The following is a 55,838-nucleotide window of genomic DNA, read 5'->3' on the forward strand; positions in this document are numbered from 1 at the left end:
CCCCGTCCTGGCTGGGCCGAGGAGCGCAGAGACAAGCGGATCAGGGATCGCGTTGTTTGAGCGAAGCGAGTTTAGCGAGACCCCGYYTGGCTCGAGCACCGCAGGTTGCCCGAAGCGAAGCGTAGGGACCCAGACTGCGGGTCGCCTTTTCTTTGGTGACTTTCTTTTGGCGAAGCAAAAGAAAGTTACTTGCCGCCGGGCAACCCCCGGCCAGCAAAACTCAGCAAAGACAACACCCCAAGAACAAGCAAAAAACTACGAAAAGAATAGCCCGTCCAGCAAGGACAAAAAAAGCCTAAACCCATCCCTCCAGCACCACTTTCCCACGCGACTTCCCGGACTCGATCAAGGCATGCGCTCGCCGCAAATTCGCCGCACTGATCGAACCGAAGCTCTCCGTCAAGGTCGTGCGGATCAAACCCGAATCGACGAGTTGGGCGACCTCGTTGAGCAGGCGGTGTTGCGCCACCATGTCGGGCGTGCCGAAGAGGGGGCGGGTGAACATCAGTTCCCAGTGGATGGATGCGCTCTTGCGTTTGAACAGCGTGATGTCGAAATTCACCGGGTCGTCGATCAGGCCGAACTTTCCTTGTGGTGCGATGGCTTCGGCGATTTGCGCGAGGTGGCTGTCGGTTTGTGTGAGGCTCACGATGTAGTCCACCGCGGGAATGCCGATGCGCTTGAGTTCTTCGGCAATCGGCCGGCTGTGATCGATGACGTGATGGGCGCCGAGCTCTTTCACCCAGGCCTGGGTTTCAGGCCGTGAGGCCGTGCCGATGACGGTCAGCGAGGTCAGGCGCGTGGCCAGCTGCGTCATGATCGAGCCGACACCGCCCGAGGCGCCGATGATCAACAGTGTTTTGTTGTTCGGTGTTTTGCCCGGAGCTATACCCAGGCGGTCGAACAGCATTTCCCAGGCGGTAATGCTGGTCAGGGGCAGGGCGGCGGCTTCGGCAAAGCCCAGCGTTTTCGGCATGCGGCCGACGATGCGTTCATCGACCAGGTGTAGCTCGCTGTTGGTGCCGGGCCGGGCGATGGAGCCCGCGTACCAGACCTTGTCACCGGCCTTGAACAGCGTGACCTCGGGACCGACGGCGCGCACGACTCCGCTGGCGTCATAGCCCAGCACCTTGTAATCCGGGCCGGCGTTGCGGGCCGCGCTGGCGCGCACCTTGGTGTCCACTGGATTCACCGACACCGCCTTGACCTCAACCAGTACATCGTGGCCGCTGGGCGTCGGATCGGGCAGGGTGATGTCGGTAAGGCCGGCCTCGCCTGCAGCGTTGAGGGCGTGGGCCTGGATGTAGCCAATGGCTTTCATGGTGTTTCCTTTGTGGTTCAAGTTGGACGAAAAGCGATGTTTTAACTGTATGATTTTTGAAAGTCGGGATAAACAACCTAGCAGTTGAAGGTATTTACAAATAAAATTTGTAAATGAAGGCCCTGCAAGACCTGGAAATCTTTGTCCGCACCGTGGATTCGGGCAGCCTGTCGGCCACCGCACGCGGCCTCGACCTGACACCGGCCGCCGCCAGCGCCGCGCTCAAGCGGCTTGAGGCGGAGCTGCAGGCGCCGCTGTTTGTGCGTTCCACGCGCAGCCTGCGCCTCACGCGCGAGGGCGAGGTCTTCCTCGCGCATTGCCGGCCCGCGCTGGCCGCCTTGCGTGATGCGCAACTGGAACTGGCCAGCGGCCGGCAGCAGGTGAGCGGCATGCTGCAGCTGGCCGCGCCTTCCGACTTCGGCCGCAACCTGCTGCTGCCCTGGCTGGAGGAATTCCAGCAACAACACCCCGGTATCCGCTACCGCCTGCATCTGTCGGACCGCGTCACCAATGTCTACAGCGATCTCGTCGATGCTGCCTTTCGCCAGGGTGAGCCGCCCGACTCCAGCATGCTGGCGCTGCCGGTACACCTGACCAACCGCCGCGTGCTGTGCGCCTCGCCCGCCTACCTGCAGGCGCATGGGACGCCCGCGACGCCGCAAGCCCTGGCGCAGCACAGCTGCCTGTGCTTCATGCTCGGTGAAGAGGTGTATGACCGCTGGAGGTTCTGGCGTGATGGCGAAGAGCTCACCGTGCGCGCCGGCGGCGGCAACATCGCCAATGACGGCGACGTGGTGCGCCTGTGGGCGCTGGCCGGGCGCGGCATCATCTACAAATCGCGGCTGGACGTGGTGGCCGACCTGGCCGCGGGACGGCTGGTGGCGCTGTGCACCGACTGGCAGACCGAGGCTTCGCCGATGTACATGGTGTTACCGGGGCGGCGGCAACTGACGCCCGGCCTGCGTTTGCTGCGGGAGTTTATCGAGCAGCACTGCGCGGAATTGACCAAGGCCTAGTTTGCAGCCACCCGCCCGCATTGGCAAGCACAAGCGCCAAACCCGCCCTGACTTGAGGGTTGCGTTCAGGACTACAGACCTGGGAGCCCATCGCGCGCACAATGAATTTTCCAGCCGCCATCTTGGCGGATCGGATCATCAGGCAGCCCGGCCCGCAGGCCCGCGCGCTGCAACTCCTGAAAGGAAAAACGCGCATGCAAATCCAGGTCAATTCCAACCACAGCCTGCACACCGGCGAATCTTTCGAGCGCTGGGCCAGCGGGGAACTCCATCAATCGCTGGGCCGCTTCAAAGGCGACATCACACGCATCGAAGTGCACATGAGCGATGAGAACAGCGACAAAACCAGCCCCGACCAGAAGCGCTGCGTGATGGAGGCGCGGCTCGCGCGCCACGAGCCGCTGGCCGTCAACCACAACGCGCCCAACCAGGACCTGGCTTTCCGCGGCGCAAGCGACAAACTCAAGCGCATGCTGGACCACACGCTGGGCAAGCTGCGCGACCATCACCGGGACCGCGAAACCATACGGCACGAGCCCGCACCCGAACCCGGGACGCCTTAGCCCGCGCTAGGATTTTTCCAGGGCCTTGACCATGACAAAGCGGCGCAGCTGGGCGCCGCGCCGCTCGACGAGCTGCTCTGCCTTGACCGTGAAGCCCTGGCGCGCGAAAAACGGCTGGCCCACCAGGCTGGCCTCGGTGTAAAGCTGCGCCACGCCGATGGCGCGCAACGCGGCCTCGGCGCGGCCCAGCAGCTGCGAGGCCACACCGCGGCGCGCCGCCAGCGGTGAGCTGAACATCAAGTCGATGTGGCCGTCGTCTTCGTAGGCGACGAAACCCAGCAGCGCGTCGCTGTTTTCGGCCTCTTGCGCCAGCAGTACCCTCAAAGGTTTTAGCCGCGCCTCCCAGATGCCCAGGTCGGGCGGCTGCGGCGCCCAGGCCTTGCGTTGAGCTTCGTCGTAGTGGCTGCCCGCGAGGCCGTGCACCGCATCGGTGTATAGCTGGGCAACGGCGGCCAAGTCTGCGTTTATGTAAGGCCGGATGTGCATTTCAGCGAGAAGCCTCGGGCGGTGCCTGCTCTTCCGGGTCTTCGCGCGGCGCTTCAGCCACCGGAACCACGAGGTGGGCAAATGCACCTGCCTTGACAATCAGCACCACCGCCAGCAGCAACTCAAACAGGGCGATGGAGATGTCCAGCTTGGCGTCCGGTGTGATCGATGAGAAGGCGGCACTGGATTCCATGAACAGAAAGCTGCGGAAGATAAGCCACACCAGGGTTGGCGCGGCCTTGGTGATCAGCCACAGGCCCAGCAACGCGGAGCCGACCTTGGCAAGCTCGTGGGGCTCGGCGGACAAGCGGTTCTGGTATTGCGTGCGGGGCAGCAGCTTATGGGCGATCGCCATGGGGAAAAGCCAGAACAGCAACGCCGCGGCAACGTAAGCCACCCCGATGGCGTAGGAAACGATGCTTGGGGTTTTGCCTAAATTGTTTGCGGCAAGCGCGGCGGGGATGCTCACCCAGTAGGCCACGCTGGCGATGGCAAGCCAGACGGCGAACAAACGAACACCCAGGCCAACAAGTTGTTGAGGAGTCATGGAATTCCTGTTGTAAGGCGGGATGTCATTCCGCCGGTCCGGCCACCGCGGCCGGGAGCGCCGGTTTTACCATGCCCTATCCGGAATTCAAAAGCTCCCCAGGTAATCCATCTTGCCCAGCGGCACGCCCTGGTGGCGCAGGATGTCGTACGCGGTGGTGAGGTGGAAGAACAAATTGGGCAGCACGAAGTTCAGCAGGTAGGGCTCGCACTCGAAATTCAATTCCTTGCCGCGTACCTTGAGCGTCACAGTGCCGCCAGCGCGCGCATTGATTTGCGCCTCGTCCACGGTCTTGAGGAAGTCCAGCGTCTTGGTGATGCGGGCCTGCAGTTCCTCAAACGTGGTTTCGGTGTCGGCAAAGCTGGGCGGTGTGACGGCGGCCAGGCGCGCCGCGCCGAACTTGGCGGCGTCGCTCGCGCCCTGGACCTGGCCCGACAGCGGGTACATGTCGGGCGCCAGGCGGGCGTTGACGTAAGTGGAAAGGTCCACCTTGTTGGCTTCGGCGTGGGCCTTGGCCTTTTCAAGCACGGCCGACAGGTTGGCGAAGCCGCGGATAAAGACGGGAATGGAAGCCTGGTAAAGCGTCAGTGCCATGGGGATTCTCGAGGGTAGGTTTCGGCGGGATGGCCGTGGCGGAAATGCCGGCCCTGATTTTGTTCCCGTTGCGGAAATTTTGCTGGCATGGTGCAAACTTGCCGGAAAGCCGTGTTTCACGCTGAATTAAAAACTGCCGCTTGATCCCATGAAAATCGCCCTGCTGTCGGATGTACACGCCAACCTGCGCGCGCTGGAAGCCTGCCTGGCCCATGCCACCGCGCTGGGCGCCGGCCGGCTGGCCGTGCTGGGCGACCTGGTGGGCTATGGTGCGCAACCGGCCGAGGTTGTGCGGCGCATTCGCGGCCTGGCGGGCGAGGGCGCCATCGTGCTCAAGGGCAACCATGACGAGTGCGCCGTGGCGCCGCCCGCGCAGGCCCGTTCACTCGACCAGAGCGGCGCCGCCTGGACCCACGAGCGGCTGGACCAGGATGCACTGGACTTCCTGGCGGCGCTGCCTTTGACGGCCACTGTCGATGCGGCGCTGCTGGTGCATGCCAGCGCCGACGCGCCCGGGCGCTGGCACTATGTCGACAATGAACGCCGCGCCGAAGCCAGCCTTGATGCGGCGTGCCTCAACCCGGCGGTACGTTATGTGTTCTGCGGCCACGTGCACGAACAGACGCTTTATTTCCGCGGCACGGGGCAAGGGCTGATGCGTTTCCAGCCCACGCCGGGTGTGCCCATACCGGTGCCGCCGCATCGGCGCTGGATCGCCACCGTGGGCTCGGTGGGCCAGCCGCGCGACGGCAACACCCGGGCCATGTATGCGCTGTTCGACGCCGACCGGGCCGAGCTGACCTTTCACCGCGTGGCTTACGACCATCTGGCCGCCGCGGCCGATATACGCGCGGCGGGTTTGCCCGCCTGGTTCGCCGAGCGGCTGGAGGCTGGCCTGTGAAGCTGATGGCGCCCGGCACCGTGGTCGACGGGTTTGTCGTCGGTGAGTGCCTGCATGCCGGCGGCATGGCCCACATCTACCAGGTGGGGTATGCCGATCCGTCGCGGGCCGCGCCTTTTCCGATGGCGATGAAGGTGCCGCGCATGACGGCCGGCGATGGCGCCGAAAACATCGTGGGCTTCGAGGTCGAGCTGCAGCTGCTGTCGGCATTGACGGGGCCGCACGTGCCGCGGCTGGTGGCGGCGGGTGACCTGGAAAAGCTGCCCTACCTGGTGATGGAATACGTGCCCGGCCGCACCCTGCAACAACTGCTGGACGACACCACGGGGCCGCTGCCCGCGCAGGAAGTCGCCCAGTTGGGTGTAGCCGTGGCCCAGGCGGTGCACAGCCTGCATCTGCAGGATGCCTGCCACCTGGACCTGAAGCCGGCCAACGTGCTGATGCGCCCCGACGGCAGCGCGGTGCTGCTGGATTTCGGCTTGTCCTGCCACGCGCATTACCCGGACCTGCTGGCCGAAGAACTGCGTCCCGCCGTCGGTTCGTCCGTCTGGATGGCGCCTGAACAGGTGGTGGGCGTGCGGGGCGACCCGCGCAGCGACATTTTTGCCATCGGTGTCATGCTGTACGAACTGGCCACGCGCGAGCTGCCCTTCGGCAACCCGCAAACCCGGGGCGGCCTGCGGCAACGCCTGTGGATGGACCCGGTGCCGCCGCGCGCCCTGCGGCCGGATTTGCCGGAGTGGCTGCAGGAGGCGATCCTGCATTGCCTGCAGAGCGATGCCGGCCGGCGTTATGCATCGGCCGCGCACCTGGCGCTGGACCTGTCGGACCCGGCGCAGATCGCCGTGACGGAACTGGGGCGGCGCCTGAAGGCCACGGGCTTCTGGGCCCACTTCAAGCGCTGGCTGCGCGCGGTGGGCAAGGATTACCGGCCCAGCGCGCTGCCTTCGCGGCAGATTGACGCCGCGCCCATCATCATGGCGGCCGTGCCGCATCGGGACGTGAGCGACGCCACGCTGTATTCGCTGCGGCGCGCCGTGATGCGGGTGCTGGGCACGGCGCCCGGCGCGCGGCTGGCCTGCGTGACCGTGATAGACCCCGCGGAAGCGGACGGCCACGACACCCGGACCAGCGAAACCACGGTGCACCGGCGCTACCTGGGCATGCTCAGGCAGTGGGCCCAGCCCTTGGGCCTGGACAGCCGGACGTTGTCCTTCCACGTCATCGAGTCGGGCGACGTCGCGCAGGCGCTTCTGCACTATGCCCGGGGCAACCAGGCCGGCATCATCGTCATGGGGGCGGCGACGCACGGCCTGCAGATGCAGCGCCTGCTGGCGACCGTGCCGATCAAGGTCGCCATGGCGGCGCCCTGCACGGTGATCCTGGTCAAGCAGGTGCTGCCGTTTGACCGGCTGGCGGGGGAAGAGGGCTAGGCTTTCAGGAGCCGGCCATGAGCTTGTGTACGAGGTCGGCCGTGGTGGAAGCTTTGTACTTGCGCATCAGGCGGGCGCGGTAGATTTCGACGGTGCGGTGGCTGATGACCAGCGCGCGGCCAATCTCCTTGGAGGTCATGCCGTCCATCAGGTGGGCGGCCACTTCGCGCTCGCGCGCGGTGAGTTCGGCGGTGACGGGGCGGCGCGAGCTGAGGTCTTCGAAAGTCCAGATGCCGGCCTCGTGCGGCGCGCTGCGGTTGAGGGCGCGGCCGGTGACGTGGCACCAGAAGGTCTCGCCCTTGTTGCGGCCGTCGACGCGTTTCATGATGCGGTCGTCGGCGTACAGGCCCTTGGCGTTCAGGATAGGAAGCATGCGCGCGCCTATGCGCTCATACTCGTCTGCGCTGGGGTAGAGGATCTGGAAGGACTGGCCCGCAAGCTGTTCGCGCGTGGCGCCGAACATCTCGCATAAATGCTGGTTGCAGTCCACAATCGAGCGGTTGCGGGACAGCACCAGTCCCACTGGCGCCAGATCGAATGCGAGCTGGTAATCCACTTCCACAGTACTTACCTTTACGGAAAACTACGTAACTTAATAAGTAGTATCGTAATGGATTGCCTGGACATCGAACGACTCAAGGAGACGATTTGTGAAGAAACTTTTTCCCTCAGCCGCCGAGGCCCTCAAGGGCGTCGTCAAAGACGGCCAGTTGCTGGCCGTGGGCGGCTTCGGCCTGTGCGGCATTCCCGAGGCGCTGATCGACGCGCTGCGTGACAGCCAGGCCAAGAACCTGACGGTGATCTCCAACAACGCGGGCGTCGACGGCTTCGGCCTGGGCAAGCTGCTGGAGACCCGGCAGATCAAAAAAATGATCTCCAGCTACGTGGGCGAGAACAAGGAGTTCGAGCGCCAGTACCTGGCCGGTGAACTCGAACTCGAATTTACGCCCCAGGGCACGCTCGCTGAAAAGCTGCGCGCCGGCGGCGCCGGCATCCCGGCGTTTTTCACCAAGACCGGTGTGGGCACGCAAGTCGCCGAGGGCAAGGAGTTACGCGAATTCGACGGCGAGACCTATGTGATGGAGCGTTCGCTGGTGCCCGACGTGGCCCTGGTCAAGGCGCATGTGGCCGACAAGTCGGGCAACCTTCGCTTCAACCTCACGGCCCGCAACTTCAACCCGGCCGCAGCGATGGCCGGCAAGGTCTGCATCGTCGAGGTGGAGAAGATCGTCGAAGTCGGCGAGCTGGCGCCCGACGACATCCACCTGCCGGGCATTTATGTGCACCGCATCGTGCTCAATGCGAACCCCGAAAAACGCATCGAGAAGCGCACCATCACCGAGAAAGCAGGAGCCTGACATGCCTTGGACCCAAGACCAGATGGCGGCACGTGCCGCCCAGGAACTCGAAGACGGTTTTTATGTGAACCTCGGCATCGGCATCCCGACGCTGGTGGCCAATTTCACCGGCGACAAGGAAGTGTGGCTGCAGTCGGAAAACGGCATGCTGGGCATAGGCCCGTTCCCGACCGCGGACCAGGTCGACGCCGACCTGATCAACGCCGGCAAGCAGACCGTCACCACCATCAAGGGCTCGTCCATCTTCGGCAGCCATGACAGCTTCGCGATGATCCGCGGCGGCAAGGTCAACCTGTCCATCCTGGGCGCGATGCAGGTCAGCGAAAAAGGCGACCTGGCCAACTGGATGATCCCGGGCAAGATGGTCAAGGGCATGGGCGGCGCGATGGACCTGGTGGCGGGCGTCAAGCGCGTCATCATCCTGATGGAACACGTCGCCAAAAAGAAGGACGGCAGCGAGGACATGAAAATCCTGCCCCAGTGCACCCTGCCGCTCACGGGTGTGGGCGTGGTGGACCGCATCATCACCGACCTGGCCGTGATGGACGTGACACCCGAAGGCCTCAAGGTGGTGGAACTGGCGCCCGGCGTGACGCGCGAAGCACTGCAGGCCAAGACCGGCGTGACCTTGATCTAAGGCTGAAAGCAAAAAAGCCGCCGGCCTTTTCAGGCGGCGGCTTTGGCGCCCCGGGGGTTTCCTTGGGGCTTATTTTTTTGCGGATCTCGTTCTTTCGGGGCCTTTGGCTTGTTCGGCCTTCCCATGCCGCTCGCCTTCGGTGGCCGCCGCGGCCCTGCGCCTGGCCGGCGTGGCCTTGTCCTGCAGCAACTCGTCGCGGGCCAGGTTTTCGATCATGGCCAGCAGCACCGTGCGTGTCATCTTGATGTGCTCAGGCTCTATGCCTTCGATGCTCACATTGTTGGTCTCTTCGGCCAGGGGCACCAGCAGCTTCTTGAGCGCGCGGCCCTTGTCGCTCAGGTGCACATACATATTCTTCTTGTTGGTGGGCAACTGCTTGCGCTCGATATAGCCCAGCGACTCCATGGCTTTCATGGCGGTGAAGGTGGTGGGCTCCATCACGCCGGCGCGTTCGCTGAGCTCTTTTTGCGTCAGCCCGTCGGATTCCCAGAGGATGCGCAGGAAAGTCCAGTGGCCGAAAGGTACCCCATGCTGCGCCAGCCGCACCTGCAGCGCGCGGTGAAAGGCGCGTGAGGCATCGCGGATCAGGTGCGCGAGGCGGTCATTGGGCACGGCTTCACGCCAGTGGCGGATGATGTTTTGGGTGTCGTTGCTCATGAACCAACATTGTGACCGACTTGGTGCGGGGGGATGCAATCCCGGCCGCTGCGGGCGGATTCGAGCAGCGCCAGGCAAACCGCCGTGGTGGCGCGGGCCCATTCGCCGCTGTGCACGGCCGGCTTGCCTTCGGCCACGGCGGCGTACAGTTCGTCTATCACTTCCCGGCGCGGGATAGCCGGCGCGGGGAGATGTTCTACGGTTTTTTCGCTGTCGGTATAGACGGTGATTTCCGACGGCCCGGGGCGCAGGTCGGCCTTTTCGCAGCTCACGATGACCTGGCCGAAATGCTGGTGCCGCAGGCCAGGGGGCAGGGCGCTGCCGGCCGTGTACAGGCTGCCGCCGTAGTTGCGGGCGGCTTTGAGCGCGCTTTCTTCCGCGGAGGTGGCCGCGCCCTGCAGCCGCTTGCGGGCCGCGCCATAGTCGGCCGGGTTTTTGAGCTGGCCCATCTCGCCGATATTGCCCAGCAGTTCGTCCGAATCGTAGTGGCCGTAGCCGCTGTAAGTGGCCGAGGCGAAGGCGCCGCCTTCAAATCCCAGCAGCGCGCTGTAGGCGCCCTCGGTGGGGCGGCTGGTATCCCAGGCGCCGGTGTGGGCGCGCACGCTGCGCACCAGCCCGCCGCCCAGCAGGCGCACGATGTCCATCTGGTGGGTGGCCTGGCTGTGGATCACGCCGCCGCCGGCGGCCGTGTCCAGCTCCTCGGGGCGGCGCGGGCGGTAGAGGAAGTCGGTGAAATTGAGCGCGTGGATCATCTTCACCGCGCCGTAGCGGCCGCTGTCTATCAGTTCGCGCGTGCGCCGGATGGGGGTATTGAAGCTGTGGCTGTGGCCCACGATCAGGTGGACCCCCGCGCCGCGGGTCGCGTCAATCATGGCGCTGCATTCGTCCACCGTCAGGGCCATGGGTTTTTCCACCATCACGTGCTTGCCGAAGGAGGCGGCCAGGCGCACGTGCTCGGCATGGAACTGGTGCGGCGAGGCGATGTAGAGCGCCTCCACCGCCGGGTTGGCGCACAGCGCCTCGATGGACTCGTAGCTGGGCGCGCCGAAATCTTTCTCAAACTGCGCGCGGGCGGCGGCGATGGGGTCGGTCGCGCCCACCAGCTTCACGCGGCCGTCGTGCACAAAGGTGGGCAGCATCAGCGTGAAGGCCCGGCCCAGGCCCACGATGCCGAGTTTCAGTGTGCGCTGTGTCATAGGTCCAGTACCAGTTCAGGCGATTTTGCCCGCGAGACGCAGACCATGATGTGATYGGCCTTTTCCTCGTCGCTCAGCACCATGTCGCGGTGCTCGGCCTCGCCGGCCAGCAGGCCGGTCTTGCAGGTGCCGCAGGTGCCGCTTTCGCACGAGCTGGCTACGCGCAGGCCGCTGCCGCGCAGGGCTTCCAGGAGGGTCTGTTCGGCGCTGACCTCCACGGACTTTCCGCTCCTGGCCAGGCGCACGCTGAAGGGCGTGTTTTCCGCATACACGGTGGCGTCGACACCGAAGCTTTCGAAATGCACGGCGCCCGAAGGCCAGTGGCCCGACATGTCGGCCACGCTGTCCATCAGGCCTTTGGGGCCACAGCAGTAGACGTGCGCCGCGGCGGGCTTTTCGAACACCGGCCACAGGTCCAGCGCCTGGTCCATGTCGCCGTTGTCGTGGTGGATCTGCACCTGTCCGGGGAATTCGGATTGCAGCTCGTTGATGAAGGCGGTGCCTGCGGCATCGCGTGTGCAGTAGTAGAGCTTGAAGCCGCCGGCCTGGGTGCGCTTGAGCTGCCGCATCATCGAGAGGATGGGCGTGATGCCTATGCCGCCCGCGACAAAGATGAAGTCGCTGGCGTGCGCGGCCAGCTCGAAGTTGTTGCGCGGCGCGCTCACGGACAGCAACTGCCCGGCCTGCACCTCGTCGGCCATGCTGATGGAGCCGCCGCGGCCGCGCCCGTCGCGCTTGACGGCGATCTGCCAGGCACCGCTGTCGGCCGGGTCGCTGCACAGCGAATAGTTGCGGCGCACGCCGCTGGGCACTTCCACCGTCAGGTGCGAGCCGGCTGTGAAAGCGGGCAGGGGCGCGCTGTCGGGACGGCGCAGCTCGAACAGGTAAATGCCTTGTGCGACTTCCTCTTTGCGCGCAACCTTCAAGGGAAAGAAATCGGGCTCCGCTGCCGGAGCTTGCATCGTGCCATTGGCGACGCCAGGGTTAACGCTCATTCTTGTCTCCAAAATTTTCTTGACAAATCACAAAATAACGATAATCTTAGTCATCTAAGAATAATCGTCTTGCCCCGGATTTGCAAGCTGTTTTTAAACCCGTTTTGAAGCAAGGGCCCCACCGCGGCCCGCCACTGATGAGAAGGACATTCGCGATGTTGACCGCTGAGGAAAATGAACTCTTGTGCCGCGTTGAAGGCCAGGCCCCCATGGGCCAGTTGATGCGCCGCCACTGGACGCCCGTCTGCCTGATCGAAGAGGTCAGCGAGCCCGACGGCACACCCGTCAAGGCGCGCGTGTTCGGCGAAGACCTGGTGGTGTTCCGCGACACCAAGGGCCGCGTCGGCGTGATGGATGAATACTGCCCGCACCGGCGTGTCTCGCTGGTGTTCGGCCGCAATGAAGACTGCGGCCTGCGCTGCCTGTATCACGGCTGGAAGATGGACGTGGAGGGCAATGTGCTGGAGATGGTCTCCGAGCCCGCCGCCAGCGGCATGGCGCAAAAGGTCAAGCACCTGGCCTACCCGGTGAAAGAGTGGGGCGGTTTTGTCTGGGCCTATATGGGCCCGAAAGAAAGCCGGCCCGAGTTCGAGCCGCCGGCCTGGGCGCCCACGGCCGATGCCAAGGTGACGATTGCCAAGGCACTGATCCCCTGCAACTGGGCGCAAATCCTTGAAGGCGCGATCGACTCGGCGCACAGCTCCAGCCTGCATTCCTCCGACATGGTGCCGGCGCGCGTCGAAGGCGCCGAGGCCACCGATACCAACTGGCTGCGCCCTTCGACCGACAAGGCGCCGCGCATGCAGGTGGAGCGCGGCAGCTACGGTTTCCGCTACGCCGCCATCCGCCGCCCGATCAAGAACGCGGCCGCCAACGACTACATCCGCTCGACGGTGTTCGTCGCGCCGGCCACCGCGCTGATCCCGCCCAACAACCTCTACAACGTCGCCAACATCAACGTGCCGATGGACGACACCAACACGGCCTTTTATTTCATCGCCTGGGGCCATCCCTCGCAGACGCCCGACACCGACAGCTGGCGCAAATTCCTGGGCCAGCAGCTCGGCGCCGACCTTGATGCCAACTACGCGCCGCTGCGCAACCGCGCCAACCATTTCTGGCAGGACCGCGAGGCCATGAAGGCCGGCAACTTCACCGGCATCACCGGCTTTCCCAACCAGGACATCGCGATGTGGGTGACCATGGGGCCTATCGCCGACCGCACGCACGAGCGCCTGGGCGCCAGTGACATGGCGGTGGTCGAATTCCGGAAGCAGATGCTGGAGGCGGTGCGAGCCTTCCAGGCCGGCGGCACGGCCATAGGCACAGGCGCGGCGCGCATCCCGTCCAGTGTGGTCGCCTTCCAGGCCATCGTGCCCAAGACCACCGACTGGCGCGCCTACCAGGCGTCCTATGTCTGGGACACGCGCGAGCCCGCGCTGGAGCCGTCCTACTCCACCTAGCTGTATTGCTATTTCTTTTCCGTTTGCTTCTCGTTCCGCATCGTCAGCTTAAAAATTATCAGGAGACAAGTCCATGAAATCCCCACGCCGCTTCCTCTTGCTGGCCAGCGCACTGCTGCTGGCCGGCCTGCTGCCCCGGTTCGCGAGTGCTCAGGGCGCCTACCCTAACCACCCCATCAAGTTCGTCGTGCCCTATGCGGCCGGCGGCCTGCCCGACACCGTGGCGCGCATCTTCGCGCAGCGCCTGGGCGACAAGCTGGGCCAGGCGGTGGTCGTCGACAACCGTCCCGGCGCGAATGGTGTGGTCGCCGCGCAAGCGCTGGCCACCGCCCCCAAGGACGGCTACACCTTCCTCGTGACCGACGGTTCGATGTTCTCCATCAACCCCGCCATCTACAAGAGTCTGAGCTACAACTACAAGCGCGACTTTATGCCGGTGTCGCTGGCAGCGCGCGCGCCGCTGTACCTGGCGGTGCACCCCAAGGTGCCGGTTAACACCTTCCAGGAATTTGTCGCTCTGGCCAAAGCCAAACCCGACACGCTGAACTACGGCTCCTCCGGCATCGGCAGTACGCATCATCTGACCATGGAGGCGCTGAAAGCTTCGCTCGGCCTGCAGATCACGCATGTGCCTTTCAAGGGCTCCGGCCAGTCGGTGCCGGCGCTGATCGGCGGGCAGGTCGAAGTGCTGTTTGCGGCCCTGCCTTCGCTGGTGGGCTTTGTGAAGGGTGGTCAGGTCAAACTGCTGGCCATCAATTCACCCCAGCGCTCGCCGCAGGAGCCCAATGTGCCGGCCATCGCCGAAACCATCCCGGGCTTTGACTTCGCGCCCATCGTCGGCGTGCTGGCTGCCAAGGGCACCCCCGCCAGCGTCATTAATCGCATCAGCGCCGAAATGGCGCAGATCGCCAAGATGCCGGAAGTGATCGCCACGCTGAGCAATGCCGGCATTGAGGCCATCGGCAGCGGTCCGGCCGATTACAACAAAGCCATCCTCGGCGAGAACGAACGCCTCGCAAAGGCTATCGTTGCATCAGGCATCAAACCTGAATAACCCTTACTGAAACCTCTCTTAGCCCTCTCAAGGAACACACCGCGACATGTCAAAACTGAAACTGAGCTTCGGCTGCTGGAACTACGACCGCACCCGCGCCCTGATGGACGGGAGCGTGCAGCCCGACGGCATAGACCTGAACTACCTCAACATGCCGGTGGAGGAAACCTTCTTCCGCATGCTGCGGCACAAGGAGTTCGACGTCGCGGAAATGTCGCTGTCGTCGTACACCGTTTCCATGTTCAAGGAGCCACGGCCTTTTGTGGCGATCCCGGTGTTTCCGTCGCGCTTTTTCCGCCACTCCTGCATCTATGTGAATGCCAACTCAGGCATCCGCGAAGCCAAGGACCTGATCGGCAAGCGCGTTGGCAACCCCGAGTACCAGATGACGGCCCCGGTGTGGATACGCGGCATCTTGTCCGACCACTACGGCGTGCCCGTCGACAGCGTGACCTACTTCACCGGCGGTGAGGAAGAGCCCGGCCGTTCCGAGAAGATCAAGCTCGACCTGCCACCCAACATCAAGGTGGAGCGCATAGGGCCTGACCAGACCCTGGCGCAGATGCTGCTCGACGGCGAGATCGACGCGCTCTACACCGCGCGCATGCCCTCCAGCTTCCTCAAGGGCGGCGGCAAGGTGCTGCGCCTGTTTGAGGACTACGAACAGGTCGAGCGCAACTACTTCAAAGAGACGGGCATCTTCCCCATCATGCACACGGTCGCGATACGTCGCGACGTCTACGAGGCCAACCGTTGGGTGGCGCGTTCGATGATGAAGGCGCTTGAAGAATCGCAGCGCCGCACCTATGAGGACCTCTACGAAACCGCGGCCCTCAAGGCCATGCTGCCCTGGCTGACCTCGCACGTCGAGCAGGTCAGGCGCGAAATGGGCGAAGACTTCTGGCCCTACGGCTTCGAGAAGAATCAGGCCACGCTGCAGACCTTTTTGCGTTACTCGTTTGAACAGGGGCTGTCCAAGCGGCTACTGAAACCCGAGGAGCTGTTCGCACCGGAATCGCTAGAAGCCTTCAAAATATAGGGTGCCCCCCGGCGCACACCCGGCGCACAACAAGATCAAGATGACAAGATGAGACTGGATGTCTGACACCTTTCTGGGCTACCTGCTGGCAAGCGCCGCCTTGCTGCTCTTCACCGCGTCCATCCTGGTCACCAAGGTGGCGTCCCATCGCCTGGACCTCGGCCTGGGCTTCCTGGTCGCCACTTCCGCCAACGTCGCTTTCTCCGCCCTGGCTTTCGGCGTGCAGATGGGCCTGCGCGCCGATGCGCTGCGGTGGAATGCGCAGGCCTTCTGGCTGTTCGCCGCGGCAGGCGCCTTCGCCACTTACCTGGGTCGTTTTTTCTTTTACGAATCCGTCGTGCGCTTCGGCCCTGCCAAGGCCAGCATCTTCCAGATCAGCAGCCCGCTGTTCACCGCCCTGATGGCCTGGCTGTGGCTGGGCGAGCGCCTGAGCGTGCTGGTGGCGCTGGGCATGGTGATGACCATCGCCGGCCTGATGCTGGTCAGTTACAAGCCCGGGTTTTTCTCACGCCGCGGCACGGCCGCCGTGATGGCGCCTGACGGCGGCCCCGCGCCCGTGGCCCTTCCATCGACCGTCATGCAGCGCGTGCTGCAGTCGGTGTTCCTGCTGGGTGTGGGCAGTTCCATGGCATACGCGATCGGCAATGTGCTCAGGGGCTCGGCGGTGCGCGGCTGGAACGAGCCCGTGCTGGGCGCGCTGGTCGGCGCGGTCAGCGGCCTGGCGCTGCACCTGCTGTTCAGCGCCGGCAAGCGCGAGATCGCCTCGCGCATGCGCTCGGCCGACCGCGGCGGCATGGCGCTTTTTGCACTGATCGGCGTGTCGACGATCTCCGCGCAGATCTGCGTGATCGCCGCCATGCGCTACATACCGCTGTCCGTCGCCACGCTGGTGACCCTGTGCACACCCATCCTGGTGTTTCCGCTCAGCCACCTGCTGTTCAAGGACAGGGACGCCATCAAGGCCACCACGCTGGCCGGCAGCGGCTTGACATTGCTCGGAATCGCCATCATCGTGATGCGCTGAGCCGCCGGCCCACCGCAGGCCGGCAACATTTCGCCCGCAGACACAAGGCACGCCCATGGACACCCCGGACAAAACGCTGCACCGCGATTACGCCACGGCGGCCGAGGCCATGAAAATCCTCAATGTCAGGCAGCAGACCTTGTACGCCTACGTGAGCCGGGGCTGGATACGCAGCGTGGCCCAGCAGGGCCAGAAGGGAAAGCTCTACCTGCGCGAGGACCTCACGCGCGTCGGCATGCGCTCGCTGGCGCGCTCCGGCCACGGCGCAGTGGCGGCCTCGGCCATGAACTGGGGCGAGCCCATCTTCCCGACCTCCATCACCGAAATCACCGAAGAGGGCCCGCGCTACTGCGGCCACCTGGCGGCCGACCTGGTGCGATCCGGCGCTTCCTTCGAAGCGGTGGCCGAACTGCTCTGGACCGGCGAGCTGGCCACCCGCGCGAAAGCCTGGACTGTGCGCAAACCCTCCGCCGAACTCGTCAAGCTCACGCAGACGCTGACCACCCTGCAGGTGCAGGGCAACGTGCTCGAGTCTTTTGCACTCGTGGTGCTGTTGCTCGGCATGCGCCGCGGCTCCGTGGCCGAGCGCCTGTCGCAGGGCAAAACCTTRCCGGCCGCGCGCGAGATCATGCAGACCGTCGTGGCCTGCTGCGGTTTTGTTGGCGCGGCGCAAGGCTACCGGCCGATGCAGCGCGGCGAGTCCATGGTCACCGGCCTGCTGCACGCATTGGCCGTGCCGCCGACCGCAGAGAACAGCGAAGCCCTGCGCGCCATGCTGATCCTGATGGCCGACCATGAACTGCCGCCCGGCACCCTGGCCGCCCGCGTCGTGGCTTCCGCCGGCGGCACCCTGCACAGCTGCCTGGCCGCCGCGCTGTGCGCGACCTCGGGCGTGTCCGTGGGCCGCATGTACGAGCGCGTGGAAGACTTCCTGGGCCAGGCCCCCACCACGGCAGCGCTCGTCAAGCGCGCCCACAAGCTCCATGCCCAGGGCCAGAGCGTGCCCGGCTTCGACCACCCGCTGTATCCCAAGGGCGACCCGCGCGCCGCGCAGCTGCTGGCCATGGTGTTCAACCGTGAGAACCCCGGCCGCGAACTGCGCGCGGTCTCGCGTTTCATCGACGAGATGCGTACCGGCGCCGGCCTGTTGCCCCGGCAGGAACTGGCCCTGGTCGTGATGGCCCGCGCCATGGGCCTGCCGCGTCAGGCCACGGCCGCGCTCTTCGTGCTGGGTCGGCTCGCGGGCTGGGTCGCGCATGTGCAGGAGCAGCGAGCGGCCGGCATGTTGCTGCGACCGCGCGCCAAGTTTGTAAAGCCGCCAGCCCCCATCCCAACCTTCCCCCAGCGGGGGAAGGAGCAAATCCGGTCCTAGCGTCATCGCAGCGTGCCGCTCTTGCTCCCTCCCCCTCTGGGGGAGGGGAGGGGTGGGGTGGGGGCCAGCGACCTCAAAACACCCCGCCCTTCTTCGTGATGCACGGGCCTTCGGTCGCTCAGGGCGTGCGCATTCGTGAAAAGCGTTGAGACCCGTTCACATTGATTCAATGTTCAAGATTGAATCAATCCTGGGTCTTCACTAGGATGACTGGCGCCTGCAAATTCGCGCCATAAAAACTGGAGACAAGACATGCCATTCAATCGCCGCATCGGGGTGCTCGCCCTCTGCTTTTCCGGCGCTTTCGCCGCCTTCGCCGGTTCGCCGGGCTGGGCCCAGGACTACCCGGCCAAACCCATCCACATCGTCGTGCCGCTGCCGCCCGGCGGCTCCAACGACGTGCTGGCCCGCATCCTGGGCCAGAAGATGTCCGAGTCCTTTGGCCAGCCCGTCATCGTCGACAACAAGCCCGGCGCGGCCGGCAACATCGCCACCGACTTCATGGCCAAGACCGAGCCCGACGGCTACAACATCGCGGTCGCGCCCAACCAGACCGTGGCCGTCAACCCGGTGCTGTATCCCAAGCTGCCCTTCGACGTGAACCGCGACCTGACCGGCATCACGCTGATGGGCCGCGTGCCCATGGTGCTGGTGGTCTCGCCCGCCAAGGTGCAGGCCACCAGCGTGGCCGAACTCATCGCGCTGGCCAAGGCCAACCCCGACAAGCTGACCTATGCCTCCGCCGGTTCCGGCAGCCCGCAGCACATGGCCGCCGAGGTTTTTAAATCCATGACCGGCACGAAGCTCACGCAGATTCCCTACAAGGGCTCCGCGCCGGCGCTGGTCGACGTGCTGGGCGGCCAGGTCGACGTGATGTTCTGCCCCATGAACTCGGCGCTGCCGCACATTCGCAGCGGCAAGCTGCGCGCGCTGGGCACCACAGGCACCAAACGCGTCGAGCTGCTGCCCAACGTGCCGACGATTGCCGAGACCGTGCCCAGCTATGAAAGCGACATCTGGATAGGCATGGTGGCCCCGGCAAAAACGCCGGCCGCCATCATCCACAAGCTCAATGCCGAGCTGCGCCGTTCGCTGGCGCTGCCCGACGTACAGGCCAAGCTGGCCGAGCAGGGCATTTATGCCGAGACCAGCACGCCCGCCGAGTTCACAAAACTCATCGCCGACGACCAGAAGCGTTGGGCTGCGGTAATAAAGGCCGCCAACATCAAGCCAGAGTAAGCGGCCATCCCCTTTTTCATCAGGAGATTTCATGACTCTTCCTTCCGGCTCCGCCGTGCGCCGCGACATTCCCCAGCCTTCCGAACCGGAAGACACCGTCTGGGCCAGCGATGCCATCGCCGACATGCTGCGCGCGATGGACATCCCCTATGTGCTGCTGAACCCGGGCGCCAGCTTTCGCGGCCTGCACGACAGCATCGTCAACCACCTCGGCAATGAAAAGCCGCAGATGATGGTGGTGTTGCACGAGGAGCACGCGGTGGCCATTGCCCACGGCTACACCAAGGTGACAGGCAAGCCGCTGATCGCCATCCTGCACAGCAACGTCGGCCTCATGCACGGCTCCATGGCGATCTTCGACGCCTGGGTGGACCGCGTGCCCGTCATCGTGCTGGGCGCCACCGGCCCGGTCGACGCCAACAAGCGCCGCCCCTGGATCGACTGGATACACACCGCGCAGGACCAGGCGGCCCTGGTGCGCCACTTCATCAAATGGGACTGCCAGCCCGCGTCGATTCCCTCGGCGCAGGAAGCCCTGCTGCGCGCGCGGCAGATCGCCACCACCGCACCCCAGGGGCCGGTCTATGTCTGCTTTGATGCTGCGTTGCAGGAATCCAAGCTGGCCGAGCGTCCCGCCATTCCCGACCCGGCGCGCTACCTCGCGCCGCCGCAGGCACGCCCTTCGGACGAGGTCGTCGCGCAGGCTGCGGCGCTGCTGACCGGTGCCAGCCGTCCGGTGATCCTGATGGGCCGCGTCACCCGCAGCGAAGCCGCCTGGGCCGAGCGCATCCAGCTGGCCGAAACCCTGAACGCCGAGGTGCTGACCGACCTGCGCGTGGGCGCGGCCTTTCCGACCGACCACCCTCTGCATGCCGCGCCCAGCGGCGCCTTCCTCACACCCAATGCGCAGGAAGTTTTGCGCGAAGCCGACGTGGTGCTGAGCCTGGACTGGCTGGACCTTTCGGGCACGCTCAAGCAGGCCTGGGGCGACAAGCCCGTGGGCAGCAAGATCATCCAGGTCTCGGTTGACCACTACAGCCACAACGGCTGGAGCATGGACCACCAGGGCCTGCCGCCCGTCGACGTCTTCATGCTGTGCGAGCCCGAGCCGGCAGTGACCCTGCTGAACCAGCACGTCAAAGCGCGCAAGACACCCGCGCCCGCCAAACGGCCGCTGCCGGTATATCCGCCGGTGCAGCCCGTGCCGGGCGCCTCGGGCGCCAGCAACATGATGGTGTCCACGCTGGCCGCCACGCTCAAGCGCGCGGTCGGCGACCAGAAGGTCTGCCTGATGCGCCTGCCGCTGAGCTGGAGCGGCGAGATGTGGGACTTCAGGCATCCGCTGGACTTCCTCGGTTATGACGGCGGCGGCGGCATCGGCTCAGGCCCCGGCATGTCCATAGGCTCGGCGCTGGGCCTCAAGGGCAGCGACCGCCTGCCCGTCGCGGTGATCGGCGACGGCGACTACATGATGGGCGTCAACGCGCTCTGGACGGCCGCCAACGCCCGCATCCCCATGCTGGTCGTGGTCTGCAACAACCGCTCCTTTTTCAACGACGAGGTGCACCAGGAGCGCGTGGCACGCCAGCGCAAGCGCCCGATCGAGAACCGCTGGATAGGCCAGCGCATCAGCGACCCGCCGCCCGACCTCGCCATGATGGCGCGCGGCCAGGGCCTGACGGGAATCGGCCCGGTCGAAGACGCGGGTGAACTCGAGAAGATCCTGGTCGACGCGATTGCCGCCGTGAGGCGTGGCGAAACCGTGGTGGTCGACGTGGTGGTGCAGACCGGCTACAGCGCGGCCATGACGGCGGGATTGACCCGGTCGAAGGACTGACGATTGCTTGAGTAAGGACACAAAATTTATGCGCGCACACGAAATCCCCGCCGGCATCCTGCCGACCCAACGCGGCCTGTACTACGGCGGCGCCTGGCACGCGCCCAAGGCGGGCGGCCAGGCCGAGACCTTTAACCCGACCTATAACGAAGCCATCACCAGCGCCCCCATTGCCGATGCGGCCGACGTGGACGCCGCCGTGCAGGCCGCCCACGCGGCTTTCCCGGCCTGGGCCGCCACGCCGCCCGTGGAGCGGGGCCGTTACCTGCGCAAGGCGGCTGCCGTGCTGCGCGAGCATGCGGTGCCGCTGGCACTGCTGGACTCGCTCAACAACGGCAACCCGGTCTCGGCCTTGGCCATGGACGCGGGTTTTGCCGCCGACTGCCTGGATTACTTCGCGGGCCTGGCCACCGAGATCAAGGGCGAGACCATCCCCATGGGCGACGGCAACTTCAACTACACGCTGCAGGAGCCGCTGGGCGTGATCGCCCGCATCGTCGCCTACAACCACCCCTTCATGTTCGCCGCCGCTCGCCTGGCCGCGCCGCTGGCCGCCGGCAACACCGTGGTGGTGAAGTCGCCCGACCAGGCGCCCCTGTCCATCCTGCGGCTGGCCGAACTCGTGGGCGACATCTTCCCGCCCGGCGTCGCCAACTTTTTATGCGGCGGCCGTGAGTGCGGCGACGCCATGGGCAAGCACCCGCTGGTGCGCAAGATCACGCTGATAGGCGGCGTGCCCACCGGCAAGGCCGTCATGAAGACGGCGTCCGACAACCTGAAGCCCGTGCTGCTGGAGCTCGGTGGCAAGAACGCGCTGATCGCCTACCCCGATGCCGATCTCGACAAACTCGTCAACGGCATCATCGGCGGCATGAACTTCACCTGGTCGGGCCAGAGCTGCGGCTCCACCAGCCGCGTCTTCCTGCACGAGTCCATCCACGACGCGGTGCTGGAGAAAGTCGTCAAGCTGCTGCCCGAGCGCCACAAGCCCGGCATACCGACCGACCCCAGGACCACCATGGGCTCGCTGGTCAGCCGCGCGCAGCTGGAGAAAGTGCAGGGCTATGTCGCCAAGGGCCTGGAAGACGGCGGCCGCCTGGTGTGTGGCGGCAAGCAGCCGACGGACGAGGCGCTGAAGGACGGCTTCTTCTACGAAGCCACCGTGTTCGCCGACATGAAACCGCACATGCGCCTGGCGCAGGAAGAAGTTTTCGGCCCCATCATGTCGGTCTTTAAATGGGCTGACGAAGACAGCCTGTTCGAGCAGGTCAACGGCGTGGACTTCGGCCTTACCGGCTCGATCTGGACGCAGAACATCAACACCGCGCACCGCGCCGCCAAACGTATACACACCGGTTATGTGTGGATCAACAACTCCAGCCAGCACTTCATGGGCGCGCCCTTCGGCGGCGTCAAGCAGTCGGGCATTGGGCGCGAGGAATGTTTTGCAGAACTCATGGAGTTCACGTACACCAAGAACGTGAACCTGAAGCTCGGCTAAAGCCCCCACGCACGCACAGCCCCGTGGGGGGGCTGTGCGGTGTTCAATCCGCCATCCGGCCGAAACGCCCCGCGTTGAAATCCTTCATCGCCTGCAGGATTTCCTCACGGGTGTTCATCACAAAAGGCCCATGTCCCACGATGGGTTCGTCGATCGGCTCGCCGCTGAGCAGCAGCAGGGTGGCGTCGCCGTTGGCCTCGATCTGCAGCGCTTCGCCTTCGCGCTCCAGCAGCGCCATCTGCGCTTCGCGCACCACGTCCTGGCCGTTGAGCTGCACCGTGCCGCGCAGCACCACCAGCGCCGCCGTGCGGCCTTCCGGAATGGTCAGCACCACCGTCTTGCCTTCGCGCAGCCGCATGTCCCACACGTCGATAGGCGTGAAGGTGCGCGCCGGCCCCTTGTGGCCCTCATAGTCGCCCGCAATCACGCGCACGCTGCCCGCACCGTCCGGCAGGTCCACGCGCGGGATGTCCTTGTCCAGGATACCCTGGTAGCCCGGCGCCGCCATCTTGTCTTTGGCCGGCAGGTTGACCCACAGCTGCACCATTTCAAACGGCCCGCCCGTGCGCGTGAATTCGCGCGAGTGGAACTCCTCATGCAGGATGCCCGAGGCCGCCGTCATCCACTGCACGTCGCCCGGGCCGATCACACCGCCGTTGCCGGTGGAATCGCGATGCTCGACCTCGCCCTTGTAGACGATGGTCACGGTCTCAAAACCGCGGTGCGGGTGCTGGCCCACGCCGCGCGGCGTGTCGGTGGGCTCAAACTGCGCCGGGCCGGCGTAGTCCAGCAGCAGAAAGGGGCTCACATGCGAGCCCAACGTGTCATAGGTGAACAGGGAGCGCACGGGGAAGCCGTCACCCACCCAGTGGCCGTGAGGGTTGCTGTAAATGCCCAGAATCTTTTTCATCGCGCGTTTCTCCTGTTTCCTGTGTGAGGCCGGCAAGAATCGGGCCAATACAGGGCAGATGGGGGCAGACAGACGCCCCATTAGGGGGCAAAACCGCATGTCTGCGTTCTGTTTTTAGAACAATTGGGAGGGACGCGCTGGCATAGGGGAATTGCCCCCGGGAAGCGCCAGGCAGGCGACAGGAAAGCGTCCGATACCGCGCCGCACCATATTCCCACACGCCATCGCGCAGGGGCGGCTAGGCTGGTTTTTGACCCACCCCTATCCATAAGCCAGGGAGAACCGACATGACGGCCAGCCCAGCGCGCCGTGAGGATTTTGATATTGCCGGCTGCAGCATTTCCGCTGTGCTCGCCGGAAACCGGAGCAATCCTGCGGTCCTGCTCCTGCATGGTTTTCCGAGCTCGTCGCGGACCTTCAGGAACATCATCCCGCGCTTGTAGGAAAAGTGTTTTGTGATCGCGCCGGATCTTCCGGGTTTCGGCCAGTCAGGCCTCATTCCCGATCCGAGCTTCGCGCGCTTCACCGATGTGATTGAGGGTCTGCTGGAAAAGCTTGGTGTGGCCGGAGCCTATCTTTATGTGCACGACTACGGTGCACCCGTCGCGCTCGACCTTGCGATGCGCGACCCGGGCCGCGTGCGGGGCCTGGTCATCCAGAACGCCAACGCGCACCGCACAGGCTTTGGCCCGGCCTGGCAGGACACGATTGCCTATTGGGATACGCCGTCGAAAGAGAATGAAGAAGCCGCCACCGCCCACCTGAACTTCGAAGGGGTGCGCGCCCAGTACGTGGGCGGCATACCGGAGGACATCGCCTCGTGCATTTCCGCCGGCAACTGGATAGAGGACTGGCGCATCATGAGCCGGCCCGGCCATTTTGAATTGCAGCGCGCCCTGGTCAAAGACTACGGCCGTTATGCCGACCGGTTCAAGGATATCGCGCTCTATCTGCGCCAGCACCAGCCGCCGGCGCTCATGCTCTGGGGTCGGCATGACAGCTTCTTCGACTGCGGTGAAATCGTGTCCTGGCTGCGGGACTTGCCGCGCATGGAGGCGCATGTCCTCGACGGTCCGCATTTCCTGCTCGAGACCCATGCTGCGCAGTGCGCGGAATTGATGGTCGATTTTGTGAAAGAGAGAGGGTGACATTTAAAAGGGGTGCATGCCATGAACAAGGAAAGCGGCTCCCACCAGATGGAGCAAGCGGTGCGGCAATTGTTTGAGCGCTATGAAGGCCACTTCAACGCCGGCTTAAAGGGCGAAGTCGACCTGCCGGCCGTCGCGGCGCTCTATGCGGATTCGTTTATCGCCGCATCACCCTCGGGCCTCTTCACAGGCAAGAATGATGAGGAACTCAAAAAGGTGACGGTGCAAGGTTTCAAGCACTACCGTGAAACAGGTGTGCAGCAAATGGTGGTGCGCGATCTCCAAGTCTCGGTCATTGACGAGCTTCACGGACTTGCCCGCGTGGAATGGAGCGCGACCTACAAGGCCAAAGGCCAGGAAAAAGTCATCCCCTTCACCAACGTCTATCTCGTGCGCCTCGAAGGCGCCGATGCCAAAGTACTCGGCTGGATCACCGGGGATGAAGAAGCGTTGCTGCGTCAGCACGGCATTGGGTGAGCCACCGCTGGGCGACTGAAACAAGCGGCCGGCCATCACAGTTGACATCCAGGGTCTGCAATCAGTATCGTCATAGCCATGAAAACAATGAAGCTGCATGAAGTTCCTGGCGCGTTGCTGGCCGTGGAATACGAGGCCATCCATGGCGCAGTGGGCATGCCGGTTCTTTTGCTGCACGCCAACGTCGCAGATCGACGAATGTGGCAAGGCCAATGGGAGGGGCTGGCAGCAGCCCGTCCTGTAGCGGGCTACGACCGTCGTGGCTTTGGAGAATCGCGCACATTGAAAGCAACGCCGTATTCGAATGTGGCCGACCTTTGGGACGTGATGGATTCTTTGGGGTATGGCCGTGCGGTGTTGGTGGGCTGTTCCATGGGGGGGCGTGTGGCCATCGACGCGGCATTGGCGCGGCCGGACCGGGTGAGCGGTCTGGTGCTGGTTTCCCCCGGTGTTAGCGGCGCGCCGGCGCCACGATACGGGGATTCGGTCAAAGTCCTGATGGATGCGATCAGCGCTGCTGAGGCGCAGGGCGACCTGGATGCAAAGAATGAGCTGCAGGCGCGTCTTTGGCTGGACGGCCCCTTGAGTCCGCCGGAGCGGGTAGGCGGTGAGATTCGCCGGCTCTTCCTCTCGATGAACGGTAGCGCTTTACGGGCTGCCGACACTGGCCCGGCATCCGAAGAACCTTCCGCATGGGAACAGCTGGAAGCGATCAAAGCGCCCACGCTCGTGATGTGGGGCGATCTTGACCTCCCGCACTTGCAGGAAAGATGCGCGCTGGTTGCGCAGCGCATACCCGGGGCCCAAAGCTGCGTACTTCAGGGCACGGCGCATCTGCCGGCACTGGAAGCACCCCAGGAATTCAACCTGGCGCTCGGGCGATATTTTGAAAGTTTGTTGCGTTGATGGAGGTAGCCAGCCTTTGCCATGACAGGGCAGATGGGGGGTGAAAGGGCACCCCATTAGGTTTCAAAACCGAATGTCTGCGTTCTGTTTTTGGAACAATTGGGATGGAAGCGTTGGCGGTAGGGGAATGACTCGGTAGAGCGCGGGGCGGGCAGGGTTGCTCGCTGGAAAGCAATGAGGCCCTGTGTGAGATCTTATTGGGGAGCCTGGAGCGATTGAAAGGCGTAGCTGATGCTTATCGGGGGATTTGATAACGCTAGGGGCTTTGGTTTGGGAGGGACGCCCAATAGGTCACAAGAGCCTTTCCCGCCCACTTCGGAAGAAAAGTTTCATGAAATGTCTCCATGGCATCTTTTTCTCTGCCGGGAGTTTCTCGACGAAGTCCCCATCGCCACTCCGTGTCGCGTAAACCGATTCCTATATTACCGTCGCCAAAGACAATGAGGTCAAAGTATGGTTCAACAATAGCAAGTTCGCTCGCTTTCAATTGCATTGGGGAGTCTGGTTCAGCCACCCATTTAGCAATTTCCTTTAAATTGGAACGAACCACCATGCCGGTTTGAGTCGCTTTCAATGCAGTTGATGCCGTTGTAACGCCCCCTCCTGGAGGTGCGTACACATTTCCATTGACTTCGATCAGAGAAGTTACGCCAGCTTTTCTAAGCTGGGCAGTCTCTTCGGCTGTCGGTGGTGAGTTGGCCAACCCTAAAACACCATTCATGCGAAATTGTTTGGAATGGCCTGGGAAACTCTGAATATAGGTTTTGACCAAATCTTCCTGACTCCAAAGGTGCGCTTCGTTGTGCTCGCGGACATCAATGAACGCTACTACGTCAGGCGTAACCATCAAGAAAAGCAACCAATCTGAACGGGCTGAAAAGCTCTGCCCTTGTTTAAGCGGAACGCTAGTTAGGTGGAGATGATGTATCCCCCACGTCGCCCATAGCCCGTCTGTTCGCTGCTGGCGCTTATTGCCACTGGTATCGTTTCGAACGCTGGTTTTGCTCTGAAAGGCATTGATGTCATCTCCGTCAATGATCGCCTTTTCTAAAGCATGCAGTGACTCCGTAATTTCTGGAGGAAGACTTACTGGGAATTTGCTCGATGCCACTATTTGGCGAGGCCGAGGCTCAATATATCTGAGTCGGAAATCTAACCAACGTGAAAGTGGGTCGGGAACAGCAGAATTTACAGGCTGCTCAAACACGAGTCCAAATGTTGCTATGAGCTTAAGAGATAGATCGTCTATCTCAGCTTGAAAATACTTCTGAATATCTTGCATGCTCTCTCAATGTGGAGTTTGTTGAGCGGACTTCAAATCTTTCATATCTGATACGCGTCTAGAACTTGGCTGATCTCTGCGGCAGTCGATAGAACATCTAGACCGATAAATGGTTATGAGGTGTCATTCCATCCCCACTTTGCAATGAGCGACGGATCCGCATCGGTCTCGAGGAACGTTTGAGTTCGCAGCATGTCCAGTTCCAATTCTGTCTTTTCCATGTCGGCTCCGAAGAGGCTATGCGCCTCTCCTACTACTGCAGCAACATGGTTTAGAGCTTGCAGGCACAAACTCAGCACCTCCGACTCACCAAGCTCTGCCACCACCCAGGTTCTCTGAACCCCAAACTGTTCCCATGGTTGCGAGCGTCCTTCATCGAGAAGGAAGCCGACGTTTGCGTTCAATCGTTCCAAAATCCACTTTGATGGAGCGAGGAGCGGCAACTCGTGTTGCATTCCCAGTTTAAAGTTGCGACCCCGAAAAAGCCCAGACCGTGCGGTGCTTCGAGCAGTCAATGAACTCTGCTTCACAACAACGTTCCGCGCTTCTACAAAACGTCGCAAGAGTTCGCTCCGCTTCATTTCTGCTTGTTTTTCCGCGTACCAAGATTCAAAGGTTCTAGGCTTATTTGGTTCGCTTTGCAAAATAAAAGTTGTGTTCCGCAGGGCTTGAATAAAGGCGTTTAAATTGAACTGAAACTCCAACGGAGCGTGGTAATGTTTGGCGGATTTTTCGAGAAAATATGCAGCCTCCTTGACCCGTTGATACGTGTCCGGGATGGGCCCCTCGGGTCGGTGGTTCATGGCCGAGATTCCTACGTCTTATAACGAAGAGCATTCCTATTGTTGAAAGAAGGACTCGTCGCTCAGAACCGACCAAGACATGGTGCGAGCGGCCCTAGCCGGTCGCGCCTCACGAGCCCCTCTGGCCGGTCTCGCTCCGCGGGCGCCACGTGCCGGACGAGCCTCTCGAGCCGGCTTCGCCGGTCCACCGCTTGCTTCACTAGTAAAGAAGACAGCGTGGCCGTTGTGATCTCGAATCCACCCATCTTGGAAGAAACCGAGGTGTCTCCCTGAGTACGCATACACCGAATCGTCCGAAATCCACGCAACCGGGGAACCGTCATATAGAAATACGGATGTGTAGTTCTGGTTGTCGCCGATCCAGGCGACTGGGCGGCCGTCGCGGTTATAGAAGGTCACGTAACTCATGATTACCCTCTAGCGTCATGTGGGCCGCAAGGGTTGCGGTTTGACAGGACTGAGTTAAAAAGCCAGGCTCCTCAATCGATTTTAGGCGGACATGCCACTTAACCGCCTCCTCCGTATAGAGGAGCAACTGGCCGTGGATGCCAATTCAAACGCGCAGATCCCGATGCTATTTTCCGGAGGTCACTAGCAGGAGTTGCACGCCTAAATGGGACAGGCGAAAATTCGATTTAGGATTGTTGACTCTGAAGCCCGAGTAGCCGGTGTCCATCCCATCGATGGTTTCCGACCAAGTGTCAATTACGCATCCCAAGCGAGCAAGACTTTGAAGCGAAATTTGTACCTCTAACAAGTCTGCGCCGATCTCTGTAGCAAGCACCCCCGCATTTAGTAGGCTGCCGCTAATTAGCGAATGCTTCTCAAGCAGTGCGTCGTCCGCCAGTGTTTTTAAAATTAGAGCATCTAAACCTTGCATTCCGCGTAGAGTTTCTAGGAAAACCTTTTTCGGCTTGTAAGCCTTGCTGGGATCGCCGGCGTTCGCTATCAGCCCAGCCCATAAGTCTTGAACGTCTTCCTCAGTCTCTAACGAGGCGGCGTCCAAGATTGGTAGGGCAAACTGCACGGGTAGTGGGATTGGTTTTCCCGCCAGCTTACGTGCAGCATGGAGGGTCTCCACCTTATCTGCAATGGCCAGGAAGTTCTTATGCCGCCAATATGTCGCCCAGTCGGCCAGGCCTCCCGCGAATTGATTCATCGTTTCACCGAATATCCTGTCCATTGTCTTTCCCGCAGATTGGACTAGATCAATACCTTTACCGGCGGTTTTAGCGGCCTCTTGGATTGCCTTGGCTTCTTCTTCGTTCATGAGTGCTTTCGGTTGCTGGGGAATTTCAATCCTGCGGCGATAGAGACGAGTCTTTGAACATTCTCTATGGAATGTTAGGGCTGCAGTGAGGCTGGAGGCTAAATCTTCAAAGAACTGAAGACTAGTTGAAATCTGGAGCGGGTGAAGGGAATCGAACCCTCGTATGAAGCTTGGGAAGCTGCCGTTCTGCCATTGAACTACACCCGCGTTTGCGTGGCTGCTGACGAGCCACTTTGCGCTGAAGCCGAGCCAGGGGCGGGCTCGCGGCGATTTTACACCCCGGTTCCCGCTTTCAAATGCGCCAGTACGGCTCAGGCAACGCCCGCAGCGAAAGCTCAGGCTGGTCCTGCTCTCGCAAGGCCGCCTGCAAGCTGTGCTGCAGCTTGCCGGGCTGCTCCATGCCGGCGCACAGGGCTTCGATATGCGCCCTGGCCGTCACGCGGTCGTTGTGCACGCCGAAGACGGTTTGTGCCTTTTTGAGCCAGTCCAGCCAGTCTTCGATGGCTTTGGCGTCGTAGCGGCCGGCAATGAACTCCGTGAGGTAGCGCAGTTTTTTGGCGGTGATGCGCAGGCGGTGCAGGCGCGTGGGGCTTAGCTGTTCCAGCCGGGGCAGGGCTTGCCGCAGCCTGTGGTCCAGTTTCTCGAGCTGCGCCGTGAGCGCGTCAAAGGGCACGGGTGGACCTTCGTCCTCGGGCTGGGCGAGGCAGCGGCCCAGCTGCAGCAGCAGGTGCTGGGTGTCGCGTTCCTCGAGGGCGGCCTGGGCTTGCAGGCGCGCGGTGGCCTGTTGCAGGGCGGCGGCCTCCTGCAGCTTCTGGCGCAGGGCCGCGTCGTGCAGGCTGTCCGCCAGCGGCGGCCAGGCTTCCTCGATGAAGACGTCCCAGTCGCGCGCGGCGCCCAGGCGCTGGCCCAGTGCGCGCAGGCTGTCCTGCAAGGGCGCCAGCGCTGCCTGCCGCCATTGGGCCGCGCCGGCCAGCGGGCCGCAGGCCACACGCAGGCGCCGCACCGCGACGCGCAACTGGTGCAGGTATTCGCTGTCGTAGTGCCCGGCCTGGGGCTGGGCGAGGAAGCCGGCTTCGTTGGCCTGCCAGTGGGCCAGGCAGGCTTGGACGGCCTCCCGCGCGGTGTCGCGCGCATCGTCACCTGGGGGCGCCGCCAGCGCGGCCGCTTTGACAGGCGGTTCCAGCGCCGCGCCGCGGGCCAGCCGGTCGCCGCGTTCGGCCTTGCTGCGGCTGTCCAGCACCAGCGGGTGGCGTTCCACCAGCAGCAGGGCCAGCGCGAACAGCTCGTCCACCGGCCCGCCCTTGAGTTCCAGTTCCACCTCGCACAGCGCCTCGCTGTGGTCCCCGGCCAGGATTTCGCCGTGGTCGATGGCGACCTCGATGATGCCGCCCGCGGCGCCGGTGACCTGGCGGATTTCGCGTTCAAAGCGGGTGCGGAATTGCGGCTGTAATTTGTCTTTGAGGGGCGCCAGAACCGACTCAAATGCTGTGCCGGCCAGCGGCCCCCATTCGAGCGCCTGGCCGGCGACCGGGAATTCGATTTCCTCGCGCTGGTGCAGGCCCGCGTGGCTGCTGCCGCCTCCCTTGGCGGTTTGCAGCCAGTGCTTGCCGTCGCTGCGAAGGCGCAGGCCTATGCCGGCCTTGGCCAGCGCGCGCTGCGGCGTGTCAAAGTAGATGTTGTCCAGCTGCTTGCGCGTGGCGCGGGTATGGGCCCACAGCGGGTCGGCGCGCAACGCGGCCAGCGCGTCAGGGGGCAGCCTCAGCTTGAGTTCGATTTCCATGGGGGTTTGTGCGGCGCGATGGATGCGCGGCGCACCTGGCCATGGTACTGCGCGCGGCCTGTCTGGCGAGGCGGCGGCCGGCCCGGACGTCGTCACAAGGTGTATCCCTGGTGACTATCGCCAGCCCCCGCCTCAGGCCGTCAAGGCCGCAGGTAAGCCCAGCCTTCGTGCTGCTTCTTCATGATCTCGGTGACGCCGGCGGGCACATAGCTGATGCCGGCCAGCATGTCGTCCTTGGTCAGCTTCTGGCCGCGCATGGTGTTCTCGCAGGCGGTGACCTTGATGCCGGCTTTGGCGGCGTCGGCGATGCGCGAGCCGGTGGGTGATTCGAGCTTGAGCATGCTGATGCCGGGGCCGTAGGCGACGATCTCGATCTCGACGTTGGCCGCGCCCACGTCGTCCTGCAGGTTCTTGGCGTTGTTGAGCGCCAGGTTCCATTTGGCCGGGTCGTTGTCGCTGACCTGGATCACGATGCCCTGGCGTTTGCCGCCTGTGGACTGGGCGTGGACGCTGAGAAGGACGGTGGCGAGGGCTGCCGCGGCGCCGGCCTGGAGTACGAGTCTGCGGTTCATGGGGAGGTCTCCTGATGGGAGGCTTATTTCAACACAAGGGCCGCAGGCCCCCATCCCAACCTTCCCCCAGCGGGGGAAGGAGTGAAACCGCCACTCTTCTCCCTCCCCCGCAGGGGGAGGGCAGGGGTGGGGGCCAGCGGCCTTCAAAAAGACCAGGGTTGACTATTTACCGCCGGTTGCGGGCAGCGGCACTGCAGGTACGACAGGGGGATTGCCGCCTGAGTGGATGTGATGGTCCGGTGACTTGATCAACTTGCGCGCAAACACCACCACCTGCCACACGACCAGGATGCCGATGACACCCAGCAGCGTGCCGCTGATGGGGCGATTGACGAAGACGTTGAAGCTGCCGCGGCTCAGCAGCATGGCGCGGCGGAAGTTCTCTTCGAGCATGGGGCCCAGGATAAAGCCGAGCAGCAGCGGCGCGGCTTCCATGTCCAGGCGCAGGAAGAGGTAGCCGATCAGGCCGAACACGGCGGTGGTGTAGATGTCGTCCAGGCTGTTGTTGATGCTGTAGGTGCCTATGCAGCAGAAGAACAGGATGGCCGGGAACAGCACGGTGTAGGGGATCTTGAACACCGACAGCCAGTAGCGCACCAGCGGCACGTTGAGGACCAGCAGGAAGCAGTTGCCTATCCACATGCTGGCCACCAGGCCCCAGAACAAATCAGGGTGGGTGGCGATCATGTTGGGGCCGGGCTGTATGCCTTTGACCACGAAGGCCGCCATCATCAGCGCCATGACGGCGTTCTCGGGAATGCCGATGGCCATCAGCGGGATGAAGCTGGTGCGCGCGGCGGCTTCGTCGGCCGCGGCCTGGCCGGCCACGCCTTCGATGCAGCCGGTGCCGATCTCGTGCTTGTACTTGCTGAATTTCTTGTCGGCGGCATAGGCGGCGAACTGGGCGATGGTGGGGCCGCCGCCGGGCAGTATGCCCAGGATGGAGCCGATCACGCTGCCGCGCAGGGCGCTGGGGATGATGCGCTTGAACTCGGGCCAGGTCGGCATGAGCTTGATCTTGCCGTTGAAGGGCGTGAGCACGTTCTTGTTGTCGAGGTTTTTCACGACCTCGGCGATGCCGAAGCAGCCCAGCGCGATGCTGATCAGCCCTATGCCGTCCATCAGGAAGGGCAGGTTCATGGTGTAGCGCGCGACGCCGCTGTTGACGTCGGTGCCGACCATGCCGAGCAGCACGCCGACCATGGCCATGGCCAGGCCGTTGAGCAGGCTGCCGCTGCTGACAAAACTCACGCAGAAGAATCCGAGCAGCATCAGCGCGCAGTAGTCAGCCGGGCCGAACAGGAAGCCGACCTCGCCGAGCGCGGGCGCCATGGTCGACAGCACGACGATGGCCACGGTGCCGCCTATGAAGCTGGAGACACCGGCGGTGAAGAGCGCCAGGCCGGTCTTGCCCTTGAGCGTCATCTGGTAGCCGTCAATACAGGCCACGATGCTGCTGGCGTGCGGGATCTTCATGGTGATGGCGCTCACGCTGTCACCGTATTGCGCGCCGTAGTAGATGCCGGCCAGCATGATGAGCGCGCCGCCGGTGGGAATGGAGTAGGTCAGCGGCAGCAGCAGGCTGATGGTGGACAGGGGGCCGAGCCCGGGCAGCAGCCCGATCAGCGTGCCCACCGTGCAGCCCAGGGCGCAGTACAGCAGGTTTTGCAGCGTCAGCGCATGTTCGAAACCGAACGCGAGGTTGTGAAAGACTTCCATATCAGTACAGCGGCAGGCTCAGGCCGAGAAATTGTTTGAAGGCAAAGGCCACGGCGACCAGGCCGATGGAGATCTTGATGTTGCGCACCACGGAATACGAGGTGCCGGCCAGCGTGGAGCAGAACACCAGGAAGACGATGCCCAGGATCATGTTGACGTACTGGGACAGTACCGAAAAGCCCACCAGGCTCAGCAGGATGAGGGCGATGTTCTTGACGCTGTAGTCCAGGGGCACGGGGTCGACGAAGTGCGAGCGCACCACCGTGAGCACGCCGATGATGAACAGGAAGGAGCTCACCATCAGCGGGAACAGGCCGGGCCCGGAGCGGCTCAGCTCGCCCAGCGTGTAGTTGAAGGACACGCMGCCGAAGACCAGGGCGATCGCCATGAGGCACAGGCCGCGGACGAAGTTGCGGTTGTTCAGGTTCATGGGAGGCACCTCCGGTACCGCGCCGGTGCGGCCTTGTCGGTGAATGAAAGGTGGGTCATCGCGTCTCCTGCTAATGTCCCGGCTCTCCGGTCCTGCACAGCGCAGGCGGCGGGCGTTCGGGCTGGAGGCGATGTTAGGAAGCGAGGCTTCCAATCGGCTTTCGTTTTACGCGGCGGGGGCCAAAATACGTGTTATCACTAACGGGGCTGTGGGTTTGCTGAGAAGCTTTGTCCCTTTCCGGCTATCTTGTCCCCTCTCCCTCTGGGAGAGGGTTAGGGTGAGGGCCAGCGGCGGATAAATATCCACTGCTCCGTGTTTAGGCCGCCAGCCCTCACCCCTGCCCTCTCCCAGAGGGAGAGGGAGTAATACGGGGCGCCAGCGGCAGGCGCAAGACGGCGCGCAGGCCGGCGCCGGAGGCCGTGTCCGCGAGCTCGATGTCGCCGCCGTTGCGCCGCGCATAGGCGCGCGCGATGGCCATGCCCAGCCCGGCGCGGTGCGAGCCTCTTTCAGCGCCCGGGTCGGCCGAATGGAAGCGTTCGAAGACCTGGGCACGCCGCGCTGGGGCGATGCCGGGGCCGTCGTCGCGGACCTCGGCCAGGGCCATGCCGTCCAGCGTGGATACCATCACGGTGATGTGCCCGCCGGCCGGCGTGTAGGCAATCGCGTTGTGCACCAGGTTGGACAGCGCCTCGTGCAGCTCGGGGCCGCGCGCCCGCACCGGGACCACGGGCGCATCCTGCAGTGCGCCTGCTTCCGTGGAGTCGCCGCGGGCGTCGACCCAGCCCAGGTCCTGGTTCTTCTCGTGGGCCAGCGCCAGGTACTGCAGCACCACCTCCCTGGCGATGGTGTTGAGGTCGACGATGCCGGGCAGGTCGGACATGTTCGCGGGCGCCGCGCCCTCATTGGCGTGGGCCAGCGAGAGCAGTTGCTCGCACAGGCGCCGGCTGCGCGCGATCTGGGCGACCATGGCGCGCAGGGTGGCGTGAAGTTGCCCGGTGTCTTTTTCGCGCAGCGCCACACCCGCCTGGGTCAGCATGATGGCCAGCGGCGTGCGCAGCTGGTGCGAGGCATCGGCGAGGAACTGTGACTGCTGCTCCAGCAGCTCGCGGTAGCTGGCCAGGTGCTGGTTGAGGGCGTCGACCAGGGGCGCGACTTCATGCGGCACGTCGCGAGTGTCCAGCGGCTGGAGGTCGGTGCCCTTGCTTTGCAGCACGGATTTGCGCAGCCGCTCCAGGGGCTGCAGCGACCAGGTCACGCCCAGCCAGACCAGCAGCACCATCACCAGCACCATGCGCGCGTCGCGTATCAGCTCTTGCCGCAGGGTGGCGGCCTGCGCCCGGTCGCGCGGGACTGTGGTTTCCGCGACCTGGACCAGCAGCTTGAAGTTCCCGCCGCGCCCGTCCAGCACCTGGCTTTGCAGTGCCACCACGCGCACCGGATGGCCCGCGTAGAAGTCGTCGTACCAGACAGGCCAGGCGACGGCGGGAGAGTAGGGGTCGGGCGATGAAGGCGATGAGCGCGGCGGCGGCGCGGGCAGGTCTGTGACGCCCAGCAAGGTGATCTCAGGTGGGTGTGCATCCCCCAGCTCTGTCAGTCCGACGTGCAGGTATTTCTGCAGGGGGCCGGCGGCGGCGAACAGGGCTTGCACGCCGGCCGGCGCGTTCAGGCGCAGCGAGCCGTCCGGCGCCGGCGCCACGCTGCTTTGCAGCGCATGCGCGGCCTCGAGCATGCTCTGGTCGTAGGCCTCCTGCACCTGGTCACGCAGGGCGCGGTAGTCGTTCCAGCTGTCCAGGGCTAGCAGGCCCAGGATGGCCGGGAGCAGCAGCGTGAGCAGGCGCGCGCGTATGCCGAAGCGGTCGGGGTCAGTGCGCAGTATTTTCATGCGCGGTGCTGTCCGGCGTGATGCTTTCGAGCATATAACCGAGGCCGCGCACGGTGACGATGCGCACGTCGCCGCCTTCGAGCTTGCGGCGCAGCCGGTGCAGCACCAGCTCTATCGCGTCGGGGCCGGCATTGCTGTCGGCCGGGAAGACCTTGCCGGAGAGCTGCGACTTTTCCACCGGCGTGCCGCTGCGCGCCAGCAACACCGACAAGGCCGCGCTTTCGCGCGGCGTGAGCTGCAGCAGCGTGCCCGCCAGCGTGAAGGCGCGGCTGTCGTGCGGGCATGACAGGGAGCCGCATTGCAGCGGCGCGTGGGAGCGGCCCCGGCTGCGCCGCACCAGCGCGGCCAGGCGGGCTTCGAGCTCCTCGATGGCGAAAGGCTTGGCCAGGAAGTCGTCGGCCCCAACGTTCAGGCCCTTGACCCGGTCCTGCAGCGAACCCTGCGCCGTCAGCACCAGCACGGGCGTACGGTTGCCGGCCTTGCGCAGCTCGGCCAGCACCGTGAGCCCGTGTTTGTCGGGCAGCCGCAGGTCGAGCACCACGGCGTCATAGTCGTTGCCGGCCAGCAGTGATTCGGCCGTGGCGGCATCGGGTGCGTGGTCGGAGACATAACCGCTCTGCTTGAAAGCGCGCAGCAGCCACGAAGCCATCTCGGCTTCGTCTTCCACAAGCAGCAGGCGCATGTCGGTGCGGTCGCGGGTGTAACGGGTGCCGGCTTAGCGCTGGATGTCACCCAGGCACAGGTACTTCATCTCGAGGTATTCGTCCATGCCGTGGCGCGAACCCTCGCGGCCCAGGCCCGACTGCTTGACGCCGCCGAAGGGCACGTGTTCGGTGGCGATCACGCCGGCGTTGATACCCACCATGCCGTACTCCAGCGCCTCGGCGACGCGGTAGATGCGGCCGATGTCGCGGCTGTAGAAGTAGCTGGCCAGGCCGAACTCGGTGTTGTTGGCCGCATCAATGGCTTCCTGGTCGTGCTTGAAGCGGAACACCGGCGCGAAGGGGCCGAAGGTTTCTTCGCGGGCGCAGAGCATGTCGGCGGTGGCTTCGGAGACCACCGTGGGCTCGAAGAACTGGCCTTCGAGCTTGTGGCCGCCGGCCAGCAGCTTGCCGCCTTTGGCGAGGGCATCGGCGACGTGGCGCTGCACTTTCTCGATGGCCGCATCCTCGATCAGCGGGCCCTGCACCACGCCGTCCTCAAAGCCGTTGCCGACCTTGAGCGCCTTGACCTTGGCGGCGAATTTTTCGACGAACTGGTCGTACACGCCGTCCTGCACATAGATGCGGTTGGCGCAGACGCAGGTCTGGCCGGCATTGCGGTATTTGCTGGCCATGGCGCCCTCGACGGCCGAGTCCACGTCGGCGTCGTCGAACACGATGAAGGGCGCGTTGCCGCCCAGCTCGAGCGCGAGCTTCTTGACGCTGGGCGCGCTTTGCGCCATCAGGATGCGGCCGACTTCGGTGGAGCCGGTGAAACTGATGTGGCGCACCACGTCGCTGGCGCAGAACACCTTGCCGACGGCGATGCTGTTGGCGCTGTCGGCTGTCAGCACATTGAGCACGCCGGCCGGGATGCCGGCGCGCACGGCCAGCTCGGCGGCGGCCAGGGCCGTCAGCGGCGTGAGCTCGGCCGGCTTGATGACCACCGGGCAGCCGGCGGCCAGGGCCGGGGCGACCTTGCGGGTGATCATGGCCAGCGGGAAGTTCCAGGGCGTGATGGCGGCGCAGACGCCGATGGGCTGCCGCAGGACCATCAGGCGGCGGTTGTTGTCGAACTGCGGCAGGGTTTCGCCGTTGACGCGTTTGGCTTCTTCGGCGAACCACTCGACAAAACTCGCACCGTAGGCGATTTCGCCCTTGGCCTCGGCAAAGGGCTTGCCCTGCTCGGCGGTCATGATGCGGCCCAGGTCTTCCTGGTTGGCCATCAGCAGCTGGAACCACTTGAGCAGGATGGCGTGGCGCTCCTTGCCGGTCTTGTTGCGCCAGGCGGGCCAGGCGGCATTGGCCGCGGCGATGGCGGCCTCGGCGTCCTGCGGGCCCAGGTTGGCCAYGTCGGCCAGCTTGCGGCCGGTGGCCGGATCGTTCACGTCAAAACGGGCCTTGCCCGCGACCCACTGGCCGTTGACCAGGGCGTCGGTCTTGAACAGGCTGGGATCTTTGAGCAGGGAAATGGGGGAAGTTTTCATGTCCATGGGCGGGAGTCCTTAAAGCGGAAGGCTGAAGAGGGTGAAAGAGGGGGGAGGTGAGTGAAAGAGGCGTGGAGAGAGGGCGAAGAATGCGCGCGTCGGGTGATTTTGACAGCTTTCGCAGGGAGCTACGGGCGGCGGGTGGGTATGCGACCCCGGGAAAGGGTTTCCGCGCGAGGGCGTCGTCCCGGCGTGTCAGGCCCTGCGCCCGCGCAGCCATTCCAGCAGCAGCAAAAGGGAGGTGGTGAACAGGATCAGCAAGGTCGCCACGGCCGCGATCGTCGGCGAGATGTTTTCCCGGATGCCGGTGAACATCTGCCGCGGCAGCGTGGCTTGCTCCGCGCCCGCCAGGAACAGCGTGACCACCACTTCGTCAAAGGAGGTGGCGAAGGCGAACAGCGCGCCGGAGATCACACCCGGCGCGATGACCGGCAGGGTGATCCGGAAAAACGTCCTGAAAGGCGTTTCGCCCAGGCTGAGCGACGCGCGCACCAGGTTGTGGTTAAAGCCCGCGAGTGTCGCCAGCACGGTGGTCAGCACAAAGGGCGCGCCCAATGCGGCGTGCACCACGATCAGCCCGAAGTAGCTGTCGGCAAGACCCAGCGGTGCGAAATACAGGTAGGTGGCCACGCCGACCACAATGATGGGAACCACCATGGGGGCGATGAGGATGCCCATCAGCAGGCTTTTGAACGGGAAGTTGCTTCTGGAAAGGCCGACCGCCGCCAAAGTGCCCAGCGCGGTGGCGATCAGGGTGGCGGCGGGCGCCACGATGARACTGTTTTTCGCGGCCCTGGCCCATTCCGGCGAATCCAGCAGGTTGCGGTACCACTTCAGTGACCAGCCCGGGATGGGGTAGGCCAGGAAGGAGCTGTCGGAAAAGGACAGCGGCACCATGACCAGGATGGGCGCCAGCAGAAAAACCAGGATGGCGACGCAGGCGGCGCGCACCAGCCACCAGCCGGCTTTGTCGGCCAGGGTGGCGTAGCGGGGGAAGGCGGGCCCTGTGATTTTGAACATGGTGAATCGGCGTCCGCGTCTGTAAGTCTGTAGAAGAAAAAAGGATGTCAGCCGATGCTGAGTTCGGCCTTGCCGATGCGCCGGTAAACGCTGTAAAGAATCATGGTGGCTGTCAGCAGCACGGCGCCCAGCGCGCAGGCCATGCCCCAGTTGACTTCGACGTTGGTGTACCGCGCGATGTAATAACTCAGCATCTGGTCATCGGCGCCGCCGAGCAGGGCGGGGGTGACGTAATAACCAATGGACAGGATGAACACCAGCAGCGCCCCGGCACTGATGCCGGGATAGGTCTGCGGCACATACACCCGAAAGAAGGCGGACAGCGGCGTGCTGCCCAGTGAAACAGCGGCCCGGACGTAAGTTGCGGGCACGTTTTTCATCACGCTGTACAGCGGCAGGATCATGAAAGGCAGCAGGATGTGCACCATGGCGATCACCACACCCGCGCGGTTGAACAGCAGCGCCAGCGGGCTGTCGATCAGGCCTATGCCCATCAGTCCGCGATTCACCAGGCCTTCGGATTGCAGCAGCACGATCCATGCGGCGACGCGTACCAGGATGGAGGTCCAGAAAGGCACCAGCACCAGGATCATCAGCAGGTTGGCCTTGCGCGCCGGCAGTGAGGCCAGCCACCAGGCCAGCGGGTAAGCCAGTGCCAGGCAGAACAGGGTGACGACAAAACTGATCTGGAAGGTGCGCAGCAGGATGGGCCCGAAAGCGCGCTGGTCCGGCGGCATGCGTTCGACGTTGCCCTGGCTGTCACGCCGCAGGTCCACCGATGCCAGCAGGTAGTCGGGCGTCCAGCGGGAACCGTTTTTGGCAATCGCCTGCCAGAAGGAGGGCTCCGCCCAGCGGGGATCCAGCTCGACCAGCCGGGCCTGTATGTCCTGCGGCGACCCGCTGATGGGCAGCGCGCGGTACGCCCCCATGACCAGCGAGCGGGAGCCGGGCACCTCCGAGTTGAGCCGCCGCGCCAGGGCGCCGGCGTCCGAGCTGTCGGAAAGATGCCCCAGGTCGTCCACCAGCGCCGCATAGCTGGCGGGCGCAGGCGCCGCCTGCGGGTCCCAGCCCTTGAGGCTTTGCACCGTGCGCGGCAGCGCATTCACGACTTCGGGGTTTTCGACGGCGCGCTGCAGCAGTGCCGCAATGGGAATGAGCAAGGTCACCAGCAGAAACACCAGCAAGGGCAGGGTCAGGGCGAAGGCACGCCATTTGCGGCGCGCATCGGCCCGCGACAGCGCCCGGCGCAGCGCGCCGGCGTCTTCGCCCGTCAGGGCCGCCTTGCTGGTGAAACTGTTCATGCTGGCCTGCTCCCGGCTTTATTGCGTGGCCCAGGCGGCGAAGCGTTTTTCAAGCGCCTCGCCCTGGTCGGCCCAGAAGCCGACGTTCATCTGGATGGCCTCTTTCGCATTGGCCGGCGAGGTCGGCAGGTCATCCAGCACCTTTTTGTCGAGCTTGGCCAAAGCCTGGTTGTTGACCGGGCCGTAAGCGATGTTCTGCGCGTACACGGCCTGGGTGGCGGGCTGGCTGGCGAAGGCGATGAACTTCATGGACGCATCCTTGTTGGGCGCGCCTTTGGGGATCACCCAATAGTCGAGGTCGTAGATGCCGCCGGGCCAGTAGATCTTCAGGTTGCGGCCTTCGCGGTTGGCGGCGTCGATGCGGCCGTTGTAGACCGTGCTGAGGGCGACGTCGCCGGCCACGAGGAACTGGGCGGGCTGGGCGCCGGCTTCCCACCACTGGATGCTGGGCTTGAGCTCCGTCAGCTTGCGGAATGCGCGGTCGGCGCCGTCCTTGGTGCCCAGGACCTTGTAGACGTCGGCGGGCTTGACGCCGTCGGCCATCAGCGCGAACTCGAGGTTGTAGCGGGCGCCCTTGCGCATGCCGCGCTTGCCGGGGATCTTCTTGACGTCCCAGAAGTCGGCCCAGCTGGTGGGGGCGGTCTTGACCTTGTCGGCGTTCCAGGCCATCACGGTGGACCAGACAAAAACGCCCACGCCGCATTCCTTGACCGCTGCGGGCAGGAAGTCCGCTTTGGCGCCGATTTTGCTGAAATCGATTTTTTCAAACAAGCCTTCGTCGCAACCGCGCTGCACATCGGGTGCTTCAACTTCGACCACATCCCAGGTCACCTTCTTGGTCTCGACCATGGCCTTGATCTTGGCCTGCTCGCCGTTGTATTCCACCGCGACGACTTTGGTGCCGGCTTTTTCGTAGGGCTCGTAGTAGGCTTTTTTCTGCGCATTGGCATTGGCGCCGCCGAAGTTGACGACGGTGATCTGCTGCTGCGCAAGTGCAGGCAGGGCCAGGCACGAAGCCATGGCGAGGGCGATGATGTTTTTCTTCATGGTGCTATTTCCTCGGTGGTTGATAAAGGCAGAAGGTGAAGGCGGAAGGTAACGGCGGAAGGGACGCTTGAAAATGGTGGAAGGGGATGGTGAATGGTGAATGGGGAATGGGGAACGGGCTTACACCGCATAGATCCGCGTCAATGCGGGCGGAAATTCGAGGTGTACCGCGTCACCCGGTTGCGGCGGCGGCAGGCCGTCCAGCAGGGTGAGGGGCAGCTTGACCGTGGCCTCCACCTGGCCGGCGCCGACGTCGCACAGCAGCCGCAGGTGGTCGCCGAAATAGATGATGCGCGCCACGCGCGCGGGCAGCACATTGGCGGCTGAAGCCGGCGCCTGGCTATGCAGCACAATGCGCTCCGGACGGATATAGGCCTCGACCTGCGCGCCGACGGCCGCCTGGTTGACATGGATGCCGCCCAGGACACGGCCGTCCGGCAATTCAATGCCCGCGGCGCGTCCTTTGCCTTTGAGCACGGTGCTGTCGCCGACGAAACCGGCGACAAAGCGGTTTGAGGGTGTCTCATACAGCGCCTCCACGGGGGCCAGTTGCTGGATCGCGCCATCGTTGAAGACCGCCACGCGGTCGCTCATGGTCAGTGCCTCGCCCTGGTCGTGCGTGACATAGACGAAGGTGACGCCCAGCTGCTTGTGCAGTTCCTTCAGCTCAATCTGCATGTGCTCGCGCAGCTGCTTGTCGAGCGCGCCCAGCGGTTCGTCCATGAGCACGAGCTGGGGCTCGAACACCAGCGCCCGCGCCAGGGCGACGCGCTGCTGCTGGCCGCCCGACAGCTGCCCGGGCAGGCGGTCGGACATGCCCGAAAGGCGGACCATGTCGAGCGCGCGCAGCACGCGGCTGGCCTGGTCGGCTTTCGGCACCTTGCGCACCGTGAGCGGATAGGCCACGTTCTGGCCCACGGTGAGATGCGGGAAGAGGGCGTAGTTCTGGAACACCATGCCGAAGTTGCGCTTGTGCGGCGGCGTGCCGGTGATCTGCGAACCGTTAAGAAAGATTTCCCCGGCGGTAGGCGACTCGAAGCCGGCCAGCATCATCAGCGTGGTGGTTTTCCCGGATCCGGAAGGGCCCAGCAGGCTCAGGAATTCCCCGCGATGAATGTCAAGGTCGAGCTGCTGCACGACAAGCTGTTCGCCGTCATAAGTTTTCTGCACGCCCGAAAAGCGCACAAGGACATCGTTATCGGTCATCGGTTTTCCTGAGCTGTCCACGAAGATCAGCGCGATGCGGCGAAGCTGTCGGCCAGGATTTTCAGGCCTTCGTCCAGCAAGGCGTCGGACGCCGTGAGGGGGACCAGAATCCTGATCACATTACCGTAGGTGCCGCAGGAGAGCAATATCAATCCACGCCGGGCGGCTTCGCTCACCACGCGTTTGGTCAGTGCGGCGTCGGGACGCGCGGGGTCTCCGTTTTCGAAGAGCTCTATGGCCACCATGGCGCCCAGGCCGCGGACATCGCCGATGGCCGCTTCCTTTTCCGCAATGGCGCGCAGGCCTTTGACCAGGTAGCTGCCCATGGTGTTGCTGCGCTCCAGGAGTTTTTCGTCCTTGAAAACCTTGAGCACGGCCAGTGCCGCCGCGCAGCCGATGGGGCTGCCCGCGTAGGTGCCGCCCAGGCCGCCGGGGCCGGGTGCGTCCATGACCTCGGCGCGGCCGACCAGGCCCGAGATGGGGAAACCCCCCGCCATGGATTTGGCGATGGCAATCAGGTCGGGCGCCACGGGCCACTGTTCGCTGGCATACCAGGTGCCTGTGCGGCCCGCGCCGGTCTGGACCTCGTCGGCGATCAGCAGGATGCCGTGCCGGTCGGCCAGCGCCTTCAGGCGGCTGATGAACTCGGGCGGGGCGATGTAGAAGCCTCCCTCGCCTTGCACCGGTTCAATGATGAAGGCCGCCACGCGCTCGGGCTCGACGTCGTTTTTGAGGATCTGCTCGACCGAATGCAGCGCCTGGTCGATGCTGACACCGTGCAGCGCGTTGGGGTATTCGGCATGGAACACCTCGCCGGGGAAGGGGCCGAAGCCCAGCTTGTAGGGCGCCACCTTGCCGGTCATGCCCAATGTCATGTTGGTCCGGCCGTGGTAGCCGCCCGTGAAGGCGATGATGCCGGGGCGCTTGGTATAGGAGCGCGCCACCTTGACGGCGTTCTCGACGGCCTCGGCGCCGGTGCTCAGCAGCAGGGTCTTTTTGGCGAAATTTCCAGGCGCCAGCGCGTTGAGCTTTTCCGCCAGTTCGACATAGGGTTCATAGGCGACCACCTGGAAGCAGGTGTGCGTGTAGAGCTCGAGCTGGGCTTTGACCGCGGCAATGACTTCGGCATGCAGGTGGCCGGTGTTGAGGACGGCGATGCCGCCGGCGAAGTCGATGTAGCGGCGGCCTTCGACGTCCCACAGTTCGGCGTTTTTTGCCCGGCTGACGAAAATTTCGTGGGCCTGGCCCACGCCGCGCGTCACGGCGGCTTGGCGGCGCGCCATCAGGGCGGCGTTGCTGGTAGTCTGGTTTGGCTGCATGGTGAAGGTGGTTTCGGTTTTCTGGACAGGGACGGGTGGACTGTAGAAGTGCGGGCCGGGCCCGTCCATGTACACCTTTGCGCTGTTTTCAGCGCACTGTGCGGGTCTAGAATCCTGTACATGGATTCCCCAACCCGGTGCACGAGGATTGCAATGCACAATCTGCCTTTTTTGGTTTTTTGATGCTCACACTCCGCCCGGAACTGCAGACCCCCCTGGTGAGCCAGATCGTTGACGGCCTGCGAGGCATGATTGCCGGGCAGGCGCTGAAACCGGGCGTCAAGCTGCCCTCTATCCGCGGTTTTGCCGCCATGCACGGCGTCAGCGTCTTCACGGTGGTGGAGGCCTATGACCGCCTGGTGGCCCAGGGATGGCTGGTTTCCCGGGCCAATGCCGGGTTTTTCGTCAAGCGCAGGGGCGATGACGGTGCATCGGGCGCGCCGTATGCGCAGCCCCAGCAGCCGAAATTCGACGCGCGCTGGTACCTCAAGCAGATATTTGAAAACCGCAACCTGCCGATGAAACCCGGTTGCGGCTGGTTGCCGCACGATTACCTGTTCGGGGACGCGATTCGCCGCAGCATGCGGCACCTGTCGACGGACGGCTCGTCGCTGGAAGGTTACGGCCTGCCCCACGGGCATATGGCGCTGCGCATGGTCATCGCGGAGGCCCTGGCTGAAAACCAGATACCGGTCGAGGTGGACCAGGTGCTGCTGACGCAGGGGTCCAGCCAGGCGCTGGACCTGGTGGCCCGGCAGCTCCTCAAGCCCGGCGACACGGTGCTGGTGGACAACCCCGGCTATCCCAACCTGATGTTCATGCTGCGCTTCCTGGGGGCCAACCTGGTGGGTGTGCCGCGCACCCCCACGGGCTACGACCTCGCCGCGCTGGAGGCATTGCTGGCCGTGCACAAGCCCAAGGCCTTTTTCACGCAGCCCCGTTTGCAAAGCCCGACCTGCTCCATCGCCTCGGCGGCCCACCTGCACCGCCTGCTGCAACTGGCCGAGGCGCATGACTTCACGCTGGTCGAAAATGATATTTACGCCGACATGGACCCGACCTCGCGCTCCACGCTGGCCAGCCTGGACCAGCTGCAGCGCGTGGTCTACATCGGCAGCTTTTCCAAAACCATTTCCCCCAACCTGCGCGTGGGCTACCTGCTGGCCAGGGGTGAGCTGATCGAGGACCTGGCCCAGCTCAAGATGATTTCAGGGCTCACGTCTTCGGACATCGCCGAGCGGCTGACCTTCGGGGTGGTCACCGACGGCCGCTGGCGCAAGCACCTCAAGTCGCTTCGGGAAAGGCTGGCCGCGGCGCATCGCAAGACCGAAAAAAACCTGGCCGGCCTGGGATTTGAGCTGTTTCATGAGCCGGGGGCCGGCATGTACCTGTGGGCCCGGCATCCGGACCTTCCGGATGGCGCCGTCCTGTCCAAAGAGGCGACGCCGGAAGGCATCATGCTCGGCCCGGGACAGCTGTTCCTGATGGAACCGCATCCCACGGGCTGGCTGCGCTTTAACGTGGCGTTCTGCGACGACGAGCGCATATGGCGTTTTTTGGCCCAGCGGATCGAGCTGGGCCAGCAGGCGGCCCAGTAAGGGCCCGGCCCGCGCGTGCTGCCTCAGATCTCGATGACGCGCCTGGCGAAGCCCTCGAGGTAGTCCATGAGCTTGTTGGCGCCGAGCACGGCGGCGGCCTCGTCGCCGGTGGCGATGCCCTGGGCCAGCTCCATGTGAAAGCGCGCGCCTTCGGTGATCTCGCCCTCGTGCTGGTAGGCATACCAGAAGCGCCGGCACTGCACGATCAGCGGCACCACGCTCTTGACGGCCGGGCTGTTGCGGCAGGCCTCGTGGTTGACGAGGTCCAGTTCGTGGTCGGCCGCCATGTAGGCCTCCAGGTTGGCGCGCTCGGCGGCCTTGATCATCTTGGCCGCGCAGCCGACGATGGCCTTGCGCTGGGCTGCCGTGGCACGCCGCGCCGAGCACGCCGCGATCACGCCCTCGAGCACGCGCCGCGTGAGGATCACGTCCAGGTGGTCGGCCAGGTCGATGTTGGAGACCAGCAGGCCGCGCCGGGGCTGCTGCACGATCAGGCCGATGGAGACCATGCGCAGCAGCGCCTCGCGCACGGGGGTGCGGCCCAGCTGGGTGCGCTGGGCCAGGTCGGCCTCGACCACAGGCGCACCGGGCTGCAGCTGCAGCGTTGCGATCATGGCTTCGATGGCGTCGTAGGCGACGTCAGCGGCCCGGCGTTTGGCTGGCAGCGGTTGGGGTGCGGTCGTGGGCAGGGGCATGTTGTTGTCGGGTGTCTCGGCGTTGCARCAGGGCCTGCCATTCGCCCACCAGGCCACGCCGGAAGAACGATACGCAGACAATGAAGGTCAGGCCGATGAGGATGGTCACCACGCCGCCCAGGGCGGCGAGGTGGTTCTGCAGGCTGACCACCAGCGCTGAGCCTACCACGGGCCCCCAGCTAGTGCCTAGCCCACCGAGCAGGGTCATCAGCAGCACCTCGGTCGAGGTGCCCAGCGTCACGTCGTTGAGCGTGGACAGCTGCAGCACCAGCGCCCGGAGCGAGCCGGCCAGCCCGGCCAGCGCGGCCGACAGCATGAAGGCGTAGAGCTTGCAGCGGTCGGTGTCGTAGCCCAGCGAGACGGCGCGCGGCGCGTTGTCGCGCAGCGCCTTGAGGGCCTGGCCGAAGGGCGAATGCACGATGCGGTGTATGGCCAGGAAGGCCGCCGTGAACACCGCCAGCGTGAAGTAGTACATGTGGTTGTCGACCGAGAGGTCGACTAGGCCCAGCAGCTTGCCGCGCGGGATGCCCTGCATGCCGTCCTCGCCGCCGGTCCAGGGGATTTGCACCGCCAGGAAGTAGGCGACCTGCGAGAGGGCCAGGGTGATCATCGCGAAGTAGATGCCGGTGCGGCGTATCGCCAGCGTGCCGATCAGCCAGCCGATGGCGGTGGCCACGGCCACGCCCGCCAGGATGGCGAGCTCGACCGGAAACCCGGCGGCGCCGAAACGGATCATCAGGATGCCGGTGGTGTAGCCGGCCCAGCCGAAGAAGGCCGCATGGCCGAAGGACACCAGCCCGGTGAAGCCGATCAGCAGGTTGAAGGCCAGCGCGAACAGCGCGTAGCACATCACCTTCATGACGAAGACCGGGTAGGCGAGCTCGGGGAAGGCCGGCACCAGCAGCGCGGGCAGCAGCAGCGCCAGCAGGATGCGGACGGGCGTGGGGATGTTGGCGAGCAAGGATTTCATGGCCTAGTGCTCCTTGCCGAAAAGGCCGGCGGGCCGGATCAGCAGCACCACCGCCATGATCACGAACACCACCACGGTGGAGGCCTCGGGGTAGAAGACCTTGGTGAGGCCTTCGAGCAGGCCCAGGGCCAGCCCGCTCACGACGGCGCCCAGGATGGAGCCCAGGCCGCCTATCACCACCACGGCGAACACGATGTTGAGCAGGTTGGCGCCCATCAGCGGGTTGACCTGCATGATGGGCGTGGCCAGCACACCGGCGATGCCGGCCAGGCCCACGCCGAAGCCGTAGGTCAGCGTGACCATCAGCGGGATGTTGACGCCGAAGGCCTGCAGCAGCTTGGGGTTCTCGGTGCCGGCGCGCAGCAGGGCGCCCAGCCGGGTCTTCTCGAACAGGAACCAGGTGAAGCCGCAGATCAGGATCGAGGCCACCACCACGAAGCCGCGGTACAGCGGCAGATACATGAAGCCCAGGTCGACGCCGCCCTGCAGCAGCGCGGGCGGGTCGTAGCTGGCCCCCGAGATGCCGTAGAAGTGGCGGAACGCGCCTTCGAGCACCAGCGCGACGCCGAAGGTCAGCAGCAGGCCGTAGAGGTGGTCCAGGTGGTAGAGCCGCTTGAGCAGCGTTTTCTCGAGCAGCACGCCCAGGCCGCCGACGATCAGCGGCGCCAGCACCAGCGCCGCCCAGAAGTTGACCTTGAACTCGGGCCCCAGCAGCAGCGGCAGCTGCGAAAAGCCTATCCAGGCCAGGAAGGCGGCCACCATGAACTGCGCGCCGTGCGCGAAGTTGATGATGTTGAGCAGGCCGAAAATAATCGCCAGCCCCATGCTCAGCATGGCGTAGAAGCAGCCGTTGATCAGGCCCACCAGCAACTGGGCCAGCAGGGACTGCATCGGGATGTCAAACATGATGTGTGTTTCGTGAGTGGCGGGGGGGGGGGGGGGGGGGCGGCAGCAGCAGCATGTCGTGCACCAGCGCGCCGTCCTCGCGCAGCTTGCCCTTGCGGATCACGGCGTCGTCGATGGTCATCTTGCGCAGCTGCGCCATCACGGCCTTGGCCTCGTCGGTGCCGGCGGCCTGGATGGCTTTGAGGTAGCTCAGCGTGGCCGAGTAGACGCCGGCCTGGGCGGCGGTGGGCATGCGCTTTTGTTTTTCAAAGAACTTCCTCGACCAGGCGCGCGAGCGCTCGTCGAAGTCCCAGTAAAAGGCTTCGCTCAGGTACATGCCCTGCGCCTTGTCCAGGCCTATGCTGTGGACGTCGGAGATGTAGGTGAGCAGCGGCGCGACCACCTGCTTGCGCGTGATGCCGTATTCATTGGCCTGCTTGATGGCGTTGACGGTGTCGTTGCCGGCGTTGGCCAGCGCGATGACGTCGGCCTTGGAGGCCTGCGCCTTGAGCAGGAAGGACGAGAAGTCATTGCCCGGGAAGGGGTGGCGCGAGCTGCCGACCACGCTGCCGCCGTCGGCCTTGATGACCTCGGTCGCGTCTTTTTCCAGGGAATGGCCGAAGGTGTAGTCGGCGGTGATGAAGTACCAGGTCTTCTTGCCTTCCTTGACCAGCGCGCGCGCCGTGCCGGCGGCCAGCGCGTAGGTGTTGGTGGTCCACTGCGCCGTCAGCGGCGTGCATTTTTCGCCGAGGATGGCGGTGGCCAGGCCGGAAGAAGGCATGACGATGCGGTTCTTCTGCCGCGCGATTTCCATCACGGCCAGTGCGGTGGAGGTGGTGGGGAAGTCCGTCACCATGTCGACCTTGCCCTGGTCGAACCAGCCGCGCGCCAGGTTGGCGGCCACGTCGGGCTTGTTCTGATGGTCGGCGAAGACCAGTTCGATGGGTTTGCCCAGCACCTTGCCGCCCATCTCCTCGATGGCCATGCGCGCCGCCGTGACCGAACCCTGGCCGGACAGGTCGGAGTAGATGCCGGAGAGGTCGTTGAGCACGCCGATCTTCACGACGTCGTCGCTGACCTGGGCGTGCAGGGAAAAGGACGAGAGGGCGGCGCAGGCCGCCAGGCAGACGGAGAGTTTGCGAAATGGCATGAGGGACTCCATGGGTTGGGGAAGGGTGAGGAAAAGAAAGAAGGGGACGTTGAAAACTCAGATGCCGAGCAGCTCGTTGAGCCGGTCCTGCCGGGCTTCGACTTCGCGCTGCTCCATGACCTCGACCACCTGGCCGTGCTCGATCACGTAGTGGCGGTCGGCCAGGTGCCTGGCGAAGCGGAAGTTCTGCTCCACCAGCACGATGGTGAAACCGCGCGCCTTGAGCTCGCGTATCACCTGGCCGAGCTTTTGCACGATCACCGGCGCTAGGCCCTCGGTGATTTCGTCGAGCAGTAACAGCTGGGCGCCGGTGCGCAGGATGCGCGCCATCGCGAGCATCTGCTGCTCGCCCCCGGACAGCCGCGTGCCGGGGCTGCCGGCGCGCTCCTTGAGGTTAGGGAACATGGCGTAAATCTGCTCGAGCGACATGCCGCCTTCGCCGACCTTGGGCAGCAGCAACAGGTTTTCCTCGGCGGTCAGCGAGGCATAGATGCCGCGCTCTTCCGGGCAGTAGCCCAGGCCAAGGCGTGCGATGCGGTGCGGCGGCAGGGTGATGGTTTCCTTGCCGGCCACCCGGATGGAGCCGGTGCGCTTGCCGACCAGCCCGAGGATGGCGCGCAGGGTGGACGTGCGGCCGGCGCCGTTGCGGCCCAGCAGGGTGATGCATTCACCGGCCTTGACGTCGAGGTTGATGCCCTGCAGCACATGCGATTCGCCGTACCAGGCGTGCAGGTCGCGGATGGTGAGCATGGCGTCGCCCGCGTGGTGGGTGTGTTCAGGCATCTTCCTCGACTCCCATATAAGCCTCGCGCACGGCGGGGTTGGTGGAAACTTCTGTGTACGGCCCTTCGGCCAGCACCTCACCGCGCTGCAGCACGGTGATGGTGTCGCTGATGTCGGCCACCACCTTCATGTTGTGTTCCACCATCAGCACCGTGCGCTGCGCGGACACCTGCTTGATCAGCGCCTTGATGCGGTCCACGTCCTCGTGGCCCATGCCCTGGGTGGGCTCGTCGAGCAGCAGCAGTTCCGGGTCCAGCGCCAGCGTGGTGGCGATTTCCAGCGTGCGCTTGCGGCCGTAGGGCAGGTCGCCGGCCAGAAGCGCGGCAAAGCGCGCCAGGCCGACCTGCTCGAGCAGGGCCATGGCCGGCGCGTCGAGCCGCTGCATCGCGGCGATCGACTGCCAGAAGCGGTACTCCACGCCGAGCTTGCGCTGCAGCGCGATCTTGACGTTCTCCAGCACCGTGAGCTGCGGGAACACGGCGGAAATCTGGAAGGAGCGCACGATGCCGCGGCGCGCGGTCTGCGCGGGCTTTTCGTGCGTGATGTCGATGCCGTTGAAGAGGATCTTCCCCTCGGTCGGTGTATGGAATTTGGTCAGCAGGTTGAAGACCGTGGTCTTGCCGGCGCCGTTGGGGCCAATCAACGCGTGGATGCTGCCGCGCTTGACGCGCAGGGCGACGCCGCGCACGGCGACAAAGCCGCGGAACTCCTTGCTGAGCCCCTGGGTTTCGAGAATGATGTCCTGTGGCATGGTGGTGGCGGGGTGCTTTCAGTCGGTGGTGGACGGGTTGGCCAGCGTGGTGATGCGTGCCGGCGACAGCGGCGGGCGCGGCACGGGCGGCGTCCAGCCAAAAAGGAATTGCGCCGCCGCGCCGCAGACGCGGCCCTGGCAGGCGCCCATGCCGCAGCGCGTGTGCAGCTTGGCGTCGGTCCAGCCCTTGCAAGCGGCGAGCGCCGCCTGCGGCACGTCTTCGCAGCGGCAGACCAGGGTGTCGGGTCGTGCCAGGGTTTTGAGCGACGGGGCCAGGGTGAAGTGGCGTTGCAACTGGTCGGCGAAGGCCTGCCAGTGCGAGCGTTGCGGACCGTGGTGGAGCGCGGCACCGGTGTTTTCGACGGCCGCATGGCCGGCGATGCGGCCCTGCGCGAGCGCGCGCTCACTGCCGCCCACGCCGGTGCATTCACCGGCCGCGTAGACACCGGCCATACTGGTCGCCTGCAGGGTGTCAATCGCCAGCGCCGGCGCGCCGCCGTGATCTGGCGTGAGCGCGCAGCCTAGCAGCTGGCCCAGTTCGGTGTTGGGCACCAGGCCGAAGCCGCAGGCCACACGGTCGCAGGCGATGTCCGTCTCCCGGCCGGCATGGTGAAGCCGCACCGACTCGACGCGGCCCGCGCCCTGCACCGAGACAGCACGGGTGCCGGTGCGGTAGCGCGTGCTGGCCAGGCCCAGGGCCTGTGTTGCCTTGCCGGGCCAGCGCAGCAACTGGCCCGCAAAGCCCGCGATCGATGCCAGGCCGGCCTGTTCGGCGATGCGCAGCACGCGCGCGCCGGCCTGGCGCGCCGTGGCGGCGGCCACCAGCAGCAAGGGACCGCTGCCGGCGATGACGATGCGTTCGCCGGCGACAGGCAAGCCGGCCTTGACCAGCGCCTGCAAACCGCCGGCTCCTGTGACGCCGGGCAGCGTCCAGCCCGGGAAGGGCAGCAGCAGCTCGCGCGCGCCCGTGCACAGGATCAGCTTGCCGTAGCGCTGCACCCAGCCTTGTTTTTCGTCTTCCAGCAGCAGTGCACCGGCGCCGGCGGGGCTGACGACGCGTGTGCCGCACAGCAGGCGCACGTTGGCGCAGCGCGCCAGCGCCTCGCGCATGCGCAGCGCCTGCGGCGGCAGGTGGGCGCCCGGGCCGTCGCGCCAGATCTGGCCGCCGGGGGCCGGGTTGTCGTCCAGCAGCGTGATGCGGGCCCCGCTGGGCGCGGCGGCCAGCGCCGCGGCCATGCCCGCGGGGCCTGCGCCGATGATCAACACATCGCAATATTCAATTGCCGTTGACGATTTTTTGACGTTCACGTTGCAGCCTCCACCACCATGCCGTCTTCGCAGTGCGTCTGGCAGGCCAGCCGGCGCAGGCCGTCGATGTCGACGCGGCATTCCTGGCAGATACCCATGCCGCAGAAGGGCGCGCGGGCTTCGCCGTGCACGGAGCGGCGTGCCATGCCCATGCGCGCGGCGTCGGCGATGCGCAGCGCCGCGGCCACGGAGGTACCTGTCTTGACCGACAGCGGCCGGCCGTTGACGTGGAGCGTCACGGTGTGGGGTGTTTTCATGGGTGTGCCGTTTCCGTAAACCGCTGGGCGGCATAGGGCGCGGGGTCGAAGGCGGGCGCGGCGCCGGTCATCTGCGCGGCCAGCAGCTGTGCCGTGCCGGTGGCCGTGGTGACACCCAGTCCTTCATGGCCGACGGCCAGCCACAGGCCTTCACGCCAGGGATGGCGGCCTATCAGGGGCAGGCTGTCGGGCGTGGCGGCGCGCAGCCCGGTCCAGTTGCGGATGGCATTCAGGCCGGCAAGCGCGGGAATGTAGGCCAGCGCGCGTTGCAGCATCCGCGAGACCATGGCGGCTTCCACCGCGAGATCGGTGGTGCCGAACTGCCGCGACGAGCCGACCAGCAACTGCCCGGTGGGGCGCGGCTGCAGGTTGAACGCGACCGACGGGCCCTCGCTGTGGTGCGCGCTGGTGACGTAGCCGAGCTCCACCAGCTGGTGGTGCACCTTGCCTGGGTAACGGTCGGTGATCACCAGGTGGCCTTTCTTGGGCCGGATCGGCAGCTCCGGGCACAGCGCAGTGGCATGGATACCGTTGGCCAGCAAAATCATGGGCGCGGTGCGATGGCCTCCATCGGCAAGCTGCGCCCTGTTGCCCTCAATGCGCACGACCTCGGCGTGTTCCAGCTGGATGCGTTCGCCGCCTTGCTCAACCAGCCAGTTCGCCGCTGCTGGTGCGTACACAATGCTGTCGCCGGTCACTTTCAGGGCCCCGGCGAGCCCCGGGCGAAGCGCGGGCTCGGCCTGTGCCAGCGCCTTGGCGCCCAGCAGATGGCAATCAATGCCGAGTGCGCTCAGGCGGGCGTGTTTGTCTTCGGCTGCCTGCATTTCCGCCGCATCGGCCGCAAGCCAAAGCGTTCCGCACGGGCTGAACGCGCACTCGGGCGGCATCCGCGGGGCCAGTTCGCGCCACAGTGCCAGCGAGCGCTGGCTGAGGGCCAGCTCCGCGGGGTTGTCGTCCATGACCACCAGGTGGCCCATGCCGGCCGCCGTGGCGCCCGGGCGGCGGGCATCGAGCATGCGCACGTTCAGGCCGGATGCAGCCAGGGCGTGCGCGCAGGCCGCGCCCACGATTCCGGCGCCGATCACAAGGACGTCCGCCTCCCGGCTCGATGCTTCAGGCACGGTGGTGCTCACTATGCGCTGCGTCGCTCATGGCGTTGTCGGTGATGGCCGTGTTCAGTAACTCGCCAGCGCCGTGGGCTGGGCATTCCTGAACGTGAACACCGTGATGGGCGCCTGGGTCATGTTGCCCTTGTCGTCATAGGTGTAGGTACCCGCAACGCCCTTGTAGCTGCCCTTGTAGATTTCGGCGCCGACCTTGGCCACGTCGATGGAGTCGGCCTTGCGCATGGCCTCTCCGATCAGCATCGTCTGGTCATAGAAGGAAGCGCCGTAGGCGTCCGTATCGAGGTTGAAGCGCTTTTTGTATTTGGCCTTGAAGGCCGGCCCACCCGCGGCCTTTTCCAGCATGGAGCCGCCTTGCGCGCAAAAAACCGTGTCGTTGACCGCGTCGCCGCCGAGCTTGCCCATTTCGGGGCTGCACAGCGTGTCGCCACCCAGCAGCTTGGCGGGCAGGCCCAGCTGTTTCATCTGGCGCACCATGGGCGCGGCCTGCGGTGCGTAGCCGCCGAAGAAGATGGCTTCCGGTTTCTGCGCCTTGAGGTTGGTCAGGATGGAGAGGAAATCCACGGCCTTGTCGGTCGTGAACTCCTGCCCGACCACGGTGAGGCCCTGTTTTTTGGCTTCCTTGACGAACTCTTCCGCAACGCCCTGGCCGAAGGCCGTGCGGTCGTCAATCACGCCGACCTTGCTGACCTTCAGGACCTTGGCGGCGTACACCGCCATGCTGGAGCCGATCTGTGTGTCGCTGGCAATGATCCGGAACAGGTTTTTGTAGCCGCCCTGGGTGACCTTGGGGTTGGTGCCGACGGTCGACAGCATGGCGCCGCCTTCGCTGTAGACCCGTGATGCGGGAATCGCAACGCCCGAGCAATAGGGGCCCATGACGTACTTCACTTTGCTGTCGACGAGTTTTTGGGCCGCGTTCACGCCGGCCTTGGCGTCGCACTGGTCGTCCTCCGACTGCAGTTCGAACTTGAGTGTCTTGCCGCCCACCACCATTTTTTTGGCATTGAGTTCTTCGACCGCCAGGCGAACGCCGTTTTCGTTGTCCTTGCCGGCGAACGCGTTCGGCCCCGAAAGCGGGCCGGTGTGGCCGATGGCCACGACCTGTTCCTGGGCCTGTGCCGTCGACGCCAGTGCGATGGCGGCGATGCCGACAAAAGAAACGATGCTGTTGCGATGTGTCATGGGTGTCTCCTCAATGCGGGTTGCGGGGTTGGAAAAATTACGCGACGGATTGGTACTGCGCCGGCCGCGTGGCCAGGGCTTTTTTGACGACGGACTCGACGAATTCGCGCTCGGCGCCTATCAGCGGCAGGCGAGGGCGGCGCATGTGTTCGGTGCCCACGCCGACCAGGGCGTCGATGAGCTTGAGGTTTTGCACCAGCTTGGTGGACACGTCCAGGTGCAGCATGGGTGTCATCCACTGGTAGAGCTTGAGTGCCTCGGCGAATTTGCCGGCCTTCATGAGGTCATACAGCGCCACGGTTTCGCGCGGGAAGGCGCAGCCCACGCCGGCCAGCAGGCCGTCGCAGCCCAGCGCCAGGCCTTCGTAGGCCAGGTCGTCCACGCCGAGGAAGAGCTGGTAGCGGTCACCCACCGTGTTGCGCAGGTCGGTGATTCGGCGGATGTTGTCGGTGCTCTCCTTGATGGCGACCAGCCATTCGCAGTCGGCCAGCTCGGCCATGTGCTCGGGCTTCAGGTCGACCCGGTAGGCGACCGGGTTGTTGTAAATCATCAGCGGCTTGCGTGCGGCTTCGGCCATGGTGCGCACGTTGAGCATGGCTTCGCGCGCGTCGGCCACATAGATCACCGAGGGCATGACCATGAAGCCGTCCACGCCGAGCTGGTTGGCGCCGGCGATGTAGCGCAGCGCCTCGCGGGTGCTGGTCTCGGACACATTGGCCAGCACCGGCACGCGGCCCTTGCTGGCGTCCAGGGCGATCTTGGCGACCTGGAGCTTTTCTTCGAGCGACAGCGTGCTGGCCTCGCCCAGCGAGCCGCAGGTCACCAGGCCGTGGATGCCGTTGCGGATCTGGAAGTCGATGTGCCGGGCGGTGCCCTCGGCGTCAATGCTTTCGTCGGCGTGGAATTTGGTGGTGATGGCGGGAAAAATGCCTTGCCAGCGGGGGTTGTTCAAGGGAGTGCTCCTAAAAGGACGGGTTGAGATTGCTTGGATGTAAATATATTAAGAAGATATTTAAATTATCTTTATAGGGTATTAAGCAGCTTGCGTGCCAGCTTTTTTGGGGGTAAAGGAGGGTTGAAAAGAGGATTTCGGCGCCGGAATGCGGCATGTGTTGCGCTCTCGTGCCAGGGCGGTGCGCGAGGGCACCGCCTTGATGCGCCGGCCCTGTGCGGGGGATCGCCTCGGGACGGGGCTGTCGCGGGGCCCAAGCCTATAATCGAATGTTCAAGTAAATCAAGCGCTTAGGTGGGTTCGACGCAGTGGGTACGACCTGAGGTCGCCGGCGGCCGGCCACCTTGCCAGACCACAAAATCCAAGATGAGCCAGCCCACCTTTACCGTCGCCGACATCCGCAAGACCTTCCTCGATTTCTTCGCGTCCAAGGGCCACACCGTGGTGCCTTCCAGCTCACTGGTGCCGGGCAACGACCCGACGCTGATGTTCACCAACTCCGGCATGGTGCAGTTCAAGGATGTGTTCCTCGGCACCGACAAGCGCCCCTATGTGCGCGCCGCGTCCGTCCAGGCCTGCCTGCGCGCCGGCGGCAAGCACAACGACCTGGAAAACGTGGGTTACACCGCGCGCCACCACACTTTCTTCGAGATGCTGGGCAACTGGAGCTTCGGCGACTACTTCAAG

General features: G+C 64.6%; 55 protein-coding genes and 1 tRNA gene (1 of these 56 running past the window's edge). 19 read left to right on the forward strand and 37 right to left on the reverse strand.

The window, feature by feature from the left end; translation table 11 throughout:
* Nucleotides 1-295: 295 nt before the first annotated feature.
* On the reverse strand, nt 296-1,321 hold the full coding sequence (locus AC1D1Y_RS18560; protein WP_477683619.1) for a zinc-binding alcohol dehydrogenase family protein: 1,026 nt from the start codon (nt 1,319-1,321) through the stop codon (nt 296-298).
* 113 nt (nt 1,322-1,434) lie between these two features.
* Between AC1D1Y_RS18560 and AC1D1Y_RS18565 the strand changes: the two genes are divergently transcribed.
* A complete protein-coding gene (locus AC1D1Y_RS18565; RefSeq protein ID WP_477683620.1) occupies nt 1,435-2,337 on the forward strand; it encodes a LysR family transcriptional regulator in 903 nt (300 codons plus the stop codon).
* 194 nt (nt 2,338-2,531) lie between these two features.
* Nucleotides 2,532-2,900: an HPF/RaiA family ribosome-associated protein gene (locus AC1D1Y_RS18570; RefSeq protein ID WP_477683621.1), complete on the forward strand. Its 369-nt coding sequence runs from the start codon at nt 2,532-2,534 to the stop codon at nt 2,898-2,900.
* Nucleotides 2,901-2,906: 6 nt separating this feature from the next.
* On the opposite strand, the gene AC1D1Y_RS18575 is transcribed toward AC1D1Y_RS18570, so the two are convergent.
* The 3 genes from AC1D1Y_RS18575 to AC1D1Y_RS18585 form a co-directional block, all read right to left on the reverse strand.
* Nucleotides 2,907-3,356, reverse strand: coding sequence for a GNAT family N-acetyltransferase (locus AC1D1Y_RS18575; RefSeq protein WP_477683622.1), 450 nt, complete (start codon nt 3,354-3,356; stop codon nt 2,907-2,909).
* Nucleotides 3,357-3,387: 31 nt separating this feature from the next.
* Nucleotides 3,388-3,897: a hypothetical protein gene (locus tag AC1D1Y_RS18580; protein WP_477683623.1), complete on the reverse strand. Its 510-nt coding sequence runs from the start codon at nt 3,895-3,897 to the stop codon at nt 3,388-3,390.
* Nucleotides 3,898-4,020: 123 nt separating this feature from the next.
* Nucleotides 4,021-4,527 (reverse strand): DUF1993 domain-containing protein, encoded by a 507-nt coding sequence (locus tag AC1D1Y_RS18585; protein WP_477683624.1) that lies wholly within the window; start codon nt 4,525-4,527, stop codon nt 4,021-4,023.
* A gap of 148 nt (nt 4,528-4,675) precedes the next feature.
* Between AC1D1Y_RS18585 and AC1D1Y_RS18590 the strand changes: the two genes are divergently transcribed.
* Nucleotides 4,676-5,428: a metallophosphoesterase family protein gene (locus tag AC1D1Y_RS18590; RefSeq protein ID WP_477683625.1), complete on the forward strand. Its 753-nt coding sequence runs from the start codon at nt 4,676-4,678 to the stop codon at nt 5,426-5,428.
* Nucleotides 5,425-6,861, forward strand: coding sequence for a serine/threonine protein kinase (locus AC1D1Y_RS18595; protein ID WP_477683626.1), 1,437 nt, complete (start codon nt 5,425-5,427; stop codon nt 6,859-6,861). The genes AC1D1Y_RS18590 and AC1D1Y_RS18595 overlap by 4 nt, the downstream gene beginning before the upstream one ends.
* A gap of 4 nt (nt 6,862-6,865) precedes the next feature.
* Here AC1D1Y_RS18595 and AC1D1Y_RS18600 read toward each other — a convergent pair whose 3' ends face one another.
* On the reverse strand, nt 6,866-7,423 hold the full coding sequence (locus AC1D1Y_RS18600; protein WP_436153885.1) for a helix-turn-helix transcriptional regulator: 558 nt from the start codon (nt 7,421-7,423) through the stop codon (nt 6,866-6,868).
* An 88-nt stretch (nt 7,424-7,511) separates the two neighbouring features.
* Between AC1D1Y_RS18600 and AC1D1Y_RS18605 the strand changes: the two genes are divergently transcribed.
* On the forward strand, nt 7,512-8,219 hold the full coding sequence (locus tag AC1D1Y_RS18605) for a CoA transferase subunit A (RefSeq protein WP_477676130.1): 708 nt from the start codon (nt 7,512-7,514) through the stop codon (nt 8,217-8,219).
* A gap of 1 nt (nt 8,220) precedes the next feature.
* A complete protein-coding gene (locus AC1D1Y_RS18610; protein ID WP_477683627.1) occupies nt 8,221-8,856 on the forward strand; it encodes a 3-oxoacid CoA-transferase subunit B in 636 nt (211 codons plus the stop codon).
* Nucleotides 8,857-8,925: 69 nt separating this feature from the next.
* Here the strand turns inward: AC1D1Y_RS18610 and AC1D1Y_RS18615 are convergent, their stop codons facing one another.
* Genes AC1D1Y_RS18615 through AC1D1Y_RS18625 form a run of 3 tightly spaced genes read right to left on the reverse strand, consistent with a single transcriptional unit; the run spans nt 8,926 to nt 11,704 of the window.
* Nucleotides 8,926-9,513: a MarR family winged helix-turn-helix transcriptional regulator gene (locus AC1D1Y_RS18615; protein ID WP_477683628.1), complete on the reverse strand. Its 588-nt coding sequence runs from the start codon at nt 9,511-9,513 to the stop codon at nt 8,926-8,928.
* A complete protein-coding gene (locus AC1D1Y_RS18620) occupies nt 9,510-10,709 on the reverse strand; it encodes a Gfo/Idh/MocA family protein (RefSeq protein WP_477683629.1) in 1,200 nt (399 codons plus the stop codon). The genes AC1D1Y_RS18615 and AC1D1Y_RS18620 overlap by 4 nt, the downstream gene beginning before the upstream one ends.
* Nucleotides 10,706-11,704 carry a PDR/VanB family oxidoreductase gene (locus AC1D1Y_RS18625; RefSeq protein WP_477683630.1) on the reverse strand — a complete coding sequence of 333 codons (999 nt, stop codon included), beginning with the start codon at nt 11,702-11,704 and terminating at the stop codon, nt 10,706-10,708. Before AC1D1Y_RS18625 ends, AC1D1Y_RS18620 begins: the two co-directional genes overlap by 4 nt.
* Nucleotides 11,705-11,859: 155 nt before the next feature.
* On the opposite strand from AC1D1Y_RS18625, the gene AC1D1Y_RS18630 reads away from it, so the two are divergent.
* The 8 genes from AC1D1Y_RS18630 to AC1D1Y_RS18665 all read left to right on the forward strand — a co-directional run bounded on the left by AC1D1Y_RS18630 (nt 11,860) and on the right by AC1D1Y_RS18665 (nt 22,233).
* Nucleotides 11,860-13,167, forward strand: coding sequence for a Rieske 2Fe-2S domain-containing protein (locus tag AC1D1Y_RS18630; RefSeq protein WP_477683631.1), 1,308 nt, complete (start codon nt 11,860-11,862; stop codon nt 13,165-13,167).
* A gap of 73 nt (nt 13,168-13,240) precedes the next feature.
* Nucleotides 13,241-14,221: a Bug family tripartite tricarboxylate transporter substrate binding protein gene (locus tag AC1D1Y_RS18635; RefSeq protein WP_477683632.1), complete on the forward strand. Its 981-nt coding sequence runs from the start codon at nt 13,241-13,243 to the stop codon at nt 14,219-14,221.
* Between the two features lie 46 nt (nt 14,222-14,267).
* Nucleotides 14,268-15,260 (forward strand): substrate-binding domain-containing protein, encoded by a 993-nt coding sequence (locus AC1D1Y_RS18640; protein ID WP_477683633.1) that lies wholly within the window; start codon nt 14,268-14,270, stop codon nt 15,258-15,260.
* A gap of 58 nt (nt 15,261-15,318) precedes the next feature.
* On the forward strand, nt 15,319-16,284 hold the full coding sequence (locus AC1D1Y_RS18645; RefSeq protein ID WP_477683634.1) for a DMT family transporter: 966 nt from the start codon (nt 15,319-15,321) through the stop codon (nt 16,282-16,284).
* Nucleotides 16,285-16,339: 55 nt separating this feature from the next.
* Complete coding sequence (locus AC1D1Y_RS18650; RefSeq protein WP_477683635.1) at nt 16,340-17,656, forward strand: citrate synthase; 1,317 nt, start codon at nt 16,340-16,342, stop codon at nt 17,654-17,656.
* 252 nt (nt 17,657-17,908) lie between these two features.
* Nucleotides 17,909-18,895: a Bug family tripartite tricarboxylate transporter substrate binding protein gene (locus tag AC1D1Y_RS18655; RefSeq protein ID WP_477683636.1), complete on the forward strand. Its 987-nt coding sequence runs from the start codon at nt 17,909-17,911 to the stop codon at nt 18,893-18,895.
* A 31-nt stretch (nt 18,896-18,926) separates the two neighbouring features.
* Entirely contained in the window at nt 18,927-20,732 is a 1,806-nt protein-coding gene (locus AC1D1Y_RS18660) for a thiamine pyrophosphate-binding protein (RefSeq protein WP_477683637.1), read from the forward strand.
* A gap of 28 nt (nt 20,733-20,760) precedes the next feature.
* Nucleotides 20,761-22,233 (forward strand): aldehyde dehydrogenase family protein, encoded by a 1,473-nt coding sequence (locus AC1D1Y_RS18665; protein ID WP_477683638.1) that lies wholly within the window; start codon nt 20,761-20,763, stop codon nt 22,231-22,233.
* A 43-nt stretch (nt 22,234-22,276) separates the two neighbouring features.
* Here AC1D1Y_RS18665 and AC1D1Y_RS18670 read toward each other — a convergent pair whose 3' ends face one another.
* Nucleotides 22,277-23,143, reverse strand: a complete 867-nt coding sequence (locus AC1D1Y_RS18670) for a pirin family protein (RefSeq protein ID WP_477683639.1) — start codon at nt 23,141-23,143, stop codon at nt 22,277-22,279.
* A 455-nt stretch (nt 23,144-23,598) separates the two neighbouring features.
* Between AC1D1Y_RS18670 and AC1D1Y_RS18675 the strand changes: the two genes are divergently transcribed.
* The 3 genes from AC1D1Y_RS18675 to AC1D1Y_RS18685 all read left to right on the forward strand — a co-directional run bounded on the left by AC1D1Y_RS18675 (nt 23,599) and on the right by AC1D1Y_RS18685 (nt 25,674).
* A complete protein-coding gene (locus tag AC1D1Y_RS18675) occupies nt 23,599-24,291 on the forward strand; it encodes an alpha/beta fold hydrolase (RefSeq protein ID WP_477683640.1) in 693 nt (230 codons plus the stop codon).
* Between the two features lie 21 nt (nt 24,292-24,312).
* A complete protein-coding gene (locus tag AC1D1Y_RS18680) occupies nt 24,313-24,768 on the forward strand; it encodes a nuclear transport factor 2 family protein (RefSeq protein ID WP_477683641.1) in 456 nt (151 codons plus the stop codon).
* 78 nt (nt 24,769-24,846) lie between these two features.
* Nucleotides 24,847-25,674: an alpha/beta fold hydrolase gene (locus AC1D1Y_RS18685; RefSeq protein ID WP_477683642.1), complete on the forward strand. Its 828-nt coding sequence runs from the start codon at nt 24,847-24,849 to the stop codon at nt 25,672-25,674.
* Nucleotides 25,675-25,930: 256 nt separating this feature from the next.
* Here the strand turns inward: AC1D1Y_RS18685 and AC1D1Y_RS18690 are convergent, their stop codons facing one another.
* The 17 genes from AC1D1Y_RS18690 to gabT all read right to left on the reverse strand — a co-directional run bounded on the left by AC1D1Y_RS18690 (nt 25,931) and on the right by gabT (nt 43,493).
* Nucleotides 25,931-26,956, reverse strand: coding sequence for a hypothetical protein (locus tag AC1D1Y_RS18690; RefSeq protein ID WP_477683643.1), 1,026 nt, complete (start codon nt 26,954-26,956; stop codon nt 25,931-25,933).
* A gap of 113 nt (nt 26,957-27,069) precedes the next feature.
* Complete coding sequence (locus AC1D1Y_RS18695) at nt 27,070-27,759, reverse strand: hypothetical protein (RefSeq protein ID WP_477683644.1); 690 nt, start codon at nt 27,757-27,759, stop codon at nt 27,070-27,072.
* A gap of 36 nt (nt 27,760-27,795) precedes the next feature.
* Nucleotides 27,796-28,167, reverse strand: a complete 372-nt coding sequence (locus tag AC1D1Y_RS18700; protein WP_477683645.1) for a 4-fold beta flower protein — start codon at nt 28,165-28,167, stop codon at nt 27,796-27,798.
* A 166-nt stretch (nt 28,168-28,333) separates the two neighbouring features.
* The gene (locus AC1D1Y_RS18705) at nt 28,334-29,029 is read right to left on the reverse strand and encodes an Abi-alpha family protein (RefSeq protein ID WP_477683646.1); all 696 of its coding nucleotides are present in this window, start codon (nt 29,027-29,029) and stop codon (nt 28,334-28,336) included.
* Nucleotides 29,030-29,162: 133 nt separating this feature from the next.
* Nucleotides 29,163-29,236: transfer RNA gene (locus tag AC1D1Y_RS18710), tRNA-Gly, on the reverse strand.
* Between the two features lie 85 nt (nt 29,237-29,321).
* Nucleotides 29,322-30,809 (reverse strand): CYTH and CHAD domain-containing protein, encoded by a 1,488-nt coding sequence (locus AC1D1Y_RS18715; RefSeq protein WP_477683647.1) that lies wholly within the window; start codon nt 30,807-30,809, stop codon nt 29,322-29,324.
* A gap of 140 nt (nt 30,810-30,949) precedes the next feature.
* Nucleotides 30,950-31,381: a DsrE family protein gene (locus AC1D1Y_RS18720; protein WP_477683648.1), complete on the reverse strand. Its 432-nt coding sequence runs from the start codon at nt 31,379-31,381 to the stop codon at nt 30,950-30,952.
* 162 nt (nt 31,382-31,543) lie between these two features.
* Entirely contained in the window at nt 31,544-33,100 is a 1,557-nt protein-coding gene (locus tag AC1D1Y_RS18725) for a tripartite tricarboxylate transporter permease (protein WP_477683649.1), read from the reverse strand.
* Between the two features lies 1 nt (nt 33,101).
* The gene (locus AC1D1Y_RS18730; protein ID WP_477683650.1) at nt 33,102-33,530 is read right to left on the reverse strand and encodes a tripartite tricarboxylate transporter TctB family protein; all 429 of its coding nucleotides are present in this window, start codon (nt 33,528-33,530) and stop codon (nt 33,102-33,104) included.
* Between the two features lie 331 nt (nt 33,531-33,861).
* Nucleotides 33,862-35,412, reverse strand: coding sequence for a sensor histidine kinase (locus AC1D1Y_RS18735; protein ID WP_477683651.1), 1,551 nt, complete (start codon nt 35,410-35,412; stop codon nt 33,862-33,864).
* Nucleotides 35,393-36,094, reverse strand: a complete 702-nt coding sequence (locus tag AC1D1Y_RS18740) for a response regulator (RefSeq protein WP_477683652.1) — start codon at nt 36,092-36,094, stop codon at nt 35,393-35,395. The genes AC1D1Y_RS18735 and AC1D1Y_RS18740 overlap by 20 nt, the downstream gene beginning before the upstream one ends.
* 33 nt (nt 36,095-36,127) lie before the next feature.
* A complete protein-coding gene (locus AC1D1Y_RS18745) occupies nt 36,128-37,606 on the reverse strand; it encodes an NAD-dependent succinate-semialdehyde dehydrogenase (RefSeq protein WP_477683653.1) in 1,479 nt (492 codons plus the stop codon).
* Between the two features lie 189 nt (nt 37,607-37,795).
* Entirely contained in the window at nt 37,796-38,620 is an 825-nt protein-coding gene (locus AC1D1Y_RS18750; protein WP_477683654.1) for an ABC transporter permease, read from the reverse strand.
* 47 nt (nt 38,621-38,667) lie between these two features.
* Nucleotides 38,668-39,921 (reverse strand): ABC transporter permease, encoded by a 1,254-nt coding sequence (locus tag AC1D1Y_RS18755; RefSeq protein ID WP_477683655.1) that lies wholly within the window; start codon nt 39,919-39,921, stop codon nt 38,668-38,670.
* 18 nt (nt 39,922-39,939) lie between these two features.
* Complete coding sequence (locus AC1D1Y_RS18760) at nt 39,940-40,968, reverse strand: ABC transporter substrate-binding protein (RefSeq protein WP_477655643.1); 1,029 nt, start codon at nt 40,966-40,968, stop codon at nt 39,940-39,942.
* 120 nt (nt 40,969-41,088) lie between these two features.
* The gene (locus AC1D1Y_RS18765; protein WP_477683656.1) at nt 41,089-42,174 is read right to left on the reverse strand and encodes an ABC transporter ATP-binding protein; all 1,086 of its coding nucleotides are present in this window, start codon (nt 42,172-42,174) and stop codon (nt 41,089-41,091) included.
* Nucleotides 42,175-42,200: 26 nt separating this feature from the next.
* Entirely contained in the window at nt 42,201-43,493 is a 1,293-nt protein-coding gene (gene gabT / locus AC1D1Y_RS18770) for a 4-aminobutyrate--2-oxoglutarate transaminase (RefSeq protein WP_477683657.1), read from the reverse strand.
* Between the two features lie 182 nt (nt 43,494-43,675).
* Between gabT and AC1D1Y_RS18775 the strand changes: the two genes are divergently transcribed.
* Nucleotides 43,676-45,091 carry an aminotransferase-like domain-containing protein gene (locus AC1D1Y_RS18775; protein ID WP_477683658.1) on the forward strand — a complete coding sequence of 472 codons (1,416 nt, stop codon included), beginning with the start codon at nt 43,676-43,678 and terminating at the stop codon, nt 45,089-45,091.
* Nucleotides 45,092-45,114: 23 nt separating this feature from the next.
* On the opposite strand, the gene AC1D1Y_RS18780 is transcribed toward AC1D1Y_RS18775, so the two are convergent.
* Genes AC1D1Y_RS18780 through AC1D1Y_RS18830 form a run of 11 tightly spaced genes read right to left on the reverse strand, consistent with a single transcriptional unit; the run spans nt 45,115 to nt 55,151 of the window.
* The gene (locus tag AC1D1Y_RS18780) at nt 45,115-45,786 is read right to left on the reverse strand and encodes a GntR family transcriptional regulator (RefSeq protein WP_477683659.1); all 672 of its coding nucleotides are present in this window, start codon (nt 45,784-45,786) and stop codon (nt 45,115-45,117) included.
* The gene (locus AC1D1Y_RS18785; protein WP_477683660.1) at nt 45,731-46,756 is read right to left on the reverse strand and encodes a branched-chain amino acid ABC transporter permease; all 1,026 of its coding nucleotides are present in this window, start codon (nt 46,754-46,756) and stop codon (nt 45,731-45,733) included. Before AC1D1Y_RS18785 ends, AC1D1Y_RS18780 begins: the two co-directional genes overlap by 56 nt.
* A 3-nt stretch (nt 46,757-46,759) precedes the next feature.
* Nucleotides 46,760-47,662, reverse strand: coding sequence for a branched-chain amino acid ABC transporter permease (locus tag AC1D1Y_RS18790; protein ID WP_477676934.1), 903 nt, complete (start codon nt 47,660-47,662; stop codon nt 46,760-46,762).
* Nucleotides 47,655-48,791, reverse strand: a complete 1,137-nt coding sequence (locus tag AC1D1Y_RS18795) for an ABC transporter substrate-binding protein (protein ID WP_477683661.1) — start codon at nt 48,789-48,791, stop codon at nt 47,655-47,657. The genes AC1D1Y_RS18790 and AC1D1Y_RS18795 overlap by 8 nt, the downstream gene beginning before the upstream one ends.
* 57 nt (nt 48,792-48,848) lie before the next feature.
* The gene (locus AC1D1Y_RS18800; protein WP_477655651.1) at nt 48,849-49,574 is read right to left on the reverse strand and encodes an ABC transporter ATP-binding protein; all 726 of its coding nucleotides are present in this window, start codon (nt 49,572-49,574) and stop codon (nt 48,849-48,851) included.
* A complete protein-coding gene (locus AC1D1Y_RS18805) occupies nt 49,567-50,325 on the reverse strand; it encodes an ABC transporter ATP-binding protein (RefSeq protein ID WP_477683662.1) in 759 nt (252 codons plus the stop codon). Before AC1D1Y_RS18805 ends, AC1D1Y_RS18800 begins: the two co-directional genes overlap by 8 nt.
* 18 nt (nt 50,326-50,343) lie before the next feature.
* Complete coding sequence (locus AC1D1Y_RS18810) at nt 50,344-51,633, reverse strand: FAD-dependent oxidoreductase (RefSeq protein ID WP_477683663.1); 1,290 nt, start codon at nt 51,631-51,633, stop codon at nt 50,344-50,346.
* A complete protein-coding gene (locus AC1D1Y_RS18815; RefSeq protein ID WP_477683664.1) occupies nt 51,630-51,890 on the reverse strand; it encodes a 2Fe-2S iron-sulfur cluster-binding protein in 261 nt (86 codons plus the stop codon). The genes AC1D1Y_RS18810 and AC1D1Y_RS18815 overlap by 4 nt, the downstream gene beginning before the upstream one ends.
* On the reverse strand, nt 51,887-53,011 hold the full coding sequence (locus tag AC1D1Y_RS18820) for an NAD(P)/FAD-dependent oxidoreductase (protein WP_477683665.1): 1,125 nt from the start codon (nt 53,009-53,011) through the stop codon (nt 51,887-51,889). The genes AC1D1Y_RS18815 and AC1D1Y_RS18820 overlap by 4 nt, the downstream gene beginning before the upstream one ends.
* A 54-nt stretch (nt 53,012-53,065) precedes the next feature.
* Entirely contained in the window at nt 53,066-54,199 is a 1,134-nt protein-coding gene (locus AC1D1Y_RS18825) for a branched-chain amino acid ABC transporter substrate-binding protein (protein ID WP_477655655.1), read from the reverse strand.
* A 37-nt stretch (nt 54,200-54,236) separates the two neighbouring features.
* The gene (locus AC1D1Y_RS18830) at nt 54,237-55,151 is read right to left on the reverse strand and encodes a dihydrodipicolinate synthase family protein (RefSeq protein WP_477683666.1); all 915 of its coding nucleotides are present in this window, start codon (nt 55,149-55,151) and stop codon (nt 54,237-54,239) included.
* Between the two features lie 366 nt (nt 55,152-55,517).
* On the opposite strand from AC1D1Y_RS18830, the gene alaS reads away from it, so the two are divergent.
* Nucleotides 55,518-55,838 carry the 5' portion of an alanine--tRNA ligase gene (alaS, locus tag AC1D1Y_RS18835; protein ID WP_477683667.1) on the forward strand. Its footprint extends 2,310 nt past the window's final position, so 321 of the gene's 2,631 nt are visible here — the first part of the coding sequence; the start codon lies at nt 55,518-55,520; its stop codon lies off the right edge, out of view.

This window comes from Polaromonas sp. P1_G1, from assembly GCF_056405595.1.

Coding starts and splice junctions, on each gene's coding strand:
- gabT (WP_477683657.1), bottom strand. CDS start 43,493: ATGCAGCCAAACCAGACTACCAGCAACGCCGCCCTGATGGCGCGCCGC.
- AC1D1Y_RS18670 (WP_477683639.1), bottom strand. CDS start 23,143: ATGAAAAAGATTCTGGGCATTTACAGCAACCCTCACGGCCACTGGGTG.
- AC1D1Y_RS18620 (WP_477683629.1), bottom strand. CDS start 10,709: ATGACACAGCGCACACTGAAACTCGGCATCGTGGGCCTGGGCCGGGCC.
- AC1D1Y_RS18825 (WP_477655655.1), bottom strand. CDS start 54,199: ATGACACATCGCAACAGCATCGTTTCTTTTGTCGGCATCGCCGCCATC.
- AC1D1Y_RS18815 (WP_477683664.1), bottom strand. CDS start 51,890: ATGAAAACACCCCACACCGTGACGCTCCACGTCAACGGCCGGCCGCTG.
- AC1D1Y_RS18590 (WP_477683625.1), top strand. CDS start 4,676: ATGAAAATCGCCCTGCTGTCGGATGTACACGCCAACCTGCGCGCGCTG.
- AC1D1Y_RS18560 (WP_477683619.1), bottom strand. CDS start 1,321: ATGAAAGCCATTGGCTACATCCAGGCCCACGCCCTCAACGCTGCAGGC.
- AC1D1Y_RS18740 (WP_477683652.1), bottom strand. CDS start 36,094: ATGCGCCTGCTGCTTGTGGAAGACGAAGCCGAGATGGCTTCGTGGCTG.
- AC1D1Y_RS18680 (WP_477683641.1), top strand. CDS start 24,313: ATGAACAAGGAAAGCGGCTCCCACCAGATGGAGCAAGCGGTGCGGCAA.
- AC1D1Y_RS18570 (WP_477683621.1), top strand. CDS start 2,532: ATGCAAATCCAGGTCAATTCCAACCACAGCCTGCACACCGGCGAATCT.
- AC1D1Y_RS18690 (WP_477683643.1), bottom strand. CDS start 26,956: ATGCAAGATATTCAGAAGTATTTTCAAGCTGAGATAGACGATCTATCT.
- AC1D1Y_RS18640 (WP_477683633.1), top strand. CDS start 14,268: ATGTCAAAACTGAAACTGAGCTTCGGCTGCTGGAACTACGACCGCACC.
- AC1D1Y_RS18565 (WP_477683620.1), top strand. CDS start 1,435: ATGAAGGCCCTGCAAGACCTGGAAATCTTTGTCCGCACCGTGGATTCG.
- AC1D1Y_RS18790 (WP_477676934.1), bottom strand. CDS start 47,662: ATGTTTGACATCCCGATGCAGTCCCTGCTGGCCCAGTTGCTGGTGGGC.
- AC1D1Y_RS18765 (WP_477683656.1), bottom strand. CDS start 42,174: ATGACCGATAACGATGTCCTTGTGCGCTTTTCGGGCGTGCAGAAAACT.
- AC1D1Y_RS18585 (WP_477683624.1), bottom strand. CDS start 4,527: ATGGCACTGACGCTTTACCAGGCTTCCATTCCCGTCTTTATCCGCGGC.
- AC1D1Y_RS18705 (WP_477683646.1), bottom strand. CDS start 29,029: ATGAACGAAGAAGAAGCCAAGGCAATCCAAGAGGCCGCTAAAACCGCC.
- AC1D1Y_RS18715 (WP_477683647.1), bottom strand. CDS start 30,809: ATGGAAATCGAACTCAAGCTGAGGCTGCCCCCTGACGCGCTGGCCGCG.
- AC1D1Y_RS18700 (WP_477683645.1), bottom strand. CDS start 28,167: ATGAGTTACGTGACCTTCTATAACCGCGACGGCCGCCCAGTCGCCTGG.
- AC1D1Y_RS18805 (WP_477683662.1), bottom strand. CDS start 50,325: ATGCCACAGGACATCATTCTCGAAACCCAGGGGCTCAGCAAGGAGTTC.
- AC1D1Y_RS18645 (WP_477683634.1), top strand. CDS start 15,319: ATGTCTGACACCTTTCTGGGCTACCTGCTGGCAAGCGCCGCCTTGCTG.
- AC1D1Y_RS18760 (WP_477655643.1), bottom strand. CDS start 40,968: ATGAAGAAAAACATCATCGCCCTCGCCATGGCTTCGTGCCTGGCCCTG.
- AC1D1Y_RS18800 (WP_477655651.1), bottom strand. CDS start 49,574: ATGCCTGAACACACCCACCACGCGGGCGACGCCATGCTCACCATCCGC.
- AC1D1Y_RS18655 (WP_477683636.1), top strand. CDS start 17,909: ATGCCATTCAATCGCCGCATCGGGGTGCTCGCCCTCTGCTTTTCCGGC.
- AC1D1Y_RS18755 (WP_477683655.1), bottom strand. CDS start 39,921: ATGAACAGTTTCACCAGCAAGGCGGCCCTGACGGGCGAAGACGCCGGC.
- AC1D1Y_RS18725 (WP_477683649.1), bottom strand. CDS start 33,100: ATGGAAGTCTTTCACAACCTCGCGTTCGGTTTCGAACATGCGCTGACG.
- AC1D1Y_RS18610 (WP_477683627.1), top strand. CDS start 8,221: ATGCCTTGGACCCAAGACCAGATGGCGGCACGTGCCGCCCAGGAACTC.
- AC1D1Y_RS18735 (WP_477683651.1), bottom strand. CDS start 35,412: ATGAAAATACTGCGCACTGACCCCGACCGCTTCGGCATACGCGCGCGC.
- AC1D1Y_RS18685 (WP_477683642.1), top strand. CDS start 24,847: ATGAAAACAATGAAGCTGCATGAAGTTCCTGGCGCGTTGCTGGCCGTG.
- AC1D1Y_RS18775 (WP_477683658.1), top strand. CDS start 43,676: ATGCTCACACTCCGCCCGGAACTGCAGACCCCCCTGGTGAGCCAGATC.
- AC1D1Y_RS18780 (WP_477683659.1), bottom strand. CDS start 45,786: ATGCCCCTGCCCACGACCGCACCCCAACCGCTGCCAGCCAAACGCCGG.
- AC1D1Y_RS18720 (WP_477683648.1), bottom strand. CDS start 31,381: ATGAACCGCAGACTCGTACTCCAGGCCGGCGCCGCGGCAGCCCTCGCC.
- AC1D1Y_RS18660 (WP_477683637.1), top strand. CDS start 18,927: ATGACTCTTCCTTCCGGCTCCGCCGTGCGCCGCGACATTCCCCAGCCT.
- AC1D1Y_RS18630 (WP_477683631.1), top strand. CDS start 11,860: ATGTTGACCGCTGAGGAAAATGAACTCTTGTGCCGCGTTGAAGGCCAG.
- AC1D1Y_RS18795 (WP_477683661.1), bottom strand. CDS start 48,791: ATGCCATTTCGCAAACTCTCCGTCTGCCTGGCGGCCTGCGCCGCCCTC.
- AC1D1Y_RS18615 (WP_477683628.1), bottom strand. CDS start 9,513: ATGAGCAACGACACCCAAAACATCATCCGCCACTGGCGTGAAGCCGTG.
- AC1D1Y_RS18635 (WP_477683632.1), top strand. CDS start 13,241: ATGAAATCCCCACGCCGCTTCCTCTTGCTGGCCAGCGCACTGCTGCTG.
- AC1D1Y_RS18665 (WP_477683638.1), top strand. CDS start 20,761: ATGCGCGCACACGAAATCCCCGCCGGCATCCTGCCGACCCAACGCGGC.
- AC1D1Y_RS18695 (WP_477683644.1), bottom strand. CDS start 27,759: ATGAACCACCGACCCGAGGGGCCCATCCCGGACACGTATCAACGGGTC.